Origin of the sequence: Mesorhizobium sp. B2-7-1, from assembly GCF_006440735.1 — a bacterium.
Lineage (GTDB): Bacteria > Pseudomonadota > Alphaproteobacteria > Rhizobiales > Rhizobiaceae > Mesorhizobium.
In genome coordinates, this window is record NZ_VFUA01000047.1 from 1 (window position 1) to 45814 (window position 45814).

Genomic DNA, 45814 nt, shown 5'->3' on the forward strand with positions numbered 1-45814 from the left:
CCGTGCCGACCATTCCGCCGGCGCCGGAGCCGATCGTTCCCCCCGAGCCTGAACCGCTGCCGCAGCCTGAACCGGAAGAAGAGCCGCAACCGGCGCCTCAGACACCCGAGCCGCCGGTGCCGGAGGAAGTGCCACCGGCACAACCTGAGCCTTCACCCGAGCCCGAACCTGCTCCGCAGGAAGTGCCCGCACCCGCGCCGGCGCAACCGGACATCGAGCCTTCGCGCCCTGAACCGCAGCCCGAGCCGGCACCGGCAGAAGTACCGACGCCGCCGAGCGAGGTTCCCGCCGAGACACCTGCGCCGATCGAGGTGCCGCCAGCGGCGACGCCTTCTATAGAACCATCCGCCGAAGCTGACGCGGAAATCGCGTCTCCCATTCGACAGCCAGCGCCGGTCGAGCCGCAGCCGATCCTTGCCGAGATCGCACCGGAGCCGGAGGCCGTGCCGCCGGCGCCAAGCCCCACCCCTGCCGCCGGCAAGGTGACGGTTTCAAAAAAGGTCGAGCAGAAGGCCGAGCCGGTAAGGGCGCCGGAGCCGGCGCCGCGGCGCTCCTGGTTCCAGCGCATGCGCGACGGGCTCGCCCGCTCCTCGCGCGAGCTCTCCGGCAACATTGCTGGCGTCTTCACCAAGCGCAAATTGGACGACGAGACGCTGCAGGACCTGGAGGACGTGCTGATCCGCGCCGATCTCGGCGTGGAGACGGCGCTGCGCGTCACCGACTCGCTCGCTTCCAGCCGCTACGGCCGCGACGTCTCCGATGCGGAAGTCCGCGCCGTGATGGCCGCGGAGGTGGAGAAAGTGCTGACGCCGGTCGCCAGGCCGCTCGAGCTCGACCTCAGCCACAAGCCGCATGTCATCCTGGTCGTCGGCGTCAACGGCACCGGCAAGACCACCACCATCGGCAAACTGGCGGCAAAACTCACCGACGGCGGCCTCAAGGTGATGCTGGCCGCCGGCGACACGTTCCGCGCCGCCGCGATCGAGCAGCTGAAGATCTGGGGCGAGCGCACGAAATCGCCGGTCGTCGCCTCGAAACTCGGCGCCGATGCGGCGGGCCTCGCCTATGACGCGTTCGAGAAGGCCAAGGAGGCAGGCTCGGACGTTTTGATCATCGACACCGCCGGCCGCCTGCAGAACAAGACCGAGCTGATGGCCGAGCTGGAGAAGATCGTGCGTGTGCTCGGCAAGCTCGATCCGGAAGCGCCGCACACGGTGCTGCAGACGGTCGACGCCACCACCGGCCAGAACGCGCTGAACCAGGTCGAGATCTTCCGCAACGTCGCCGGCGTCAACGGCCTGGTGATGACCAAGCTGGACGGCACGGCGCGCGGCGGTATTCTGGTGGCGATCGCCGCCAAGCACCGGCTGCCGGTCTATTTCATCGGCGTCGGCGAACAGGTCGACGACCTCGAACCGTTTTCCGCCAGCGAATTCGCGAGAGCGATCGCAGGCGTCGCCTGAACAAAGGCATGATCTTGGGAGGCCGCCTGCTTTTCGGCCAGATCATGCGCAAGAAGGGTTTTTATGAACATCATCGAGCGCGACCCGTCCGATCCACGCCGCAAGCCGATCAATCCCGGCTTGAAATTCCTGCTCGAGCTCGGTCCCGGCCTGGTGTTCTTCTTCACCACCATCCGCGGCGAGTGGCTGGCCGAGAAATTCCCGGTGCTCACCCATCTCGGCGAGCCGATCCTGATCGCCACCGCCTTCTTCATGGTCGCCACCGCGCTGTCGCTCAGCGCCTCCTGGCTGCTGACGCGTAGCCTGCCGCTGATGCCGCTGGTGTCGGCCATCGTCGTCTTCGTCTTCGGCGCGCTCGCGCTTTACCTGCAGGACAAGACCTTCGCCTTCATGAAGCCGACGATCATCAATTCGCTGTTCGGCGTAACCCTGCTCGGCGGGCTGCTGTTCGGCCGGTCGCTGCTTGGCTACGTCTTCGATTCCGCCTTCCAGCTCGACGCCGAAGGCTGGCGCAAGCTGACCTTCCGCTGGGGGCTGTTCTTCCTCTTCCTGGCCGTGCTCAACGAAGTCATGTGGCGCAACTTCTCGGAAGCGACCTGGCTATATTTCAAGGTCTGGGGCACGATCCCGATCACCTTGCTGTTCACCTTCAGCCAGATGCCGTTGATCATGCGCCACTCGCTGGAGGATAAAGCCAAGGAAGAGAAGGCCGGGAATTAAGGCAATTCCAGGAAAAGTGGCTGCCGGTTGGGTTCGGCGACTTCGCCGCAACGTCCGTCCGGAATTGCGCCGGAGCAAGAGGGGGGCAGTATGGAATTCGTCACCACGCATGACGAGCTGAGGACGATCTACAAGACGCCCCGGCCGACCGACGGCTCGATCCGCAAGGAACTGAAAAGCCTCGACGGCCATTGCCGTTCCTTCATCGGCAAGAGCCCGTTCGTGCTGATCGGCTCCTCCGACGGCGCCGGCAATGCCGACGTGACACCCAAGGGCGACAGGCCCGGCTTCACCGCCATCCTCGACAACGCCACCATCGCCATTCCCGACCGCCCCGGCAACAACCGGTTGGACACGCTGGAAAACATCATCCGCAACCCGTCGATCGGGCTGCTCTTCCTCATCCCCGGCATGAACGAGACGCTGCGTGTCAATGGCGATGCCCGCATCACCGTCGACCCGACCTTGCGCGAACGCCTGGCCGTCGACGGCAGGGAGCCGCAGAGCGTGATCGTGGTGACGGTCAAGGCCGCCTACATGCATTGCGCCAAGGCCTTCATGCGCTCCGATCTGTGGAAACCGGAGACCTGGTACGACCGCGCGACCCTGCCGACGCTCGGCCAGATCATCCGCGACCAGCTGGCGCTTAGCGAAAGCGCCGGCGACATCGACCGCGAGCTGGACGACGATTACCGCCAGACCATGTGGTAGGCTTCGCGGACGACTCAACTCTTTCGTCCGGCTCTCCCTTGATCGACATCATCGCCATATCGGGCAGCCTGCGCGCCGCCTCGACCAATTCGGCCCTGCTTGCCGCTTTGGCCGCCAACGCGCCTGCGGACTGCCGCGTCCAGATCTATGACGGCCTCGGCCGCTTGCCGATCTTCAACCCCGACGACGAGGGCGAGCGCACGCCGCCGCAAGCGGCTCGGCTTATCGAGGCGGTGACCCGCGCCAACAGCGTCATCGTCTCCTGCCCGGAATATGCGCATGGCGTGCCCGGCGGCATGAAGAACGCGCTCGATTGGCTGGTCTCGCGCGACGCCGCCGTCGGCAAGCCGGCGATGCTGGTGCATGCCTCGTCCCGCTCGCTCTATGCGCGCGCGGCGCTTGCCGAGATCATGCGGACGATGTCGTTCGCGATGTATGAGGATAGGGCGCTGGAGATCGCGCTGCTGGGCAAGAAGCCGCCTGAGATGGAGGCGATCCTGACTGCGAACCGCCCGGCGATGCGCGACGCGGTGCGGGGTTTCGTGGAGTTTATGCGCTCGCAGGCAGCCTCGTCATCCTAGGTCCGCGCGTCGCTACGCCCCAGGATGACGAGTGGAACCTACCAGTCGCTCAGCTTGGTATCAGCTGTATATTCCTGGCCTTCGACATCCTTCACCACGGCCTGGCCGCAGCGCATCGACTTGGTCTTCTTGTCATAGGCATAGGTCGGCGAGCCGAACAGGTGCCAGCCCTTGTTCAGCGCTGCCGTCACCTTGTGGCAGAAGGTGGCGTCGTCCGGTCCGGTGAGGAAGCGGTAGAGTTTCATTAGCCTATCCTGTCGCGACCGGGCGGAAAGCCGGTCCTGAAAAATCGTTTCGAGCCCGCCGCATCATGCGCCGATGACCTCGGCCTTCGCCAGAAGTTTCTCGGCTTCGGCCAGATGCAGCCGCTCGACCATGCGGCCATCCATCGCAATCACGCCCTTGCCGGCATTTTCGGGCCGCGCGAACGCATCCCTGATCGCGCGGGCCGCGGCCAGCCTCTCGGGCGACGGCGAAAAGGCGCGGTTCGCCGGCTCGATCTGGGCGGGATGGATCAGCGACTTGCCGTCGAAACCCATGGCGGCGGCTTCCGTGCATTCGCCGGCAAAAGCATCGAGGTCGCGAAAATCATTGGCGACGCCGTCGATGATGTCGAGGCCGCCGGCCCGCGCCGCGAGCACCAGCTGCATCAGCCAAGGCATCAGATAACGCCGGTCGGGCGTCGCCAGAATGCCGGTCGCCTTCACCAGATCATTCGTTCCGGCAACGAAACAAGCGAGGCGCGACGCCGGATCGCGGCCAAGTTCGGCGATCGCGCCGATGTTGAGCAGCGCCTTGGGCGTCTCGACCATCGCCCATAGTTCCACGCTGTCCGGCGCGAAATTGTCGTCGAGCAGGTCGCCGGCCTCGAGGATGTCGCGCGGCGTGCCGATCTTGGGCAGGAGAATGCCGTCGGGCTCGGCCTTGGCCACGGCCAGGAGATCGTCGGCGCCCCATTCGCTGGTCAGCGGGTTGATGCGCACCACCATCTCGCGGCGTTTCTCGCGCCCGGCGAGAATGCCGGCGACCTTGTCGCGCGCCGCCTTCTTGTCGGCGGGCAGGACGGCGTCCTCGAGGTCGATGATGACGGCGTCGCAGGTGAGCGAGCCGATCTTGGCGAGCGCCTTGTCGTTCGAGGCGGGAATGTAAAGCACCGATCGGCGCGGGCGGTAGGTGTCGACGGTCATGGCCGATCTATGCCGGGTGATGGCGGGCGAGGCAAGGCGCGGATTGATCTCCCCCTTAGAGGCCGCAAGGGGAGGTGCTCGGCAGGGAAGAGGACGCCGGCGCCGGGCTTCCCTGCACCAAATCTGCAAATCGTTGCGGAAAACCTCCTCCAATCCGCCGCGCGCTTTCCGCACCGGCCGGCGACAAAGCCGCCATGCAAACGCCTCACACATTCCGATGGTCGCTGCCGCGCCGGCTCCGCAACGAAGGCTGGTGGCTCGTCGAGCCGCAAAGACGGCGCGTCACGGCGACAGTGCTTCCCTTCGGAGCACGGCCGGCTTGCGGCGGCACGGCAGCAGCCAGGAAGGCCCAGCGATGACGACGATGACCATGACGGCTCCGGCGATGAAGACATCGCCTGTCCCGAGCTACTGCCGCCGCGTCGGCGCCGCGGTCGCTCTGGTGGCGCTGGCCGATTTTCTTTTCTATGGCCAGCCGGCCGGGATCACCGTCTTCATCTTCGCCATCGTGCTTGCCGCGGCTGTCGTCGCCATGCATCCGACCGCACTGAACGACGTCCGGGTGTGGCTCAAACCAGCTGCGCTGTTCGCGGCGCTGCTGCCGCTGGTCGAAAATGTCAGTCCGCTTTCGGTCCTGGTCGCTGTCGCGGCACTTGCGATCTTCGCGCTGACGCTGACCGGACGGCTGCGCAAGGAACGAATAGCCCGCCAGCTCGGCCTGTTCCTGCTTGCTGCGCCCTTCCGCTTCGCGCGCGACTTCTTCCGCTGGCGCAAGGCGGCGCGCGAGCTCGGGCAGCGGCGGCTTCAGCTTACGGCCATTGTCGTCTGGATCATGCCCTTGACGCTGGGCGTCGTCTTCCTGGCGCTGTTCGGCGCCGCCAATCCGATCATCGAGCACTGGCTGTCGCTGATCGACCTCTACGCGCTCATCGAAAAGATCGAGATCGCGCGGCTTATCTTCTGGCTGATCATGCTGGCCGGCGTCTGGGCGTTCCTGCGCCCGCGCCTGCCACGCTTCGTCTCGCGCATCAGGCGCGTCCTGCCCTCCGCACCCGTGGCCAGACCGGCCAGGACATCCGCCGAGGATATCCTCTTCGGCAAGCCTGCCATCTTGCGCGCGCTGATCGTCTTCAACGCGCTGTTTGCCGTGCAGACCGCGCTCGACGCCGCCTATCTCTGGGCCGGCGTCGCGCTACCCGACGGGATGACTTACGCGGCCTATGCGCATCGCGGCGCCTATCCGCTGGTCGCCACCGCGCTGCTTGCCGCCGGCTTCGTGCTGGTGGCGCTGCGCTCGGGCGGCGAGACGTCGCGGGATCCGCTGATCCGCGGGCTGGTCTATCTCTGGGTGGCGCAGAACATCGTCCTGGTGATCTCCTCGATGCTGCGGCTCGATCTCTATATCGGCATCTATGCGCTCACCTATCTGCGCATCGCCGCCTTCATCTGGATGGGGCTGGTGGCGGTGGGTCTGGCACTCATCATCGCCCGCATCGCGCTGCAAAAATCCAGCGAATGGCTGCTCTCCGCCAATCTTGTGACATTATCGGCGACGCTTTATGCCTGCTGCTTCGTCAACTTCGCAGCCATGATCGCCAACTTCAATGTCGACCATTCCCTGGAAATGACCGGAAAGGGCGTCCCCCTCGACATCTGGCATACTCGCTCGCTCGGTCCGAACGCCTTGCCGGCTCTCGGGCGCTATTTCGAGCATCAGAAGAAAACATTCCCCGATCGCGCGGTCGGCGACGGGCCCGACGCGATGGCCGAATTCCACTACCGCACGGAGCAGAAAGACTGGCGCGCCTGGAGCTTTCGCGACTGGCGGCTGCTGCGCGCTCTCGACAAGCACGGCCCGCTTGCTAATCCTGCCGTCACCGAACCCTACGCGCCGGGCCGCTGATTCCATGCCGCACAACATCCTCGTCGCCGACGACGACCCGCATATCCGCGAGATCATCTGCTTCGCGTTGGAAAAGGCCGGCATGAAGACGGCCGCCGTCGCCGACGGCGCCGCAGCACTCCAGGCGGTCGAGCGCGGCGCGCCCGACCTCATCGTGCTCGACATCGGCATGCCGGAGATGGACGGGCTGGAAGTCTGCCGCAGGCTGAGGCAAAAATCCGACGTGCCGGTGCTGTTTTTGTCCGCGCGCGACGAGGAGATCGACCGGGTGCTCGGGCTGGAGATGGGCGGCGACGACTATGTGACCAAGCCGTTCAGCCCGCGCGAGCTGGTCGCCCGCGTCAATGTCATCCTGCGCCGCGCGCGGCCGGCCGTCGTCGAAGAAGAAGCCGACGACCGTGAGTTCGCGCATGGCAAGCTCATGCTTGTGCCGGCAAGCCATGAAGCGAGCTTCGACGGCAGGCCGCTCACCTTGACGGCGATCGAGTTCGCGATCCTGAAAGGCTTCCTCGCCCGGCCGCAGCACGTGCTTGGCCGTGACGCGGTGATGGCCAATGCCTATGCCTCGAACATCCATGTCTCCGAACGTACGGTCGACAGCCATATCCGCAATGTGCGGGCCAAGCTGGCGGCGGTCGGCTGCGCGGATGCGATCGCCACCGTGCATGGCGTCGGCTTTCGGCTCGGCCGATGCGGTGGTTGAGCAAGGAAAGATGGCGGCCGCGGCTCGCCACCGTCGTCATCGCCATCCTGATCGTGGTCATGGCCCTGCCGCTGGTCGGGCTGTTTTTCTTCCGGCTCTATGAGAACCAGCTGATCCGCCAGACCGAGGGCGAGCTTATCGCGCAAGGCGCGGTGGTCGCCGCCGTCTATGCCCAACAGGTGCGCGACGCCGGCATTCCCCAGGAAAAACTGGGTTCACCGATATCGGCCGATCCGACGAGGGACAACAATTACCCGTACGATCCGATCGAGCCGCGCCTCGACCTTGCCTCCGACGATGTCATGCCGTCGCGACCGGCGGCTCTCCCCGCCGCGCCCGATCCCGCCTTCGCCGCAATCGGCGCGCGGCTCGACGGCGTTCTCGACGAGACGCAGAAAACGACGCTCGCCGGCTTCCGGCTGCTCGATCCGCGCGGCGTGGTGATTGCCGGCGGCGACGAGGTCGGCCAGTCGCTCGGCGAGATCGGGGAGGTGCGGACCGCGCTTTCCGGCGCCTACGCCAGCGCGCTCAGGCTGCGCATCCCCGACCAGCCGACGCCGCCGCTCTATTCGGTGAGCCGTGGCACCAAGGTGCGCGTCTTCGTCGCCATGCCGGTCGAGCTCGACGGCCGGGTCGCCGGCGTGGTCTATCTGTCGCGAACGCCGAACAACATCGTCAAGCACCTCTATGGCGAGCGCGGCAAGGTGACGTTGGCGGGCATCGCCATCCTCGGCGGCACGCTCTTGATCGCGCTGGTGTTCATCCGCACCGTCAGCCGGCCGATCTATGCGCTGATCGACCGGACGAAGCGCATCGCCGCCGGCGACCGCGACGCGATCAGGCCGCTCGACCATCACGGCACGCGCGAGATGGCGGCGCTGTCGACGGCTTTCCTCGACATGGCGACCAAGCTGCAGGCGCGTTCCGACTCTATCCAGACCTTCGCCACCCATGTCTCGCATGAGCTGAAATCGCCGCTGACGGCGATCCAGGGCGCGGCGGAGCTGCTCAGGGATTCCGGCGGCGCGATGGACGAGGCCGAGCGCAAGCGTTTCTCCAACAACATCGTCACCGATGCCGGGCGGCTCAATCTCCTGGTGCGCCGGCTGCTCGACCTGGCGCGCGCCGAAAACCTGGAACCGAGTGGCGAAAGCGCGACGCTTCATGCGGCGTTGGCGTCATTGCCGATCGACACCAGGCTGGAAGCGCGGCTTGAGGGCGGCGGCGATATCAGGTTCGGCATCTCGGCCGAGAATCTCGGCATCGTGCTCGCCAACCTCATCGACAATTCGGCGCGGCACGGCGCCCGGCAGGTGGCGATCCATGCCTCAGCCGATGGTGAGCGCGCATCGGTCCGGATCGGCGACGATGGCGATGGGATCTCGGCCGCCAACCGCGCCAGGATATTCGAGCCGTTCTTCACCACGCGGCGCGAGTCCGGCGGCACCGGCATGGGGCTCGGCATCGTGCTGGCCCTCCTGAAAGCGCATGATGGCACGATCAGGCTGGTTGACTCCGAACGCGGCACGCGCTTCGAGATCGATTTGCCGGTTGCGTGAACGCGCGATGGCTTTCTACGCCATTCCGGGCAGGCACTTTCCCCGGAATCGCTCTGGATCGGAGAAAAAATGCGCTACGACATCGTCATCATCGGCGGAGCCATCGTCGGATCCTCGGTCGCCTACTATTTGCGCGAGGAAGGCTTTACCGGCTCGATCGCGCTGATCGAACGCGATCCGCAGTTTTCCCACGCGGCGACGACCCTGTCCCTGGCCTCGATCCGCCAGCAATTTTCCATTCCTGAAAACATCCGCCTGTCGCAGTTCACCCTAAAATTGTTCCGCCGGCTGAAGGAGACGTTCGGCGCCGACGCCGATATCGGTTTCCGCGAGGGCGGCTACCTTATCCTCGCCGGCGAGGCCGGCCTGCCGATCCTCAAGGCCAATCACGAGACGCAGGTTGCCGAGGGCGCCGATATCGCGCTGGAGGACGCCGGGCAGCTGGCGCGCCGCTTCCCATGGCTGTCGGTCGAAGATATTTCCGCAGGCGCCTTTGGCCGCAGCGGCGAGGGCTGGTTCGACGCGCACGCGCTGCTGACGCTGTTCCGCAAGGCCTTGCGCGACAAGAAGATCGATTTCATCGCGGCTTCCGCCACCGGCATTTCGCGCGACGGCAATCGCGTTACCGGTGTTTCGCTCGACAATGGCGAGACGCTGGAAGCCGGCATCGTCGTCAACGCCGCCGGCCCGAACGCCGGCAAGGTGGCGGCTTTTGCCGGGCTGGCGCTGCCGGTCGAGCCACGCAAGCGCAACGTCTTCGTCTTCGAGGCGCGCGAGAAATATGCCGACATGCCGCTCCTGGTCGATCCGTCGGGCATCTATGTGCGGCCGGAGGGCTCGGTCTACCTGACCGGCGGCGCCGAGCCCGAAGAAGGCGATGTCGCGCCCGATCCGAAGGATTTCGACGTCAACTGGCCGCTGTTCGAAGAGGTGGTCTGGCCGACTTTGGCCACCCGCATCCCGGCCTTCGAGGCGATCAAGCCGACGCGCGCCTGGGTCGGGCATTACGACTACAACACGCTCGACCAGAACGGGGTCATCGGACCGCATCCGGAAGTCGGGAACTTCCTGTTCGCCAACGGTTTCTCCGGCCACGGCCTGCAGCAGGCGCCGGCGGTCGGCAAGTCGATCGCCGAGCTCATCATGCATGGCGGGTACCGGACCATCGACTGCACGGCGTTTGGATATGAGAGAGTGGCGGCAGGAAGGGCGTTCAGGGAACTGAATGTGATTTGAGCGGGAAACCGGTCGGCGATATGCGATCCAACCGACAAAAGCCGTTGCTTCTTGCTGGCCGCGTCATATTACTCTGAGCCTATCGGCGCTCGGGGAAAACATTGCTTAGAAAGGCTATCGAAAATTTTCGGCGCACAAGCGGGGTCCAATTGCTTTTGGGCCTTCGCCACGAGATCCTCTATCGTCAGTTTTTGGGAAGCGCCGCGCCTAAAGGCCGTGCGTTCGCCAGGGATCTGAGCGGAAAACCCGAGCGGAATTATTGCTTCACCATCGCGTTCAACACGCCTTGGATCGTAGACGTGCTCACCAAAGCCTGGCAGGCATTCCCGACCGGCACAAGGCTCGTGGTGATCGACAATTCACCGAAGCAGGATGCGCGGGCTTCGATCGAGGCAATCTGCGCGCAGCGCGGGGTCGCGTACTTCAGGCTCCCCAGGAATTTCGAAACGAACCCTTCCAGATCACATGGCGTCTCCCAGACCTGGATCTTCCACAACATCGTCAAGCACCTCAAACCTGACATGTTCGGGTTCATCGATCACGATTGCTTCCCGGTCGGACCGATCGATATCGCGCAGCGCGTCGGACGAAAGATCGGTTACGGGATGCCGCGGCATGCCAGGTCCAGCTATCTGTACAAGGAAGCCAAGGACGAGTCTTGCTGGTACTACTGGGCCGGCCTGTGCTTCTACAATTTCGCTGCTGTCGAGCATGCGAAGCTCGATTTCAGAAATCGGCTCGACATCGGAATGGACACCGGAGGCGGCAACTGGCCAGTATTGTATTCGAAGCACCCCGTCGGGGAATTCGAGATGGCCCGATTAAATCACGTCGCGGTAAGCGTCGGGGGGAAAACCGCTGACTACGAGGTATATGACGAGGTCCTTTTTCATGTCGGCGGCGCGTCTTACCGCTCGCGCGCGACAAATGCGGACTACCGTCGCCAGTTGTCGGACCATATCTGGAAAACCTATCTGGGCGGGATCCAGGATCGCCTGATTTCCATCTGACCTCAAATCGGGCTGCGCGCGCCCAAATACCCCTGCAGCCACCCAAGCACCCGCGCCCAGCCTTCGGCATGTTCGGCCGCGGCGTCCGGGAAACCCGCGAAGCCGCCGTGGCAGATGGTGAGCCGCGTGCTGTCGCCGATCGGCTCAAGCAGGTAAGCCGCTGTGGTTTCCTTGCGGCCAAGCGTCGGATGGTCCCAGTCGTAGCGCCGCGTCTGCACGATCCGGCGCGGCATCTCGATCTCGAGAAACTCTCCGCTGGCGGGGAGGTGTCTACCGTCAGCCGACCGTACGACAACGCTCCAGCTTCCACCGAGGCGAAGATCGGCGTTCCAGCTTGTCATCCGGTAAGTGTCGGCGGAGCCCCACCAGCGTTCGACCTCCCCGGTGACCAGCGCCGCGACAACCTCGTCCGGCGAGGCAGGAAGCTCGGCTGAGGCCATGACCGTGTCAGCATTCGCCATCGCTTGCGGCAAGGACAAGTAAAGCATCGAACCCACCTTTGCCAATAATTGTCTCGCATCCGAAACGAATATTCATCCCTTTGACGGCGGGCGCTCGAAACCCTTGCCGGTTTCGAGCAGGCTCTTCAGGCTCGCCAGCACCAGCGGCCAGCCCTTGGCGACGTTCGGGATAAGCCTGTGCGGGCCATCGGCCTCGTGGATGACGGCGAGCTTCATCAATTCGCCGTCTGGCTCGATGGTGAAGGTGCAGCGCGTGTAGCCGTCCTCCTTCACCTCGGGCATCCATTCGTTGCGCCATTTGATGACCAGGCGCCGCGGCGGGTCGATCTCGAGGACTTCGCCCGAGTCGGCGACACGTCCATCGGGGAAGACCAGCTTCCAGCTCGAGCCGACCTTCCAGTCGCTCTCCTGATGGGAGCAGAGGAAGAACTGACGGTTGAATTCCGGATCGGTCAGCGCTTCCCAGAGTTTTTCCGGCGTCGTGCGGATATAGGTGACATAGACAAAGCTGTTCTCGCTCACGGCTCTTCCCTTTCAAGGCGTTGCTTCAGGTCGCTGAGGGCAGCAAGCCGCCCCCGCTCGAACTTGCCGATCCAGCGCTCGGCGATCTCGTTGATCGGAACGGGGTTGAGGTAGTGCTCCTTCTCTCGGCCCCGGCGCATGGTGGTGACGAGGTTGGCCTCCTCGAGGATCGCCAAATGCTTGGTCACCGCCTGGCGCGTCATATCCATGTGCTCGCAGAGCGCGTTGAGCGTCTGCCCGTTCCGGGCATGCAGACTGTCCAGCAATTGCCGGCGGGTCGGGTCGGCCAAGGCGCGAAAGACAGCATCCATGCTCATGGCTCTAATATGCAACCATTTGGTTGCATGTCAAGTGGTGCGGCGGGACAGGCAATCACTTGCCGGTGAATGACCTCTCAGCTTTTGCGGGAGAACCAGAAGGCGTCGATCATGCGCATCATGCCGATGCGCTCATAAAAACCGACGGCGTCGGGCATCGAGATCAGGCTGATGGCGACCGAAGGCCCGAGCTGCCGCTGCGCCTCGTCCATCAGGCCCTTGCCGACGCCGAGCCCTTGCGCGGCCTTGGAGACGGCGAGGTCGGAAATGTAGCAGACCCAGGAGAAGTCGGTCATGCCGCGCGCGACGCCGACCAGTTGCCTGTCCGGCCGGTCGAGCCGCGCGGTCAGCACGAGATTGGCGTTGTCCAGCATGGTTTGCAGCCGGGCCTCGTCGTCGACCGGCCTTACCTTGCCGAGGCCGGATTCGACCAGCACGCGGCGGAACTCGGCGACATCGAGCAAGGGTTCGCTTGCGTAAAGCACTTTGGAAGAATCGGCCATGGCCGCAGACTGCACCGGCCGGCCAGGATTTCGAAGCCGTTTTCGAGGCATGCCCGCCTTTGGCCCAAGGGCAGTGCACGAACAGTTGCCTTTCATTTGCCGCCGGCTTTGTGTAAACCGTCCCGCAAATTCCCCCGCAAGCCAAGAAGAAGACGGGCAAGCACCATGGATAAATTCAACAAGCTCACCGGCGTCGCCGCGCCCATGCCGATCGTCAATGTCGACACCGACATGATCATCCCGAAGGATTATCTCAAGACGATCAAGCGCACCGGGCTCGGCACCGGCCTGTTCGCCGAGATGCGCTACAATGAGGACGGTTCGGAGAACCCGGATTTCGTGCTCAACAAGCCTGCCTACCGCAAGGCGCAGATCCTGGTCGCCGGCGACAATTTCGGCTGCGGCTCGAGCCGCGAGCATGCGCCCTGGGCGCTGCTCGATTTCGGCATACGCTGCGTGATCTCGACCTCGTTCGCCGACATCTTCTACAACAACTGCTTCAAGAACGGCATCCTGCCGATCACGGTCAGCCCGGAAGACCTCGACAAGCTGATGGACGACGCCTCGCGCGGCTCCAACGCGACGCTGTCGATCGACCTGGAGGCCAAGGAGATCCGCGGGCCGGATGGCGGCGTGGTCAATTTCGACCTCGACGACTTCAAGCGCCACTGCCTGCTCAACGGCCTGGACGACATCGGGCTGACCATGGAAAAGGCCGGCGCCATCGCGTCCTTCGAGAAGAAGAACGCCGAGCAGCGCCCCTGGGCCTGAGCGGCCCGAAAGCATAACCCGGCCATCGCAGGCCGGGTTCGTCGCGGCTGAATGGAGGGACAGTCATGGCACGCTCACTTCTGGCCGCCGCCGGCGTTTCGGCGGCAATAATCCTTCTCGCCACGGTCGGCGCCAATGCGCAGACCACCGCGCCGGCCAAGCAGCCGGCGCCCGCGGCGTCCGACCAGCCGGCGACAGATCAAGGCGCGACCGACCAGGGATCGGCCGGCGACCAGGCCGCGTCGGATGACGACAAGCAGGCGCCCATCCCCTTCGAAGGCGGCCAGCTCACCATCACGCAGCCGGAGCAGGACGGCGAGAAGGTGCTGTCCTATGATGGCAAGCAACTCGCCAGCAATTACGACGTCTCTTTCGACAAGATCGTGAAGATCGGCGACGTCAACGTCGCGTTGGTCGATGTCGGCGACGGCGGCAATCAATGCGGGCCGGCTAAGGTCATCGTCTGGAAGCCGAAGGACGGCGCGATCCAGACCACGACGGTCGAGCAGGACGAATGCGGCGCGCCACCGGCTTCGGTCTCCGACGACGCCATCTATTTCGTGCCCTATCTGCTGCCGGGAGAAACCAAGCCGGCGCTCCAGTGGTCGCCGACCGACGGGCTGACGACATCAGGTGATCTGACCTACACGCCCGAACCCGGCACCGACTGGAAGGACGTCGATGCGTCGAAATACGGCTACATCGTCGACGCCTTCCATAACGAAGCGGTCTACAAGGCGGCCAAGGCGCTGCTCGGCGACGACATGCCCGACATGGCGACCAGCCTGCTGGTGAGCGGCGGCGACACCGAAAAGATCGCATCGGGCGCCTTCTACGCCACCGGCTGCGTGCCGCATGACTGCGGCGGCAATGACGGCTTCATGGCCATCGACCCGGCCAAGCAGAAAGTCTATTTCGCCCGCCGCGGCGACAATGACCAGCCGCAGGCCTGGCCGCCGCTGAAGGACTGGCCGGCCGATATCAAGAAGGCCTATGACGACGCGCAAGGGTCGGGGAATTAGCCGAGCCTCTGTTGCTCGGCCGCGTTCCTTCGCGCCCCCTCTGTCCTGCCGGACATCTCCCCCACATGGGGGGAGATTGGCTGTTTCGGCGCTCCGCTCATTCTACGACGCTGATGATTGGCGAAAGCCGACGCGACGTCTGATCTCCCCCCTCGTGGGGGAGATGCCCGGTAGGGCAGAGGGGGGCGCTGTCCCGCCAGCGTCGCGGTGTCTGGCTCACGACTGGATTGTCCGCGTGGTTCAGAATGGTCGAAACAACCAATGCGAGGCCCGCATGCGCAAGCTCATCTCCACAGGCTCCCCCTTCGAGAAGACCGCCGGCTATTCGCGCGCGGTGGTGCAGGGCGACTGGTGCTTCGTCTCCGGCACGACCGGCTACGACTATGCCACCATGACCATCCCCGAAACGGTCGAGGCGCAGACGCGCAATTGCCTCGCCACCATCGCCAAGGCGCTCGCCGACGGCGGCTTCGACATAGCCGATGTGGTGCGGGCGCACTACTACATCACCGACCAGGCCTATGTTGACGTGGTCTTCCCGATCCTCGGCGAGGCGTTCGGCGACATCCGCCCGGCGGCGACGATGATCGTGTGCCAGCTCAACAAGCCGGAGATGAAGATCGAGATCGAGGTGACCGCGCTGCGGCGCACGGCATAGGGGCCGCAGCGATGACGGTTCGGCGCATCGTAGCCAACATCGCCACCAAGGATATCGCGGCGGCGAAGCGCTTCTATCAGGACGTGCTTGGCCTCGACATCCTCATGGATCAAGGCTGGATCGCCACCTACGGCTCCGATGAAAGCATGCGGGTGCAGGTGAGCTTCATGGCCGAGGGCGGATCGGATACCCCGGTGCCGGACCTTTCGATCGAGGTCGACGATGTCGACGCGACGCTCGCTGGTATGAAGACCGCCGGCTTCGCCATCGAATAGGGCCCGGCCGACGAGCCCTGGGGCGTGCGGCGCTTCTACGTGCGCGATCCTTTCGGCAGGCTGGTGAATATCCTGGCGCATCGGTAGGCGAGACGCTGGCGGGACAGCACCCCCCTCTGGCCGGCAGGCCAGAGAGGGGTGTGAAGGATCTCGGCGCTCGTCCCCTTGCGCACGGCCCACTTGGCGTTTAGCAAGGCGCCGGTTCAATTTCTCTCCCGGGACGGTTCTCCATGGCTTCGAAAAATCTCTTCCTGCTCGCCGGCGACGGCATCGGCCCCGAGGCCATGGCCGAGGTGAAGAAGCTGATCAAGGCCATGAACGACAAGCTCGGCAGCAGCTTCGCCACCGACGAAGGCCTTGTCGGCGGCTGCGCCTATGACGCGCATGGCGCGGCGATCTCCGACGCCGACATGGCGAAGGCTGTTGCCTCGGATGCCGTGCTGTTCGGCGCCGTCGGCGGGCCGAAATGGGATGCCGTGCCTTACGAGGTGCGCCCCGAGGCTGGGCTTTTGCGCCTGCGCAAGGACATGGAGCTGTTCGCCAATCTGCGGCCCGCGATCTGCTACCCGGCGCTGGCCGCCTCCTCCTCGCTCAAGCAGGAAGTGGTCGAGGGCCTCGACATTTTGATCGTGCGCGAGCTCACCGGCGGCGTCTATTTCGGCGAGCCGAAGCAGATCATCGATCTCGGCAACGGCCAGAAGCGCGGCATCGACACCCAGGTCTACGACACGTTCGAGATCGAGCGCATCTCGGGCGTCGCCTTCGAGCTGGCGCGCACGCGCCGCAACCAGGTCACCTCGATGGAAAAGCGCAACGTCATGAAGTCGGGCGTGCTGTGGAACGAGGTCGTCAGCCAGACGCACAAGGCGCGCTACGCCGACGTCAAGCTCGACCACATGCTGGCCGACGCCGGCGGCATGCAGCTGGTGCGCTGGCCGAAGCAGTTCGACGTCATCGTCACCGACAATCTGTTCGGCGACATGCTCTCCGACATCGCCGCCATGCTCACCGGCTCGATCGGCATGCTGCCGTCGGCCTCGCTCGGCGCGCCGGATGCCAAGACCAAGAAGCGCAAGGCGCTCTACGAGCCGGTGCACGGCTCGGCGCCCGACATCGCCGGCAAGGGCATCGCCAACCCGATCGCCATGATCGCGTCCTTCGCCATGTGCCTGCGCTATTCCTTCGGCATGGTGGCGGAAGCCGACAAGCTCGAGGCGGCGATCGCCGCCGTGCTCGACGACGGCCTGCGCACCAAGGACATTTTTTCCGCGGGCATGAAGGAAGTCGGCACCACCGAAATGGGCGAAGCCATCATCGCCAAGTTCCTGGGGTGATCCCGGCATCGTCGAGGTAGCCGGTCTCGACTCAGTGGCAATTGCGCACCCGCGCCTTCGGACGCCTCGGCCAATCTCCGAGGTCGGCGATTTACCCGGCCCTCACCGCGGGTCGGCTTACAACTTCCGTCGCGATCCTACGCTGGCCGCTTCTTCTGCTTTTTGTGCTTTGCCGGCTTGTCGAACTTTGGCTTGTCGAATTTCGCCTTGCCGGGTTTTTTCGCCCAGGGTTTTGAGTCCGGCGCCCCGGCAGACGGACGCTCGCCCGGCGCCCGCTTTTCGAATCTGGGAGTGCTCGGGTCGAAAGCGCCCTTGCCGCGATGCGGCTTCTTCTCCGGTTTCGCCGCCTGGTAGCCGGCGCGCGACAGGTCCGGCGTGCCGTCGATGCGCCTGACCGCGATGTTTCCCTGCAGCTTGCGGTCGGGGCCGATCGCGGCGACGAACCGGTCGGCCCAGTCGGCGGCGATCTGCACGAAGGTTTCCTCCGGCTGCATCTTGATGGCGCCGATCTCGCGCTTGGACATGCCCGCGGTGCGGCACAGCATCGGGATCAGCCAGCGCGGCTCGGCATTCTGCCGGCGGCCGACCGAAAGCGAGAACCAGACGCTGTCGCCGAAATCGTCGCGGCGGCTGGGGACTTCGTCGCTGCGTGCGAATTTTTCGCGCGACGGTGCGAAAGGCGCGACTTCGAGCAGGTCTTCCGGCGCCGAGCGGCTGGAGCGGCAGAGCCGCACGAAGGCCGCGGCCACCTGCTCGGCCCCATGCTTTTCCAGCAGCACATCGATGAAGCCGCGTTCTTCCTCGCGCACCGGCTCGTCGAAGGCCGGGTCGGCAAGGATGCGCTCGTCGTCGCGGCGCAGCACGTCGTCGGCCGAGGGCGGGCTTGCCCAGGTCGCGGTCAGCTTGGCGTTCTGCAGGAGCCGTTCGGTGCGCCTGCGGGCATTGTTCGGCACGATCAGCGCGCTGACGCCTTTTCGTCCGGCGCGGCCCGTGCGCCCACTGCGATGCAGCAGCGTCTCCGGATTGGTCGGCAGATCGGCATGAACGACGAGATCGAGATTGGGCAGGTCGATGCCGCGCGCCGCGACGTCCGTGGCGATGCAGACCCGGGCGCGGCCGTCGCGCATCGCCTGCAGCGCATGGCTGCGCTCGTTCTGGCTGAGCTCGCCGGACAGCGCGACCACGGAGAAATTGCGGTTGTTGAAGCGCGCCGTCAGGTGATTGACGGCCGCCCGCGTGTTGCAGAACACCAGGGCATTCTTCGCTTCATAGTAGCGCAGCACGTTGATGATGGCGTTCTCGCGGTCCGCCTGGGCGACGTTCAGCGCCCGGTATTCGATGTCGAGATGCTGCTTTTCCTCGCCGGTTGCCGAGATGCGCACCGCATCGCGCTGATAGCCCTGCGCGAGCGTGGCGATGGCGCGTGGCACGGTGGCCGAGAACATCAGCGTGCGGCGCTCGGCGGGTGCTGCGTCGAGGATGAATTCGAGATCTTCGCGAAAACCGAGATCGAGCATCTCGTCGGCCTCGTCCAGCACCACGGCCCTGATCGCCGACATGTCGAGCGATTGCCGCGTGATGTGGTCGCGCAGCCGGCCGGGCGTGGCGACGACGATATGGGCGCCGCGTTCCAGCGCCCGCCGCTCGGTGCGCATGTCCATGCCACCGACGCAGGAGGCGATCTGCGCGCCGGTCAGCTCGTAGAGCCATTCGAGCTCGCGCCGCACCTGCAGCGCCAGCTCGCGCGTCGGCGCCACCACCAGCCCCAGCGGCGCGCCGGCGGCGGCGAAACGCTGAGCGCCGCCCAGAAGCGTCGGCGCCACGGCAAGGCCGAAGGCGACGGTCTTGCCGGAGCCGGTCTGCGCCGAAACCAGCGCGTCGGCTTCGCCGAGCTCAGGCTCCAGCACCGCTTTCTGCACCGGCGTCAGCTCGACATAGCCGCGATTTCGCAGCGCCTCGGCGAGCGCAGGCACGATGGTTTCGAAACTGGACATCTTGTTCTTTCGGAATTCGGAGTTCTGTGCTCGTCGTGGAGCACAAGGCCGGCACTGCGCCAAGCCAAAGCCTATTTGCGCGTTCGTACTTCTTGCGGCCGCCATTGTACAGTGCAGGCGGCACCGCCTTTCCCTTCTCCCCTTGTGGAGGAGGTGGATCGGCGCGCCAGCGTCGAGACGGATGAGCAACTGTGTTCGTCAGGCCCTGTTTGGATTCCAAGGTTTCGTTGTTTCGGATCATTGCGCTAAGGATGGTCAGGATCTTTCGTGCCACTGCGACGAGAGCGACCTTGGGCTCCTTGCCGTTGGCAATGAGACGCTGGTAGAAGGCCTTGAGGATGGGATTTGAGCGACTGGCGGTGAGGGCCGCCATATAGACCACCCTGCGCAGGGGATGACGACCGCCCCAGATCATGCGGCGGCCTTTGAAGGTGCCGCTGTCGAAGTCGTATGGGGCCAGGCCTGCAAGGGCTGCAATCTCGCGCCGCGACGCCTGGCCTATCTCCGGTGCCAAGGCCAGCACGGTATGGCTGAACACCGGACCGGCACCATGGAAGGACTGGATCAAGCGGTCTGTGGCCGCGAGCGCCGGCTGGCTGGCGACGAGATCGGCCATGCGCTTGGCCAGCAGTGCGATGTCGAGCTCAATGCGGCGCAGACGCTGGGTGAAGATGCGCTTGACCGTCGGCTCGCGTAGCTGTTCGAGCTGATTGGCCAGGCTGACCTTGTCGTCGCTGAGCTGCCTGCGGGCCACGACCAGATCGGCCAGTTGCTCGGCGATTGGGTCACACCGCACCGGCCGGGTCGGCAGTTCGGCGGTATAGCGCGCAATCAGCAGGGCATCGATGCGATCGTTCTTGGCCAGCCGGCCAAGGGCACGGGCATAGTGGCGCAGCTTGTGCGGATTGACGTTCCTGGCCGGTAAACCCGCCTTGCGCAGCGCCTTGGCCACGCCGCGCTCATAACCTCCACTCGGTTCCATGCCGATGGCGCGCACGTTGCGACCTTTCAGCCACTTGATCAGCTTGGCCCATCCCTCCTTGTCATTGTCAAAACGTGCTTGTTCCTGCGTCTGGAACACGGCCACATCGAGCCACCGCTTGGCAACGTCGATGCCGACATCCTGAACCGTCTGTGCAGCCATCTCCTCGGTCCCTTCCTTGTGTGCGGGGGCTTGCCCCTTGCAACTGTTCGGGTTCACAAAAGAAGGCGGTCGGGCCCCAGCTCATCCACGGTTTAGGCTACCTGAGGGGTGACGGGCTCTCGACCGCCGCCACGGATCAGGCAGACACCTGGTCCGTGGCATCCCTCATCAATGCACGATTCCAGACACACAAGGGGTGTTCCAGCGGAGTGAGAGGCCGGCTGGAGCACTCCTCATCCGGCCGCTTCGCGGCCACCTTCCCCCGCAAGGGGAGAAGGGAAAGCGGCGCCAATTGACTCTTTTCCCAAACCGCGTAAAAGCCCGCGTCGAACGGGATCGTTGTTCGATGCGCGGCCTTTTGATGGCTCTCCTTGCATTCGATGCCCCCAGCCTCAATGCGAACCATTGGGCCGGGCGCTTCGGCGCGTCCGTCCGTTCCAGCAAGATTCTGGGTTCCAGCAAAACTACGGCCAAGAAAACCACCACCAAAACGGTGTGATTCCCTTGGCCTAACCACCCTCTCCCGGGTCCGGCCCGGGGGACGAAACCCGCATGAGGCCAGCGGGTTTTCTCCAACAACCAAGCGGAGAGGGACAGGAGATATCAGATGAGTTTCAAGGTTGCGGTAGTCGGCGCCACGGGCAATGTGGGCCGCGAAATGCTCAACATACTGGAAGAGCGCGGCTTTCCGGTAAGCGAAGTGGTGGCGCTGGCCTCGCGGCGCAGCCAGGGCACCGAAGTGTCGTTCGGCGACAAGACGCTGAAGGTCAAGTCGCTCGACCAGTATGATTTCTCCGACACCGACATCTGCGTCATGTCGGCAGGCGGCAACGTTTCCAAGGAATGGTCGCCCAAGATCGGCAAGCAGGGCTGCGTCGTCATCGATAATTCGTCGGCCTTCCGCTACGATCAGGACGTGCCGCTGATCGTGCCGGAGGTGAACCCGGACGCGATCTCGCTGTTTACCCGCAAGAACATCATCGCCAACCCGAACTGTTCGACGGCGCAGCTGGTCGTGGCGCTGAAGCCGCTGCATGACGTCGCCACCATCAAGCGCGTCGTCGTCGCCACCTACCAGTCGGTGTCCGGCGCCGGCAAGGAAGGCATGGATGAGCTCTTTACCCAGACCCGCGCCGTGTTCGTCGCCGACGGCGTCGAGGTCAAGAAGTTCACCAAGCGCATCGCCTTCAACGTCATTCCGCATATCGACGTCTTCCTCGACGACGGCTCCACCAAGGAAGAGTGGAAGATGGTCGCCGAAACCAAGAAGATGCTCGATCCCAAGATCAAGCTGACGGCGACCTGCGTGCGCGTGCCGGTGTTCATCGGCCATTCGGAAGCGGTCAACATCGAGTTCGAGAAGCCGATCACCGCCGACGAGGCGCGCGACATCCTGCGCGAGGCGCCGGGCTGCCAGGTGCTCGATAAGCGCGAGGATGGCGGCTACATCACGCCGCTGGAATCGGCCGGCGAGGACGCCACCTTCATCTCGCGCATCCGCGAGGACTCGACCATCGACAACGGCCTGTCGATGTGGGTCGTCTCCGACAATTTGCGCAAGGGCGCGGCGCTGAACGCCGTGCAGATCGCCGAGCTCCTGGTCGAGCGCGGCCTGATCCAGCCGAAGAAGAAGGCGGCTTAATCTCGCTCACGGGCCGTATCGCCGCTGCCGCGGCGGGCCCTGCGCGGGCGCGCCGGACGACCGGCGGCCCGCGGTCGCGGGCTCGGCCTTTGGCCGGGGCGCCTTTGCCTTCTCCCCTTGTGGGAGAAGGTGGATCGGCGCGCAGCGCCGAGACGGATGAGGGGTGTTCCAGCGGAGTGAGGCGCTGGTTTTCCCTGGAGCACCCCTCATCCGTCGCCTCATCCGTCGCCTTCGGCGACACCTTCTCCCACAAGGGGAGAAGGGGAAGACCGCTCCTGCCCTTCAGGTTGAGCCTATCTTACGTGCTCGGGCGCTGAGCCAAGCCGCCGCTCTCCGCTGCCAGCTTCCGCAAGATGGCCAGCGCCTCCTCCGCCCGCTCCGCCGGCACGAACAGATGGTCGTGATAGAAGGCCGAGACCGGATTGACGCCCATGCCGGCCGCCGCGAGCTTCGCGGTGATGGCGGCGAGGAAGCCAACGGCTTCGAGCGAGGAATGGACGTCAAGCGTGATCATCCGGCAGCGGAAGGTGCCAACGAGGCCGGCGGCCTTCGCCTCGTCCTCCGTCACGATCAACGTCAGGCCTTCATGCTCGCGAAACTGCATGACGGGATCGAGCCCCGCCGGCGTCGGCGCATCCGGGCCAGCGTGGCGAAGACGTAGGTGCCGGCAAGCAGTTGCGGCATCATCGACGCGAGCAGCTTTTGCAGGTTGGTCTCGCCGGTCATGTCCGCTCCCCTTCGTCTGGCGCTGCGCGACGTTCTCGACAGTCCCACTCGAAACGTCAACGGTCCGGCGCCTGGACGACATGACGATGTCGCTGGCGGCCGAGCCGCAGGTCCGTTATCGCCGTAGAGACATAACGGTTAGCAAAGGTTCGCCCGATGATCGTCCGCCCGCGCCCGACATTCCTGCAGCTGTTCTTCATCATGCGCGGCTCGGTGGTGCCGCGCATCCTGCCGCAGATTTTTGGCTTTGCCATCTATTCGGTGATCATCCTGCTCCTGGCGCGGCACTTTCAGCTCGATCTCAGCGCCTTCAGCATCGCGCCCTTCGGGCTCGTCGGCGTGACGCTGTCGATCTATCTGTCGTTCCGCAACAACGCCGCCTATGACCGCTGGTGGGAGGCGCGCAAGCTATGGGGCGCGCTGGTCTTCGAGATCCGCAACCTGGCGCGCGCCACCACCAGCCTGATCGGCGCCCGCGCCGAGCAGCGCGCGCTGTTGATGGAGGCGCTTGCCTTCTGCCATCTGCTGCGCGGGCAATTGCGCCGGATCGACGGCAAAGAGGACGCCCGCGCCTTCATCGGCGACGAGGTCGACAAGGCCACCGCGCGCACCAACCCGGCCGACGACATGGTCCGCCGCATGGGCCGGCGCGCCAATGCGCGGCGCGAGGCGGGCGCGCTCGACCCGATCGGCTTCCGCATCCTCGACGAAAGGCTGGCCGCGATCGCCGCCATCCAGGCCGGCTGCGAGCGGATTGCCGGCACGCCCCTGCCCTTCGCCTATACGCTTCTGGTGCATCGCACGGCCTATGTCGTCTGCCTGCTCCTGCCGATCGGCTTGATCTCGACCACGGGCTGGGCGACGCCGCTGTTCACGGCGCTGATCGCCTATACGTTCTTCGGCCTCGATGCGCTGTCGGAGGAGCTCGAGGACCCATTCGGCATCGAGGCCAACGACCTTGCGCTGGATGGGCTCTGCCGCGTCTGCGAGATTTCCGTGTTCGAGGCGCTGGACGAGACCCCGCCGAAGATGATCGCGGCCGACAAATTTTACTTCTCGTAGCCCAAGGCGCGGTTCAGCCGGCGCCAAAAAGACTCGGCCCCGTGTAGGATCGGTGCCACATGGCTCGTCCTTGGCTCGAACCGGCAGATGGCCGGCATTCGAAACCTTGGAGGGAACATCCATGAGCATTTCCGAAGCCGTGCCTGCTTCAAAGGGCGCCTTGTGGACCGGGCGCGCGCTCAGCGCCGTCGTCGTCCTGTTCATGATCTTCGACGGCGTCATCAAGCTGCCGCCGCTCGAAATCGTCACCCAGACGATGGCCGAGCTCGGCTGGCCGGCCGACGCCAATGTCGCGCGGCTCCTCGGCATCATCGGCCTGATCTCGACCGCGCTTTATGCCATCCCGCGAACCTCGGTGCTCGGCGCCATCCTGCTCACCGCCTATATGGGCGGCGCGATTTCGACCCATGTGCGGATCGGCAACCCGCTCTTCTCGCACACGCTGTTCGGCGTCTATCTCGCTGTTATCCTGTGGGGCGGGCTCTATCTGCGCGACGCAAGAGTGCGGCAGCTGATCCCGTTCAGCCGATAAGCGGAGGAAACCACGATGCTCACCACCATCCTCATCATCCTCGCCGTCATCATCGCCGCCGTGCTGATCTATGCCGCGACCCGGCCGAACGATTTCGTCGTCAGCCGTTCCGCCAGCATCAAGGCGCCGGCCGAAGCGATCTTCCCGCTGATCAACGATTTCAGGCGCTGGCCGGAATGGTCGCCCTTCGAAAAGCTCGATCCTCAGATGAAGCGCACGCTTTCCGGCACCGAAAGCGGCAAGGGCGCGGCCTATACCTGGGAAGGCAATTCCAAGGCCGGCAAGGGCCGCATGGAGATCACCGGTTCGGTGCCGTCGTCGCAGGTCGCGCTGAAGCTCGATTTCGAAAAGCCGTTCAGGGCCAACAACAGCGTCGACTTCTCGCTTGCGCCGTCCGGCAACGGCACGACGGTCACCTGGGCAATGCGCGGCGCGAGGCCGTTAATCGCCAAGCTGATGGGCCTGTTCATGAATTTCGACAACCTCATCGGCAAGGATTTCGAGGCTGGGCTCGACAATCTCAGACGCGCTACAGAGCGGTGAAAACCTTGTGATTTCAAGTGCCTGATAGCACGTATCTGGGCTTTGGCCGGCGCCGCGCCGGCCAATCTTCGTTGTTCCAGGGATCAAATTAGCCGTCTGTGAGTTTAGACCACGGCGGCGAGACGGCGCGTGAGAGAGGAACAGCGATGAAGAAAGCAATCACCATTCTGGTGCTGACCATGGCCTTGGGCGCCTGCTCGCAAACGGAAAAGGGCGCCGCGATTGGCGGCCTGGGCGGTGCGGCGGTCGGTGCCGCGGTGGCGGGCAATCCGGTGCAGGGCGCGGTGGTCGGCGGCGCGGTCGGCGCGGTCGCCGGCGCATTGATCGGCCATGCCAGCGAAAGCGGCCAGTGCCGCTACCGCGACCGCTACGGCCGCGTCTATGTGGCGCGCTGCCCGTCCGGCTACTGAGAATCGGGCTTATCCAAAGAAAAGCGGCGGGCATTTGCCCGCCGTTTTTATACTCCAGGAAAGACCCCGATTACTCGGCGGTGGCGGCTTCGGCCGGCGCGGCAGTCGCTGCGGCGGCAGCGGCGGCGGCGTCTTCCTGGGCCTTCTTCAAGAGGGCCGAGCGTTCCTGCGCCTTCTTGCCGGGCAGGGCCTTGTTCGGGTTCGAGCGGGCTTCGCGCTTGGCAAGGCCTGCCTCGTCGAGGAAGCGCAGAACGCGGTCGGTCGGCTGTGCGCCGTGCGACAGCCAATGCTTGACGCGATCGGCGTCGACCTTGACGCGCTCGCCGTCCTTCGGCAGCAGCGGGTTCCACGAACCCAGCGACTCGATGAAACGGCCGTCGCGCGGCGAACGGGCGTCAGCGACGACGACGTGGTAGTAAGGACGCTTCTTCGAGCCCGCACGGGCCAGTCTGATCTTCAGTGCCATTCTTTTCTCCTAAAAGCTCTGATTTCGTTGATTAGGTCTTGGCTGGGCTTCAGCCGGCTTTCGTCACGCCGTTGTTCGCGGCGATCTGTTCGTGATGACGGATGACTTCACGGACGACGAAGTTCAGGAACTTCTCCGCGAAATCCGGATCGAGGTTCGCATCCTTCGCCAGCTGGCGAAGGCGGGCGATCTGCTGCTGCTCGCGCGACGGGTCGGCGGGCGGCAGGCCATGCTCGGCCTTCAGGACGCCGACCGCCTTGGTGCAGCGGAAGCGCTCGGCCAGCATATGGATGAGGGCGGCGTCGATGTTGTCGATCGAAGCGCGGTAGCCAGCCAGGATGGCGCGTGCATCGGCCATGTCTTTCTCCTCGTTCATCGCCCCCTCACTTCTTCTTTCCAAGACCGGGCAGCCCGCCGCCGCCGAGGCCTGGAAGGCCCGGAAGCTTCATGCCGCCGGGCAAGCCCGGCAGTCCGCCGCCGGGCAAGCCCGGCAGTCCGCCGCCGGGAAGTCCGCCGGGCAGGCCTTTGCCGAGACCGGCGGTCTGCGCCTGCTTCTGCAAGGCCTCGAGCTGCTTCGGATCCATCTTGGAAAGGTCCGGCATGCCACCGCCCATACCACCAGGCATCATGCCGCCAAGGCCCATTTTCGAGGCGAGGCCGCCCATCATGCCGCGCATGAGGCCGCCGCCTTTGCCCTTGCCGCCCATCGCCTTCATCATGTCGGCCATGCCGCGATGCATCTTCAACAGCTTGTTGATCTCGGCCGCGTCCGTGCCGGAGCCGGCGGCGATGCGCTTCTTGCGCGAATGCTTCAGCATGTCGGGATTGGCGCGCTCGGCCTTGGTCATCGAGGAGATGATGGCGAGCTGGCGGCCGAACATCTTGTCGTCGAGGCCGGCGGCGGCGAGCTGGTCCTTCATCTTGCCCATGCCGGGCATCATGCCCATGATGCCGCCCATGCCGCCCATTTTCGACATCTGCTGAAGCTGCTGGGCGAGGTCGTTCAAGTCGAACTTGCCCGACTGCATCTTTTTCGCCATTGCCGCCGCCTGCTCGGCGTCGATGGTCTCGGCGGCCTTCTCGACGAGCGAGACGATGTCGCCCATGCCGAGGATGCGGTCGGCGATGCGCTTGGGATGGAATTCCTCCAGCCCGTCCATCTTCTCGCCGGTGCCGATCAGCTTGATCGGCTTGCCGGTGACGGCGCGCATCGAAAGGGCTGCGCCGCCGCGGCCGTCGCCGTCCATGCGGGTGAGCACGAGGCCGGTGATGCCGACGCGTTCGTCGAAGCTTTTCGCCAGGTTCACGGCGTCCTGGCCGGTCAGCGAGTCGGCGACCAGCAGGATTTCGTGCGGGCTCGACACCTTCTTGATGTCGGCCATCTCGACCATCAGCGGCTCGTCGATATGGGTGCGGCCGGCGGTGTCGAGGATGACGACGTCGTGGCCGCCGAGCCTGGCCGCCTGCACGGCGCGCTTGGCGATGTCGACCGGGCTCTGGCCGGCGATGATCGGCAGCGTCGCCACCTTGGTCTGCTCGCCGAGCTGGCGCAACTGCTCCTGCGCGGCGGGACGCCGCGTGTCGAGCGAGGCCATCAGGACCTTCTTGTTCTGACGCTCGGTCAGCCGCTTGGCGATCTTGGCCGAGGTGGTCGTCTTGCCGGAGCCCTGCAGGCCGACCATCATGACGACGACGGGCGCCGGCGCGTTGAGGTCGATGGCGACGCCCTCGGCGCCGAGCATGTCGACCAGCTCGTCATGGACGATCTTGACGACCATCTGTCCGGGCTTGATCGACTTCAGCACCGCGGCGCCGACCGCCTTCTCGCGCACCTTGTCGGTGAAGGAGCGAACCACTTCCAGCGCGACGTCGGCCTCGAGCAGCGCGCGGCGAACCTCGCGCAGTGCTGCCGAGACATCCGCCTCGGACAGCGCGCCGCGGCCGGTAAGGCCGTTCAGGATGGAGCCAAGACGCTCCTGGAGGGATTCAAACATCTGCGGTCCTTGATCTCGGTGGGTTCGACCGAGAGGTAGTGCGTTCGCGCCGGGTCGCCAAGCAAAAGCGCAAAGCCAAAAAGCACCCGGGGGCGCATTGCGCTGCCGGGTGTTGGCCTCCGGGATCTCTTTACAGCTCTTGCCTCAAAGAGGCTTCGGCGTCCTGGTCGGCTTTCGCGAAAGAAAACTCGTCGCGGAATTCGAGGGGGTCTAGACAGGAAATCGGCAGCGGAGTCAAGGCTAATGCATGTCGCGCAAAAGTGCGCAGCGGTTTTGCGGCAACGACATGCATCAAAAAACAATGCCCAAATTCGGGCCAAAACGCCACGATTTGAGGCGTCTACAGCGGGCTTTGCCTGTTCGTGCCGACCCTGAGCGGCGAACGCCGATGCAAGAGCAGCAGCATCGTCAAAAGCGTGCTGACGATGCCGATCGCGGCGATCAGCACAGCGTCCAGGCCGGTCCAGCCGGGCCCTTCGAGCGGCTTGGCGTTGAGCAGGGCAAAGCCATTATAGCCCTCCTGGTGCGAGATCAGCAGGAAGCCGGTCAGGTTGTTGCCGAGATGGGCGCCGAAACCGGCGCCGAGATTGCCGGTGACATAGACAAGCAGCGTCAGCAACAGGGCAAAGATGCCGATCGAGATGAAGACGCTGGCATTGATGGCCAAAGTCGAGGCCGAATTCCAGTGCAGCGACGTGAACAGCAGGCCCGGCAACACTGCCCAGACCAGCGGGCTCTTGAAGCGATAGGCGAGGCCGCGCAGCACATAACCGCGAAACAGCATCTCTTCCGACGAGGTCTGCAGGAAGGCGAGCAGTGCGATCGGCACCAGGAAGAGCAGCCAGGACGAAAAGGCGATCGGTCCGCGCGCGATCTCCGGCTGCAGCCAATAGAGCAGCACCTCGGAGAACAGCGAGGTGATCAGCACCGCGACCAGGCCCTTGAGGAAATCCCCGCCGGCGATGCGGCGACTGACGCCGAACAGCGCCGACAGCGGTTCGCCATGCACGAAACGCATCGCCACCCACAGCCCGATCCAGATGCCGGCAAAGGAGGTCAGCGCGCTCAGGATGCCGATGGGCGATGCCAGGAAGTCCTGCATGTACTGCCCGGTCGAGGGACCGGGGAGACGCCAGACGATATAGGCATAGGTGCCGGCAAACAGCACCAAGGCGGTCATCGCCATCCAGAAGGCGACGACGATCGCCGCCCCGAGGAACAGGCGCGGCAAGGTGGTCTTTTCGTTCGGCGAGCGGCGATAGCGCTCGAAGGCGGCATTCTCGATCGTCACGCGACTCCCCTGCCGAAGGTTTTCCACCGCATCGGTCTAGGAGATCGGTGGTTACCGCGCGATTACGCTGTCAAGGTTGGCGGCTGAAATTGGACGCTTCAAGTGCAAAATGCGGCGCGACGTCCGAAGTTCGTCATCCTATGGCGAAGCAAGGAGCGAAGCGACGCGGCGCAGACCATAGGATCCATGCCGTTACATCTGAGCGATGCCAACGGCCCAGAATTCGGCTCCGTTGCACCCTTCGGCTGAGGTCATGGCATGGATTCCAGGGTCTTCGCGACGGAGCTTCGCTCCTGCTTCGCCCTGGAATGACGACGTTGGATAGCCTCGGCCAATCTCGAACGCATGTGATGGGGCAGCTTGATCAGACGCAAGCCTGAACCATCAGCGCGCAAGCAAAACGGCCGCCATCGCAGGCGGCCGCTCTTTTTGATCAAGCCCCGATCAGCGCATCACATAGACGATGCGCCGGGTGCCCGGATCGACCAGCGCCGGCTGGTTGTTCACATAGACATAGCGATACCGGTAATCCGGGATCTCGCGCAGCTCGACCGTGTCGGGCAGCGTGGCGCCGGTCACCACCTCGCCGTCGAGATAGACCGGATCGACCCGGTGCTCGCTGACATAGGTGCCGACCTCGGCCGGCGGCCTGCCGATCGACTCAATGGCGTCGCCGTCGTCGCCCGAAACGATGGCGCCGGTGTAGGTGTCCGTGGTGTAGACGTCATCGGTCGGCGGCGCCACGAGCGCGATGCCGGCATCGGCCGGGCGGCGGGTCACGACGACGCGGCTGCCGCCGAAATCGCCCGTCACATAGTCGGAATAGACCCAACCCTTGCCGCCGGCCTCGGCGATCGTGCACCATTTGCTGCCTTCGATGCAGCCGCTGAGGGTGGCCGACTGGCCGGCCGCCAGCACGCCGATGACCGGATATTGCGGACCGGGGCCGGCCCGCACGTTCAAGTCGGCCACGGCCTGGACGGGGGTGTCGGCAAAGGCGGCGCCCGAGATGGTGAGCAGCGCACCGGCAAGCGCCGGAAACAACACGCGTTTCATGATTTTTCTCTCCGTTTTCAACGCTCCCTCGGGCTCGGAAACGAAACAGAGGCTTATGCGTTCCGGCTAAAGTCCTTGTCGCCCGCTCACGAATTGTTCCAGGTTCTCTTCGACGCGCCTGTCAAAAGATCGTGCACGAAGCTCAATTTCCGCGCCGTCATCTCGGAAATCACGAAGGGATAGAGGTCCGGCAGGCCCATGCAGCGGTTGATCGAGTTGGAGGCTTCCGACAGCACCAGCCAGCGCGCAAGGATCTTTCCGAACGGCTCCGGCGCCGGGTCGGGATCGGCGGGGGCCGGCTGCAGGTGCCCGCCGGTGTCGCGGCGCGGGATGGCATCGGCATCCACGGTCTCCAGCTGTCCCAGCGGAAAATTCAGCGCATGCACCATTTCCAGCGTGTCGGTGATGTGAAGATGATGCGCGAAGGTCTCGGCCCAGTCCTCCCACGGATGCGAGGTCGCATAGGCCGAGATGTGGCGTTGCTGCCAGTCGGGCGGCGCGCCTTTGGCGTAATAGGCCTTCAATGCCTGCTCATAATCGGCCTGCTCGTCGCCGAAGAGCGCGCGGAAGGCCGAAAGCCGCGTGGGATCGTCACGGATCAACCGATCCCAATAATAATGGCCGAGCTCATGTCGGAAATGGCCGAGCAGGGTGCGGTAGTTCTCGCCCATCTCGACGCGTCGTCTTTCGCGCTCGGCGGAATCAGCCTCGGCAACGTTGAGCGTGATCAAGCCGTTGTCATGGCCGGTCAGGATGCGCTCGCCGCCAGGACCGGCGCCGATCGGGTCGGCAAGGAAGTCGAAGGCAAGCCCAACCTCGTCGCCCGGGCCGCTCTTGGGCGTCACCGGCAGGCCGAAGGCGAGCAGCGAATAGATTGCGCGTTTCTTCGCCGCTTCGACCCGAATCCAGCGCCGGCGATTGCCGTCGATGGAAAGGTCGGGAATCACCTGATTGAGGGCGCAGGCGCGGCAGAAAGTCCGGCCAGCCTCGGTCCGCCAGTTGCAGGCGCACTCATCGGCATTGCCGCACGGAAAAACGCCGCCCTTGCCACTGAGCACGAAGTTCGCCTGCTCCGGGTCGTAGAGCACCAGGCTGGAACAATTCAGGCACTGGGCATTCTCGAAATAGAGGCGATGGCCGCAATTGGGACAGTCGAACAGCTTCATGGGTGATCAACCCGCAGGATCGGACCGTGAATGTGGACTTGGCTCTAACGCCTCCCGACATCCGGCGTTCCGAGACTATTTCGCCGCAAGCTGCGGTCTTCGCCGCGGCAAGCTCCGCCGAACCGGCGCCAATGATCACGACATCAACGTCTTTCATGAGGCAAGCCCGCCACACCTGATGCCCGATCGTAGCAAATTGCCCTTCTTTCGCCAGTGTCGGGTGTCACGTCCCCCGCGGGGGCGGTGACAACCCGGCATTTCGCTGGCAAATTCACAACCGGGACGTGATTCAAGGCAACCAGGAGACGGATATGGCATTTTTTGCCAAAGGAAGGATTTTCGTGGCCGCCGCGGCGGTGGTGGCGATGCTTGGGCTGGCGACGGGCGCCGAAGCCGCGGCCAGCTGCGGCAAGAACGGCGCAGGCTTCGACGCCTGGAAGCAGGACTTTGCCGCCGAGGCCAAGGCCAACGGCGTCGGCCAGAGGGGCCTTTCGGCGCTGGCCGGGGCAACCTACGCGACAAGGACGATCGCCGCCGACCGCGCCATCCACAAGGCTTTCAGCGGCTCGGTGGAGGCCTTCATGAAGCGCCGCGGCGCGTCCACCATCATCTCGAGAGGCAGGGCGCTGAAGAAGGCGAACGCGGCGATGTTCGCCAATATCGAGCGGACCTATGGCGTGCCGCCGGGCGTGCTGCTCGCCATCTGGGGCATGGAAACCGGCTTCGGCGCCTCGATGGGCAACCAGAACACAGTGTCGGCCATCCTGACGCTGGCCTATGACTGCCGCCGCCCTGACTACTTCAAGCCTCACGCCATCGCCGCGCTCAAGCTGGTCGATCGCGGGGCGCTGAGCGCTTCCTCGGTCGGCGCCATGCATGGCGAGATCGGCCACACCCAGTTCCTGCCCGGCAACGTGCTGAAATACGGCGTCGGCAGCGGAAACCTGCGCGACCGCAACACGGCGCTCGAGTCGACCGCCAACTACCTCAAGGGGCATGGCTGGCGGGCGGGTGCCGGCGCCGAGGCAAATATGGGCGCGATCGCCGGCTGGAACTCCGCGAGCGTCTACCAGCAGGCCATCGCCCAAATCGCCGAGGCGATCGACGCCAACTGATTCTGAGATTCTACTCGGCAGAACAGCCCGGCCAGGCGCCGGGCTTTTTGTTGGAATCGGAGATCGGCGAAAGCCGGGAAATCGCTAATCCCCCCGGGCGAAGTGTCGCCGAAGGCGATAGGGGTCCCGAGCGGGAAGCTGCAACATATCTTCATCATTCTAGGGCGGAGCAAGGAGCGAAGCGACGCGCGCAGACCCTGGAATGACGAAGTGAAAGAGACCGCGACCCTTCACCCCCTCTGCCCTGCCGGGCATCTGCGGGGAAGATCGGCAGCTTCAGCGACGGTTTCTCGCCGCCAGTGTGCGCAGCCGCAATCCATTCAGCCGGATAAAGCCCTCGGCGTCCTTCTGGTCGTAGGCGCCGCGATCATCCTCGAAGGTGACCAGCGCATCCGAATAGAGCGTCTTCTTCGACTTGCGGCCGGTGACGATGACATTGCCCTTGTAGAGCTTCAGCCGCACCGTGCCTTCGACGTCTTCCTGGCTCTTGTCGATCATCGCCTGCAGCATGACGCGCTCGGGCGCGAACCAGAAGCCGTTATAGATGAGCTCGGCGTAGCGCGGCATGAACTCGTCCTTGAGGTGCGCGGCGCCCCGGTCGAGCGTGATCGATTCGATCGCGCGGTGGGCGGCGATCAGGATAGTGCCGCCGGGGGTCTCGTAGACGCCGCGCGACTTCATGCCGACGAAGCGGTTCTCGACCAGGTCGAGGCGGCCGATGCCGTTGTCGCGGCCGAGGTCGTTGAGCGCCGCCAGCATTGTGGCCGGCGACAGCTTCTTGCCGTTGAGCGCGATCGGATCGCCCTTCAGGAACTCGATCTCGATTTCGGTGACGGCGTCCGGCGCGTCCATCGGCGAGACGGTGCGCTGATGCACGAATTCCGGCGGCTCGCTCCACGGGTCCTCCAGCACCTTGCCCTCGGACGAGGAGTGCAAAAGGTTCGCGTCGACCGAGAAGGGCGCCTCGCCGCGCTTGTCCTTCGCCACCGGGATCTGGTGCTGCTCGGCGAAATTGATCAGATCGGTGCGCGACTTGAACGACCAGTCGCGCCAGGGCGCGATGACCTTGATGTCGGGGTTGAGCGCGTAAGCCGACAATTCGAAGCGGACCTGGTCGTTGCCCTTGCCGGTGGCGCCATGGGCGATCGCGTCGGCGCCGGTCTCCTTGGCGATCTCGACGAGATGCTTGGAGATCAGCGGTCGGGCGATCGAGGTGCCGAGCAGGTAGGTGCCTTCATAGACGGTGTTGGCGCGGAACATCGGGAAGACGAAGTCGGCGACGAACTCCTCGCGCACGTCGACGATGCGGATGTCCTTGATGCCCATCATCTCGGCCTTCTTGCGGGCCGGCTCCAGCTCGCCGCCCTGGCCGAGATCGGCGGTGAAGGTGACGACCTCGGCGCCGAGCTCGGTCTGCAGCCATTTCAGGATGATGGAGGTGTCGAGGCCACCGGAATAGGCGAGCACGACTTTCTTGACGTTCTTGATCTTGGACATCTTTGGCGGTTCCGCGGGAAAATAACTTCGCGGGCGAGGTATCACGGCCTTTCCGGGCCGCGCAAGAGACGAACAGAGGCCTGCCGACGGCACAGGCTGGGCCAGATGATTGCCCGGGCAGCCGCTGGCGACGCAAAAACGGCCGCGTTATAGGCTGCGCGACCCATCCCGAGGCGGCCCATGTCCTTCATTCCCGACACTTCGACGCTCATCCAGTTCGCCATCGCCACTTTCATCCTGGCGATCACGCCGGGACCGGACATGACGCTGTTCGTCTCGCGGACACTGAGCCAGGGCCGCGCTCCCGGCTTTGCCTCGTTGACCGGGGCGCTCTTCGGCACGCTGATCCACACCACGCTGGTGGCGGTCGGCGTCTCGGCGCTGATCGTCGCTTCGCCAATGGCCTTCTTCGTCTTGAAGATCTTCGGCGCAGGCTATCTGGTGTTCCTGGCCTGGCAGGCGGTGACGAATGGCTCGGCCTTCTCGCCGGAGAAGAGGACCGGACCGCAAGTGTCCCTGTTCCGCAGCTGGATGGCCGGGCTCGGCGTCAACCTGCTCAATCCCAAGATCATCCTGTTCTTCATGACCTTCCTGCCGCAATTCGTCTCCGCGCACGATCCGAACGCGTCCGGAAAACTGTTCTTCCTCGGTATGATGTTCATCGTGCTGTCGATACCGGTGACGGTGCCGATGGTGCTGGCGGCGGAGAAGTTCTCGGCGGCGATGAAGGCAAGTCCGCGCGTCACGCGCGTGGTCGATTATTTGTTCGCCGGCGTGTTCTCCGCCTTCGCGCTCAAGATCCTGACGGCGCAGGCGAAGTAGCGTTCAGGGCTCGGCATCGAGCAGCGGCGCGCGGCGCCAGCTTCCGGCCCAGCGGCCAGCGCAGAGCCAGTAGAAGATGCCGCCGACCATGCCCGCGCCGATCACGGCCAGCCTGGCATTGGTTTCGGTGACGTCGAAATTGGCGTCGCCTATGTTGTGCACGAAGCCAAGGAAGACGACGGCGATGACGGCGCCGCCGAGCGCGTAGAACAGCCAGTCGCGGCGGCCGAGCAGCTCGGCGATCAAAATGACGACAGCCGCAGGCATGAAGGCGAAATAGGCGACGAACAGCGCCACGAACGGAACCGAGAAATAGAGCGAGGCGGTGGCCGCCGGCTCGGGATTGGCCGGCATGTAGCCCAGATGCGCCAGGACCAGGACGTTGAGGAAGGCGCTCGCCGCCAGCGAGGCGACGACATAGCCGACCAGGATGGCGGCAAAGCGGACGAGATAGGCGATGAAACGAGCCATCTTGATGCTATCCGGCGGTCGGGAGAAGTCGACCTGCGACTAGCTGATAGACAACGCCACACAGGCTGCCTGCCGCTGTTAATGCTATCAGCATATCGAGGCCAGGTGGTGCTTGCGTCAACGGATGGAACTGCATGATCGCAAACATGGTGGCACCTACCAGGGCGCCAGCGAGGATCGAAAATCTCAATCCTCGCCGTCCAGAAAACTCAGACAACGCAATCAGCGGCAACGCTGGCAAAGCGCCATAGACGGCGGCGACCCATGCGCCGACGATCAAGGCCGTCACCTGGTCCCCCAGATCGAAGAAATAGCTGCCGCTGCGCCAAAAAGACGAAGCGCCTTCATACAAAAGGAAAAGAAGGGGCATGACGAGCGACGCCGCTGCATAACCGATGACAGCGGCCACCAACCGCCTGATCAGCCTCACGCCTCGCCGTGCCCCGCGATCATCATGGCTTCCAACGCCAGCCGATCAACCTTGCGCATGCGCTCGGACTCCGACTTCAACTGGCCGCAGGCGGCCAGGATGTCGCGGCCGCGCGGGGTGCGGATCGGCGAAGCATAGCCGGCATTGTTGATGTAGTCGGCAAACTTCTCGATCGTCTCCCAGTCCGAGCACTGGTAGTTGGTGCCGGGCCAGGGGTTGAACGGGATCAAATTGATCTTGGCTGGAATGCCCTTGAGCAGCTTGACCAGCGCCTTGGCGTCCTCGAGGGAATCGTTGACGTCCTTCAGCATCACATATTCGAAGGTGATGCGCTTGGCGTTGGAGAGGCCCGGATAGGCCTTGCAGGCGGCGATCAGCTCCTTGAGCGGGAACTTCTTGTTGATCGGCACGAGCAGGTCGCGCAGGTCGTCATTGGTTGCGTGCAACGAGATCGCCAGCATAACGCCGATCTCCTCGCCGGTGCGGGCGATCTCCGGCACCACGCCCGAGGTCGACAGCGTGATGCGTCTTTTCGACAAGGAAAGCCCGTCGCCGTCGGAGGCGATCAGCAGCGCCTTCTTCACCGCCTCGAAATTATAGAGCGGCTCGCCCATGCCCATCATGACGATGTTGGACACCTTGCGCCCCTCGGCCGGCACGATGGCGCCGTCCGGCGTGTCGCGGTCGGGGAAGTCGCCGAGACGATCGCGCGCGGTGAGCAGCTGCGCCAGGATCTCCTCGGCGGTGAGGTTGCGCACCAGCTTCTGCGTGCCGGTGTGGCAGAAGGAGCAGGTCAGCGTGCAGCCGACCTGCGAGGAGATGCAGAGCGTGCCGCGGCCTTCCTCGGGGATATAGACGGTCTCGATCTCGACGGGACGGCCGGCGCCGCGCGGCGGAAAGCGGAACAGCCATTTGCGCGTGCCGTCGGCGGAGATCTGCTCCTCGACGATTTCCGGCCGCGCGACCGTGAAGTGCCTGTCGAGCTCGGCGCGCAGGTCCTTGGAGATGTTGAACATATGCGCGAAGTCGGAGACGCCGCGCACATACATCCAGTGCCAGAGCTGCTGGGCGCGCATCTTGGCCTGGCGCTCGGGCACGATGCCGGCGCCGACAAGCGCTTCGCCGAGCTCGGCGCGGGTCAGGCCGACCAGCGACGGCTTCTCGGTGGTACGGGCGCGCAAGGCGTCGCGGGCGCCTTCGGCGGTAAGATCAAGCGAAACGGTCATGGTGGCGCCAATATAAGCGATTTGCGGCCGATTTCAGCATCGGCCGGATAGGAAGCGCGGCGCATAGCACAGCTTGGCCGCGGAGTCATGCGCCGGCCTTTCCTTCTCCCCTTTGTGGGAGAAGGTGTCGCCGAAGGCGACGGATGAGGGGTGTTCCAGCGGAGTGAGGCGCTGGCGTTCCCTGGAGCACCCCTCATCCGTCTCGGCGCTGCGCGCCGAGCCACCTTCTCCCGCAAGGGGAGAAGGGAGAGGCGGCGCAGCCTTACCCTTGCGTATCCGCCTTATGGCGATGGCCGCTGACCTGCGCACCGTCTTCCGGATGCAGGAAGAAAAACCCCGGAATGGAAAGCAGCGGGATCACCGCCGTCAGCAGGAATGCCCAATGGAACTGGTCCGCCGTCGGCGCATGGACCTCGCCGGAGACGAGGCCGAGCACCATGGCGGCGATCGAGACGCCGAGCGAGACGCTGAGCTGCTGCAGGACGCCGCCCAGGCTGGTGGCGCGGCTGAGCTTCTCGCCCGGCAGGTCGGCATAGGACAGCGTGTTGGAGGACATGAACTGCGCCGAGCGGACGATGCCGAAGAAAAAGACGTAGAGGCCGATCGCCCAATGCGGCGTGTCGGCATTGAGCAGCGAGAATCCCGCCACGGCAACAGCGCCGACCACCGCGCTGCCGCTCAGCACGGCCTTGAAGCCGAAGCGCCGCAGGAAAAACGACAGCAGCGGCCGCATCAGCAAGGCGCCGAAGCTGCCGACGAAGGTCAGCGATCCAGACGTGACCGGGCTCATGCCGAAGCCGACCTGCAGCATCAACGGCAACAGGAACGGCGCGCCGTTGAGGCCGATGCGGCACAGGCCGCCGGCGAGCGTGCCGACCCAGAAGGAGCGGAAGCGAAACAACGTCAGATCCACCGCGGGCGCCGCGACGCGGCGCGCATAGCGGCCGAAGGCGAGCAGGAGCAGGACCGATGCGGCCAGCAACAGCACGGTCGCCAGCGGCGAAATGACCGGCCTGCCGATATTCTCCAGGCCGAATTGCAGCAGCGCGGCGCCGGCCCCCACCATCAGGAAGCCGGCGAAGTCGAAAGGCTGCGCCTCCTCGCCGCGGAAATCGTCGACGAAGCGTAAGGCGGCGAAAATGCCGATGAGGCCGAACGGCACGTTGACGTAGAAGATCCAGCGCCAGGAGGCATAGGTGGTCAGGAGGCCGCCGAGCAGCGGCCCGATGACGGGGCCGATGATCGCCGGCAAGGTCATGTAGGTCATGGCGGTGATCAGCCCGCTGCGCGGAAAGGAGCGCAACAGGATCAGCCGCCCGACCGGCGTCATCATGGCGCCGCCCAGACCCTGCAGCGCGCGCATGGCCAAAAGCATGCCGACGCTGTCGGCCACGCCGCACAGGACCGAGCCCAGGGTGAAGGTGAAAAGCGCCAGCGCGAAGATCTTGCGGGCGCCGAACCGGTCGGCGAACCAGCCGCTGACGGGAATGAACACCGCCAGGGTCAGGATGTAGGTGGTGATCGCCAGATTGAGCCGGACCGGTGTGGTGTCGAGGCTTTGCGCGATGGCCGGGATAGCGGTGGTGAGGATGGTGGAATCGAGCTGTTCCATCAGGAAGGCGATGGCGACGATGGCCGGGATGATCAGCTTGAGACGCGGGTCGCGCTCGGTCGCAAAGAGATGCTGTTCCAATTGTCCGCCAGTTCCGTCGCGCAGGCAGCGGTGGCCCGCTGTGAGCCATCCGCGATCAAGCCGGCGTCGATGTCGTGCAGCCCAGCCGGCCCGGCCCCCCACCGCACCTGACTGCTTTATGTCCCGATCGATGCCAAGCGATAGCGATTTCGGCTGGCACAGAGGTCAACAAATCTTGAGCCCCGTCCGCCTGTGCCAGGGGCGGAACGCGATCGGCTACCGCCATCGTCTGCCGAAAATCGATCACATGTTCGTGTTGGCGTAACCAATCGAAGCGCATCCGCGAACCTGAAGAGGGCGACCATGCCCCTCAACAATGGGAGTTGTTAAGATGCACTCGATCAAGTTCGTTCTTATTGCCGGCCTCGTCGGCCTTTCCGCCTCGCAGGCCTTTGCCGAGGACACGATGGGCGCCATGACCATGATGAAGGGCGGGCAAGTCACCGCGATCATGCCGGACGGTCACATGGGCACGATGATGCCGGACGCCAAGATGAGCGCCGACATGATGAAGATGGCCAAGCCGATCAAGCATTGCATGATGATGATCACCGACGCCAAGGGCAAAGCCTACATGATCGACACGTCGACCAAGAAGGCCCAGGCCGAATGTGAAAAAATGGCGATGTGACCTCGCCGATCTTGCGTGCCGACCTCCCGCCGGCCGGTATGCCGGCGGGCTATCCGCCATCCGGCAACATCTCTGCCGAGCCTTCCAGCCGTGATCCTCGAGTGCTGTTCCTCGACCTTGCTGGCATAGCGTCAGGCCCGCCCTCGCGGGTTGATCGGCCTGGCGAGTGTGCTAGGCCGTGTCAACCATCAAGAGGACGGTCATGGCCGGCATATCGCGAAAATACCGCATGCTGCGGCGTTCACACGCCATGTGGGTGTCGCGGCGCGTCTGGCAGCCGCGCCTCGTCTTCTGGGCCGGAGCCATCTCGATCGGCCTGATCAGCGTTCTGTTCGCCCTGCTCGCCGACCGCGCGCAGGCCCTGTTCCATGTCGTGACGGGCAATGACGGCGGCTGGCGCTTCTATCTGCCGCTTGTGGTGACGCCGCTCGGTTTCGTCCTTTGCGCCTGGCTTGCCCATTCCTTCTTCCCGGGATCGCAAGGCAGCGGCATTCCGCAGGCAATCGCGGCGCGCCATCTGCGCGAGGAGGACGACCGCAGCCGTATCCTGTCGCTCCGGCTGGTGGTGGGCAAGATCGCGCTCACCATCGTCGGCCTCGCCTGCGGCGCCTCGATCGGCCGCGAGGGCCCGACCGTGCAGGTCGGCGCTTCCGTGATGCTGCAGGCGGCGCGCTGGGGCGGCATGGCGCAGGCACGCGGCCTGATCCTGGCCGGCTCCGCCGCCGGCATCGCCGCCGCCTTCAACACGCCGCTCGCCGGCATCGTCTTCGCCATCGAGGAGATGGGCCGCTCCTATGAGTCGCGCACCAACGGGCTGGTGCTGACGGCGGTGATCCTGGCCGGCCTCGCCTCGCTGGGCCTGCTCGGCAACTACACCTATTTCGGCGTCGCCAAGGACACGGTCGCCTTCGCCACCGACTGGCCGCTGGTGCTCGCCTGCGGCATCATCGGCGGCGGCGTTGGCGCGCTATTCTCGCTGCTGGCACTGAAAATCATGCGCCGCATCCGGCGCTGGAACGCGCTGCAGCCATTGCCGCGCGCGCTGGCCGTGGCGGCTGTCTGCGGGCTCGCCGTCGCGGTGATCGGCGTCGCGTCCGGCGGGCTGACCTTCGGCACCGGCTATGCGCAGGCGCGCGGCGCGATCGAAGGCGCGCCGCTGCCGGCCTTCTTCTTCGTCGAGAAATTCGCGGCCGGCCTATTGTCGATGGTATCGGGGATTCCAGGCGGCCTCTTCGCGCCTTCGTTGGCGGTGGGCGCTGGGCTGGGCAGCACGCTCGGCCTGGTCTTCGGCACGGCCACCGGCACGGCGGCGCTGCTCGGCATGGCCGGTTATTTCGCGGGCGTCGTGCAGGCGCCGATGACGGCCTTCGTCATCATCCTCGAAATGACCGGCAACCACGACAACGTGATCGCGCTGATGTGCGCGGCGGTGCTGGGCTACGGCACGGCAAGGCTCGTCTCCAACGAACCGCTCTATCATGCGCTGTCGCGGGTCTTCATCGCCGAGGCGATCCGGCGGCGCAGGGCAGAGCCGGGCGACACCGTCAAGGCATAGCAGGCCGACGGGGATCCTCACAGGACCCAGCGGAATGCGCGCCGGAGCTCGGCGGCGCCGTCCTTGTCATACCACCGGCCATGGGCGATTATGACGCGTTCCGGCTGCCAGGCGAGCATCTGGCGAACCGCGGCCCGCAAGGCCCGACGGCGGCGAAAGAAGCTCAGCCGCATGTCGAGCGGCGCCTTGCCGTCCGGATCGGCAGCACCTGCGAGCCTGACGAGCAAGCGCAAAAACCAGCTGTGAATCCGCCCTGGCTCGAAGTTCTCGATCAGGTCGGTGAGGATCAGCGTTCGCGAGGCGCGATGAAACAGGGCGGCCTCGGTGAGGACGTCGCCGCGTACGACCAACAGGTCGACCTCGGCGGGCCAGGGCGAGTTGTCCGCGACCAGCAGCCGGTCCACCGCGATTTGACGCTTCGCCCGTTCCTGCAGGCCGCGCACGGCGAGAACTTCCGCGTCGGGAAAAGCGCCCTTCCAGTCGGGCAGCCACCAGTAGTGAAGCGAGTTCGGAGCGACCAGGAAGCGGACCGGCCCCAGAAGCTCGACCGCGGACCGGAGCGCGGGCGCAAGCGCCACGGGTGAATGCAGGATCAGGTCGCCATTGCGAAGCCGTATGACCGTCATGCGGGTGGTGAAGGGAAATTCAAACGGTCCGACGCCGAAGCCGATCCGTGGCCCGTCGACGATCCACAGATCGGGGGCGACGGGTTTCAGCACATCGATCGGCTCATAGAGATCGAGAGCGGACCTGTCGGTGGGAGGTTCCTGGGACATGACTGCCTGGCGGTAACTTGAAGCGCGATCCGGTCAGCCGAAACGGTTCGGCGTTTCCGAACCATATGGCGCGCCTTCGTCGGGAGGGAAGCGCGCGGCTTCACGCATCGCCAGCCACTCGCGAAGCGCCATGCGGATCACCTCCATGCGTCCGAGCTTCATGCGCGCCGCGATCCCCGACAGCACCACTTCGGTGGCCGGGTCGAACGCCATGGACGCCGAATCGCGCAGCATCGCCGCGGCGCGGAAATCGGCGCGCCGCGCTTCTTCGGCCGGACCGGCTTCCGCTTCGCCCGGCTTTGCATCGATGTTGCAATCCCGGATCGCAACGAGGCTGTCGCCTTCGATCGTCGCCAGGACGAGGCGCGACCCCGGCGGATAATATCTGGGCAAGGCAGCGGCCTGATCGGCGGGGATGGCGCCGTTCCACCCGCACAGCTCGCCGCCGAGCAGCCAGTTCTGCTGCCCGCCATTCGTCATCATGGCGATGTATTCCCCATCGCAGGGATAACCGATCAGTGCGATTTCCTCGTAGTCTTCCAATCTGCGCATGGCGATCGCCCGGTTCCTAGTGCGTTTCACCGTTTCACGGAAACGGCGAGACGCCCTATCTCCTTGTTTTGACGCAATTCCGAACGGAAAACCGCTCACACTTTTCCTGGAATTGCTCCAGCTGGATAGGCTCCAGGGTCGGAGCCGGTTTGTTTCCTCTTTTTGCGAAAACGGCCCGGCAACCCCAAGCCGAGATGCCGGGCCGTTGGGAAGCGCCCGCGCGCAACGCTTCCCGGGTCACCTTCCCGGGTCACCCGGGGGGCCGGCGACCTGAGACAGCGTCTCGTTCGCGCAGGCGATCAAAGGGACGGTGAAAGCCCGCAACCGCGCCTGCGACAGCCACAATTGGCGGTGCTCCCGTGACAGGCCTTTCATTGCGGCGCGAGCCGCCGAGGTGATCTCGAATGCGCCGCAGGCGGCGCATTGGAATTCCAACTTGCGCAGCGTGATCTCGGCTTCCAGGGACACTCCGGCGCAAACCGGGCAGCTGGACGGATAGTATCTCCTTTCAAACGACAGGAGGTTCATCGCGTGGACTTTTCCGACGGCATGCGGCATCGGCGGATCGTGAACTCCAACGTCGGGTGCATTCTTTTCCCTTCCGTGCAGCCAGCGGCGGCCGCGATCAGCCTCTTATCTTGGTCGCAACGCTGCGGCGCGTGGCGACCTCGATCTGCTTTGCTTCCACCTCGAGCCGATCCGGCGCGGCCGATCCCATCAGCGCGTAGGCCGTCCCCCCAGACTGCCAGTAGACCGTCGGCACGCGGCCGTCGGTGGCAGGCGTCGGCGGAACGGCGTCCTCGCCATTCATCGGCGCCGCCACGAGCGTGATACGCCCGACGCTTGGCGTATCGGCCGTCACGACCAGGCTCTGCTGTCCGTTCCAGGGCTGCACCTGGACATCCTTGACGGCCCATGACGAGGGCAGCGTCGGCATGCTGACGTTGACGGCGCCAACCAGCCGCTGGATCTTGTCCTGCTTGAGCTCGACGCCCTTTTCGGGGCCCGCGTTGAGCTGCGCGACGCGCAGCGCATCGCGCGCGGCCAGGATGAAGGTTTCATCAGCCGTCTTGCCGCCCTGGCGAAGCGGCACGGTGAGCGAGTTGGCCGACCATCCGATCGCGACCAGCGCGACGGCGGCAACCTGAAGCCTGAGCATGGCAAACATCCGCCTGCGGCGAAGCGCCTGTTCCAGCTGTTTCGCCTTGTCGACGGTGGCGCCGGGCGGGAACAATCGCCGCGGCTGGGAATCGCGCAGCGCCTCCATGCGCTGCGCGTGGGCAAACACCGCCGCCGCCAGTTCGGGCTCGTGGGCAAGCCGGGCCTGCAGCTCGGATCGCTGCGACGGCGACAATTCGCCGTCCAGCAAACGGCCGATGTCCTGTTCGGAAACGCGATCATCAGACCACATCACGCCCTCCTATGATCTTCAAACGACGGGAAGCTGCGCTGTCCATGTTTTCCATATTGTTCTTCAAGGCTGTTCGAGCCCGGCTGAGGCGGGACATCACGGTTCCCGTCGGCACGCCCAGCAGTTCGGCGGCCTCGGCATAGGTGAAGCCCAGTACGCCGACGAGATGGAGTATTTCGGCCTGGTCGGTCGGCATCCGGGCGAGAGCCCTGCTGACGTTGGAGAGCTCGGCGCTGTGCTCCTGCGGCGGCTGCGAGGCAGCCTCCGACATGTCGGCGATGGATGCAAGGCGCCGCCTGTCGGCGTCGGCCCGGCTGGCGCCGGTGAAGAACGTGTTGCGGACAATCCTGATCAGCCAGGGCAGCAGCGGCCGGGAGGCATCGTAGCTGCCGGCCATCGACAGCGCTCGGGCGAGAGCTTCCTGCACCAGGTCGTCGGCGTCGGAATCATTGCCGGTGAGCACCCTGCCGTAACGCCACAAATCCTCCAGATGCGGTATGACGTCGAACTTGGCTTTCATCCCATCTCATGCCGCCCGTCTCATGTTGCCCGTTTCAAGCCGCCCGTCTTCATGCTGCATTGACGCAAGCCGGGCCTACCTTGCCTGCGCTGCCCGGCCGGAGCCGGCGTGAAAGGCGGCCCAGCGGTCAGGGACAGGGACTGGCAACCGCTGGGCCGGATGGGAGCGTGCTCCTCCCGACTGCAAGCCCTGAAGACGCCAGTGCTTGCTGCCGCTCCCTGTTTTCGAGGTGGCCTTGTCTATGGCGACCACTTCAAAGAGCGTTCTCCCTCTTTTGCCCTATCTACCGGTCTCGGCCGGAAACTATTCCGTCCCGCCGTGCAATTTTTTCCGGACGCAGGGCTGCAGGCGAACGCCGGCGCGTGGAATCGACCGCCGGGACAAAGCCGAATGGCAAAAAAGGCCGGACCTGGTGGTCCGGCCTTCGTCATTGTCGCCGACATGGCTGGCAACCACGACAATGCGGTTGCGCTGATATGCGCCGCCGAAGGGACGCGCGAGGCCGGCCTATCGTTCTTCCGCTTTTGCCTGTGGGAGGCGGACCTCGCTGTTGCGCCAGAGGGTCAGATCTCCCTGGCTTTCAACATCGCCCCGCGCATCGAGAGCTTCCAGCCGCTCGGCGATGTCGTCCCAGGAAACCTTTCGCCCGCCTTGCGAAGCGCGTCTTCGGTCTTTGCGAGGACCATGGCCGTCTTCTGCCATCGGTCCATCACCATTTGCCTGATGGCGCGGTCGATGTTGCCGTCCGCCGCCAACGGGCCTCAGCCTATTTGCACTTGGCGATCGAGGCCAGCGCGGCCGAGATGCCCTTCAGCGAGAAGACGTAGGAGGTGGGGTTGCCGCGACCGGACTTGGCCTGCACCTTCATGTCGGAGCCGGTCTTCATGGCGGCGATCAGCACCGGCTCTTCCGCGGCGTTCTCGACCCAGGCCGACTTGCCGCGGGTAAACATCGAGAAGCTCTTCTTGTCGATGGTGACGGTGGCCTTCGAGCCTTCCTGGAAGTTGTAGCCGGCGATGAACTGCGGCTCGTAAGAGACCTGCTGCCCGGGCCGCTGGCTGACGAAGAAGAACATGTCGCCATGGTCGAGCGTCGTCGGCTGCTTGTCGGTGGGCACGGTCAGCACGTAGCAGACCTTGCCGGCTGCCGACTGATAGCTGTAGGTGCCCCAGGCATTGTGCTGGCCGATCTTGGTCGCCTGCTGCGCCAAAACCGGCACTGCCGAGGCCACCAGGACCAGGCTGGAAACTATAGCAATCAATCCGCGCATTGTTCTTCCCGTATTCCAAGTGGTGCGGAGGCGGGCCGCATGGCGTCCTGCCGTCGCTTCATTTTGATTTAATCAGGGTTACCAAACGGTGAATTGTCCTCGAAGAAAAGGAACTCACCCCAGGAAACCGCCACCATCCGCGCCGCCACTGTGGATTGAGGCGGGCGCGACGTCCCGGCGCGGAGTTGGATGCCACGAAAACGGCAAGAGTTTGTCTTTTCGCACGTGCTGATTTGCGGGTGTGGGGCGAGCCGCCGTCAGCCCTTGTCGGCAAGCGCGTCCCTGGCGGCCTGCCTGTGGGCAGGCGTGATATGGGCGCTGACGGCGGTGATAGCGGCGGTCAGCACGGCAAGGTCATCGGTGTAACCGAGGCCGACGATAAAGTCGGGAATGAAATCGAACGGCAGGACGAAATAGCCGAGCGCACCGAGCAGGGTGGCCTTGGCGCGCAGCGGCGTGTCCTTGTCCAGGGCGCAGTAATAGGCGGCGACGACCTCGTCCATGAACGGGATCTGCCGCGCCGCCTTCTTGGCGGTGCGCCAGAATTTCTCGCGGACCTCGCCTTCGCCGGCGAGTTTGTCGCCGAAGCCGAAGAAATCGAAACCGGTGCCTTGCGTCATCAGTCGCTCCTTGGCGGCCGCGTGCATCGTTGCAACGGCCTGCCGCGGGAAAATGTGGTGAAAGCGGGGGGCTGCTACAAGAGTTTAGGGTCTGCACCGGCCTAAAAATCGAACTCGCCAGCGCTGGCAGCGTGTAATCCGAGTCGGCAATCGCAGCGTTGGAGATTGGCCGGAACGTCCCGCCCATCGTCATGTATGGACGGCCCCTCTTGGGCAAGAGGCAAAATAGCGGCGGCGGCGCAAGTCTGGAGCGGTCATGTATT

49 protein-coding genes and 2 pseudogenes are annotated in these 45814 nt (G+C 64.8%); 23 read left to right on the forward strand and 28 right to left on the reverse strand.

What is annotated here, in order from left to right; all coding sequences use genetic code 11:
* The first annotated feature begins 56 nt into the window (after window positions 1-56).
* From ftsY to FJ471_RS18305, 4 genes are all read left to right on the forward strand, one after another.
* Window positions 57-1463, forward strand: coding sequence for a signal recognition particle-docking protein FtsY (ftsY, locus tag FJ471_RS18290; RefSeq protein ID WP_181179529.1), 1407 nt, complete (start codon window positions 57-59; stop codon window positions 1461-1463).
* Between the two features lie 63 nt (window positions 1464-1526).
* Complete coding sequence (locus tag FJ471_RS18295; RefSeq protein WP_140805452.1) at window positions 1527-2183, forward strand: septation protein A; 657 nt, start codon at window positions 1527-1529, stop codon at window positions 2181-2183.
* Window positions 2184-2273: 90 nt separating this feature from the next.
* Complete coding sequence (locus tag FJ471_RS18300) at window positions 2274-2894, forward strand: pyridoxamine 5'-phosphate oxidase family protein (RefSeq protein WP_140805454.1); 621 nt, start codon at window positions 2274-2276, stop codon at window positions 2892-2894.
* A 38-nt stretch (window positions 2895-2932) separates the two neighbouring features.
* On the forward strand, window positions 2933-3475 hold the full coding sequence (locus tag FJ471_RS18305) for an NADPH-dependent FMN reductase (RefSeq protein WP_140805457.1): 543 nt from the start codon (window positions 2933-2935) through the stop codon (window positions 3473-3475).
* Window positions 3476-3513: 38 nt separating this feature from the next.
* On the opposite strand, the gene FJ471_RS18310 is transcribed toward FJ471_RS18305, so the two are convergent.
* Together FJ471_RS18310 and FJ471_RS18315 are read right to left on the reverse strand one after the other, a co-directional pair.
* Window positions 3514-3720, reverse strand: a complete 207-nt coding sequence (locus FJ471_RS18310) for a DUF1737 domain-containing protein (protein ID WP_040987961.1) — start codon at window positions 3718-3720, stop codon at window positions 3514-3516.
* Window positions 3721-3783: 63 nt separating this feature from the next.
* Window positions 3784-4662, reverse strand: a complete 879-nt coding sequence (locus FJ471_RS18315; RefSeq protein ID WP_140805459.1) for a CoA ester lyase — start codon at window positions 4660-4662, stop codon at window positions 3784-3786.
* A gap of 355 nt (window positions 4663-5017) precedes the next feature.
* Between FJ471_RS18315 and FJ471_RS18320 the strand changes: the two genes are divergently transcribed.
* The 5 genes from FJ471_RS18320 (at window position 5018) to FJ471_RS18340 (ending at window position 11073) form a co-directional block, all read left to right on the forward strand.
* A complete protein-coding gene (locus FJ471_RS18320) occupies window positions 5018-6565 on the forward strand; it encodes a DUF4173 domain-containing protein (protein WP_246684759.1) in 1548 nt (515 codons plus the stop codon).
* A 4-nt stretch (window positions 6566-6569) separates the two neighbouring features.
* Window positions 6570-7268 carry a response regulator transcription factor gene (locus FJ471_RS18325; protein WP_140805461.1) on the forward strand — a complete coding sequence of 233 codons (699 nt, stop codon included), beginning with the start codon at window positions 6570-6572 and terminating at the stop codon, window positions 7266-7268.
* Window positions 7256-8827: a HAMP domain-containing sensor histidine kinase gene (locus FJ471_RS18330; protein ID WP_140805463.1), complete on the forward strand. Its 1572-nt coding sequence runs from the start codon at window positions 7256-7258 to the stop codon at window positions 8825-8827. Before FJ471_RS18325 ends, FJ471_RS18330 begins: the two co-directional genes overlap by 13 nt.
* A gap of 69 nt (window positions 8828-8896) precedes the next feature.
* Window positions 8897-10063, forward strand: a complete 1167-nt coding sequence (locus FJ471_RS18335) for an FAD-binding oxidoreductase (protein WP_140805465.1) — start codon at window positions 8897-8899, stop codon at window positions 10061-10063.
* 149 nt (window positions 10064-10212) lie between these two features.
* Window positions 10213-11073 (forward strand): hypothetical protein, encoded by an 861-nt coding sequence (locus FJ471_RS18340; RefSeq protein WP_140805467.1) that lies wholly within the window; start codon window positions 10213-10215, stop codon window positions 11071-11073.
* A gap of 2 nt (window positions 11074-11075) precedes the next feature.
* Here FJ471_RS18340 and FJ471_RS18345 read toward each other — a convergent pair whose 3' ends face one another.
* From FJ471_RS18345 to FJ471_RS18360, 4 genes are all read right to left on the reverse strand, one after another.
* On the reverse strand, window positions 11076-11561 hold the full coding sequence (locus FJ471_RS18345) for an SRPBCC domain-containing protein (protein ID WP_140805469.1): 486 nt from the start codon (window positions 11559-11561) through the stop codon (window positions 11076-11078).
* Between the two features lie 45 nt (window positions 11562-11606).
* The gene (locus FJ471_RS18350) at window positions 11607-12056 is read right to left on the reverse strand and encodes an SRPBCC family protein (protein ID WP_140805471.1); all 450 of its coding nucleotides are present in this window, start codon (window positions 12054-12056) and stop codon (window positions 11607-11609) included.
* Window positions 12053-12367, reverse strand: coding sequence for a metalloregulator ArsR/SmtB family transcription factor (locus FJ471_RS18355; protein WP_210242039.1), 315 nt, complete (start codon window positions 12365-12367; stop codon window positions 12053-12055). Before FJ471_RS18355 ends, FJ471_RS18350 begins: the two co-directional genes overlap by 4 nt.
* Window positions 12368-12450: 83 nt before the next feature.
* The gene (locus tag FJ471_RS18360; RefSeq protein WP_140805475.1) at window positions 12451-12876 is read right to left on the reverse strand and encodes a GNAT family N-acetyltransferase; all 426 of its coding nucleotides are present in this window, start codon (window positions 12874-12876) and stop codon (window positions 12451-12453) included.
* Between the two features lie 165 nt (window positions 12877-13041).
* On the opposite strand from FJ471_RS18360, the gene leuD reads away from it, so the two are divergent.
* The 5 genes and pseudogenes from leuD (at window position 13042) to leuB (ending at window position 16936) form a co-directional block, all read left to right on the forward strand.
* A complete protein-coding gene (gene leuD / locus FJ471_RS18365; RefSeq protein WP_140805477.1) occupies window positions 13042-13647 on the forward strand; it encodes a 3-isopropylmalate dehydratase small subunit in 606 nt (201 codons plus the stop codon).
* A gap of 65 nt (window positions 13648-13712) precedes the next feature.
* On the forward strand, window positions 13713-14669 hold the full coding sequence (locus tag FJ471_RS18370) for a hypothetical protein (protein ID WP_140805479.1): 957 nt from the start codon (window positions 13713-13715) through the stop codon (window positions 14667-14669).
* A 274-nt stretch (window positions 14670-14943) separates the two neighbouring features.
* Entirely contained in the window at window positions 14944-15327 is a 384-nt protein-coding gene (locus tag FJ471_RS18380) for a RidA family protein (protein WP_140805561.1), read from the forward strand.
* Window positions 15328-15338: 11 nt separating this feature from the next.
* Window positions 15339-15689 (forward strand): annotated as a pseudogene (locus FJ471_RS18385) (VOC family protein).
* Window positions 15690-15832: 143 nt separating this feature from the next.
* Complete coding sequence (gene leuB / locus FJ471_RS18390) at window positions 15833-16936, forward strand: 3-isopropylmalate dehydrogenase (RefSeq protein WP_140805481.1); 1104 nt, start codon at window positions 15833-15835, stop codon at window positions 16934-16936.
* 137 nt (window positions 16937-17073) lie between these two features.
* Here leuB and FJ471_RS18395 read toward each other — a convergent pair whose 3' ends face one another.
* Together FJ471_RS18395 and FJ471_RS18400 are read right to left on the reverse strand one after the other, a co-directional pair.
* The gene (locus tag FJ471_RS18395; protein WP_140805483.1) at window positions 17074-18930 is read right to left on the reverse strand and encodes a DEAD/DEAH box helicase; all 1857 of its coding nucleotides are present in this window, start codon (window positions 18928-18930) and stop codon (window positions 17074-17076) included.
* Window positions 18830-20074: an IS110 family transposase gene (locus tag FJ471_RS18400; protein ID WP_140805485.1), complete on the reverse strand. Its 1245-nt coding sequence runs from the start codon at window positions 20072-20074 to the stop codon at window positions 18830-18832. Before FJ471_RS18400 ends, FJ471_RS18395 begins: the two co-directional genes overlap by 101 nt.
* A gap of 607 nt (window positions 20075-20681) precedes the next feature.
* Between FJ471_RS18400 and FJ471_RS18405 the strand changes: the two genes are divergently transcribed.
* Window positions 20682-21716, forward strand: a complete 1035-nt coding sequence (locus FJ471_RS18405) for an aspartate-semialdehyde dehydrogenase (RefSeq protein ID WP_140805487.1) — start codon at window positions 20682-20684, stop codon at window positions 21714-21716.
* A 298-nt stretch (window positions 21717-22014) separates the two neighbouring features.
* On the opposite strand, the pseudogene FJ471_RS18415 reads toward FJ471_RS18405, so the two are convergent.
* Window positions 22015-22442 (reverse strand): annotated as a pseudogene (locus tag FJ471_RS18415) (ACT domain-containing protein).
* A 156-nt stretch (window positions 22443-22598) separates the two neighbouring features.
* On the opposite strand from FJ471_RS18415, the gene FJ471_RS18420 reads away from it, so the two are divergent.
* From FJ471_RS18420 to FJ471_RS18435, 4 genes are all read left to right on the forward strand, one after another.
* A complete protein-coding gene (locus FJ471_RS18420; protein WP_140805504.1) occupies window positions 22599-23504 on the forward strand; it encodes a bestrophin family ion channel in 906 nt (301 codons plus the stop codon).
* 121 nt (window positions 23505-23625) lie between these two features.
* Window positions 23626-24036, forward strand: a complete 411-nt coding sequence (locus FJ471_RS18425; RefSeq protein WP_140805507.1) for a DoxX family protein — start codon at window positions 23626-23628, stop codon at window positions 24034-24036.
* A 15-nt stretch (window positions 24037-24051) separates the two neighbouring features.
* Complete coding sequence (locus FJ471_RS18430; protein ID WP_140805510.1) at window positions 24052-24579, forward strand: SRPBCC family protein; 528 nt, start codon at window positions 24052-24054, stop codon at window positions 24577-24579.
* 146 nt (window positions 24580-24725) lie between these two features.
* Window positions 24726-24989 carry a YMGG-like glycine zipper-containing protein gene (locus FJ471_RS18435; RefSeq protein ID WP_140805512.1) on the forward strand — a complete coding sequence of 88 codons (264 nt, stop codon included), beginning with the start codon at window positions 24726-24728 and terminating at the stop codon, window positions 24987-24989.
* A 70-nt stretch (window positions 24990-25059) separates the two neighbouring features.
* On the opposite strand, the gene rpsP is transcribed toward FJ471_RS18435, so the two are convergent.
* The 6 genes from rpsP to FJ471_RS18465 form a co-directional block, all read right to left on the reverse strand.
* Window positions 25060-25455, reverse strand: coding sequence for a 30S ribosomal protein S16 (gene rpsP, locus FJ471_RS18440; RefSeq protein ID WP_140805514.1), 396 nt, complete (start codon window positions 25453-25455; stop codon window positions 25060-25062).
* A gap of 49 nt (window positions 25456-25504) precedes the next feature.
* Window positions 25505-25831 carry a chorismate mutase gene (locus FJ471_RS18445; protein ID WP_140805516.1) on the reverse strand — a complete coding sequence of 109 codons (327 nt, stop codon included), beginning with the start codon at window positions 25829-25831 and terminating at the stop codon, window positions 25505-25507.
* Window positions 25832-25838: 7 nt separating this feature from the next.
* Complete coding sequence (gene ffh / locus FJ471_RS18450) at window positions 25839-27449, reverse strand: signal recognition particle protein (protein WP_140805518.1); 1611 nt, start codon at window positions 27447-27449, stop codon at window positions 25839-25841.
* 340 nt (window positions 27450-27789) lie between these two features.
* On the reverse strand, window positions 27790-28740 hold the full coding sequence (locus FJ471_RS18455) for a CPBP family intramembrane glutamic endopeptidase (protein WP_140805520.1): 951 nt from the start codon (window positions 28738-28740) through the stop codon (window positions 27790-27792).
* 444 nt (window positions 28741-29184) lie between these two features.
* Window positions 29185-29796, reverse strand: coding sequence for a DUF1236 domain-containing protein (locus FJ471_RS18460; RefSeq protein WP_140805522.1), 612 nt, complete (start codon window positions 29794-29796; stop codon window positions 29185-29187).
* Between the two features lie 86 nt (window positions 29797-29882).
* A complete protein-coding gene (locus tag FJ471_RS18465) occupies window positions 29883-30962 on the reverse strand; it encodes a putative zinc-binding metallopeptidase (protein ID WP_140805524.1) in 1080 nt (359 codons plus the stop codon).
* Window positions 30963-31273: 311 nt separating this feature from the next.
* Here FJ471_RS18465 and FJ471_RS18470 point away from each other — a divergent pair, with 311 nt between their 5' ends.
* Window positions 31274-32077 carry a lytic transglycosylase domain-containing protein gene (locus FJ471_RS18470; RefSeq protein ID WP_140805526.1) on the forward strand — a complete coding sequence of 268 codons (804 nt, stop codon included), beginning with the start codon at window positions 31274-31276 and terminating at the stop codon, window positions 32075-32077.
* Between the two features lie 276 nt (window positions 32078-32353).
* Here FJ471_RS18470 and FJ471_RS18475 read toward each other — a convergent pair whose 3' ends face one another.
* Window positions 32354-33574, reverse strand: a complete 1221-nt coding sequence (locus tag FJ471_RS18475) for an argininosuccinate synthase (protein ID WP_140805528.1) — start codon at window positions 33572-33574, stop codon at window positions 32354-32356.
* Between the two features lie 180 nt (window positions 33575-33754).
* Between FJ471_RS18475 and FJ471_RS18480 the strand changes: the two genes are divergently transcribed.
* On the forward strand, window positions 33755-34396 hold the full coding sequence (locus FJ471_RS18480) for a LysE family translocator (RefSeq protein WP_140805530.1): 642 nt from the start codon (window positions 33755-33757) through the stop codon (window positions 34394-34396).
* A gap of 3 nt (window positions 34397-34399) precedes the next feature.
* Here FJ471_RS18480 and FJ471_RS18485 read toward each other — a convergent pair whose 3' ends face one another.
* The 4 genes from FJ471_RS18485 to FJ471_RS18500 all read right to left on the reverse strand — a co-directional run bounded on the left by FJ471_RS18485 (window position 34400) and on the right by FJ471_RS18500 (window position 38216).
* Window positions 34400-34867 (reverse strand): hypothetical protein, encoded by a 468-nt coding sequence (locus tag FJ471_RS18485; RefSeq protein WP_140805532.1) that lies wholly within the window; start codon window positions 34865-34867, stop codon window positions 34400-34402.
* 7 nt (window positions 34868-34874) lie between these two features.
* Window positions 34875-35276, reverse strand: coding sequence for a hypothetical protein (locus tag FJ471_RS18490; RefSeq protein ID WP_140805534.1), 402 nt, complete (start codon window positions 35274-35276; stop codon window positions 34875-34877).
* 17 nt (window positions 35277-35293) lie between these two features.
* Window positions 35294-36523, reverse strand: coding sequence for a 23S rRNA (adenine(2503)-C(2))-methyltransferase RlmN (rlmN, locus tag FJ471_RS18495; protein WP_140805536.1), 1230 nt, complete (start codon window positions 36521-36523; stop codon window positions 35294-35296).
* A gap of 262 nt (window positions 36524-36785) precedes the next feature.
* Window positions 36786-38216, reverse strand: coding sequence for a DHA2 family efflux MFS transporter permease subunit (locus FJ471_RS18500; protein WP_140805538.1), 1431 nt, complete (start codon window positions 38214-38216; stop codon window positions 36786-36788).
* Between the two features lie 331 nt (window positions 38217-38547).
* Here FJ471_RS18500 and FJ471_RS18505 point away from each other — a divergent pair, with 331 nt between their 5' ends.
* Both FJ471_RS18505 and FJ471_RS18510 read left to right on the forward strand, forming a co-directional pair.
* On the forward strand, window positions 38548-38847 hold the full coding sequence (locus FJ471_RS18505; RefSeq protein ID WP_140805539.1) for a hypothetical protein: 300 nt from the start codon (window positions 38548-38550) through the stop codon (window positions 38845-38847).
* 202 nt (window positions 38848-39049) lie between these two features.
* Window positions 39050-40402: a chloride channel protein gene (locus FJ471_RS18510; RefSeq protein WP_140805541.1), complete on the forward strand. Its 1353-nt coding sequence runs from the start codon at window positions 39050-39052 to the stop codon at window positions 40400-40402.
* 17 nt (window positions 40403-40419) lie between these two features.
* On the opposite strand, the gene FJ471_RS18515 is transcribed toward FJ471_RS18510, so the two are convergent.
* From FJ471_RS18515 to FJ471_RS18550, 8 genes are all read right to left on the reverse strand, one after another.
* Window positions 40420-41178, reverse strand: a complete 759-nt coding sequence (locus tag FJ471_RS18515; protein ID WP_140805543.1) for a DUF4336 domain-containing protein — start codon at window positions 41176-41178, stop codon at window positions 40420-40422.
* A 33-nt stretch (window positions 41179-41211) separates the two neighbouring features.
* A complete protein-coding gene (locus FJ471_RS18520; RefSeq protein ID WP_140805545.1) occupies window positions 41212-41730 on the reverse strand; it encodes a hypothetical protein in 519 nt (172 codons plus the stop codon).
* 237 nt (window positions 41731-41967) lie between these two features.
* The gene (locus FJ471_RS18525) at window positions 41968-42288 is read right to left on the reverse strand and encodes a hypothetical protein (protein ID WP_140805547.1); all 321 of its coding nucleotides are present in this window, start codon (window positions 42286-42288) and stop codon (window positions 41968-41970) included.
* 67 nt (window positions 42289-42355) lie between these two features.
* The gene (locus FJ471_RS18530) at window positions 42356-43141 is read right to left on the reverse strand and encodes a hypothetical protein (RefSeq protein WP_140805549.1); all 786 of its coding nucleotides are present in this window, start codon (window positions 43139-43141) and stop codon (window positions 42356-42358) included.
* Window positions 43131-43661, reverse strand: coding sequence for a sigma-70 family RNA polymerase sigma factor (locus tag FJ471_RS18535; RefSeq protein WP_140805551.1), 531 nt, complete (start codon window positions 43659-43661; stop codon window positions 43131-43133). Before FJ471_RS18535 ends, FJ471_RS18530 begins: the two co-directional genes overlap by 11 nt.
* Before the next feature lie 563 nt (window positions 43662-44224).
* Complete coding sequence (locus tag FJ471_RS18540; protein WP_140805553.1) at window positions 44225-44416, reverse strand: hypothetical protein; 192 nt, start codon at window positions 44414-44416, stop codon at window positions 44225-44227.
* An 11-nt stretch (window positions 44417-44427) separates the two neighbouring features.
* Entirely contained in the window at window positions 44428-44931 is a 504-nt protein-coding gene (locus FJ471_RS18545; protein WP_140805555.1) for an invasion associated locus B family protein, read from the reverse strand.
* A 257-nt stretch (window positions 44932-45188) separates the two neighbouring features.
* Window positions 45189-45551, reverse strand: coding sequence for a YkvA family protein (locus FJ471_RS18550; RefSeq protein ID WP_140805557.1), 363 nt, complete (start codon window positions 45549-45551; stop codon window positions 45189-45191).
* Window positions 45552-45814 lie beyond the last annotated feature (263 nt).

Coding starts and splice junctions, on each gene's coding strand:
- FJ471_RS18295 (WP_140805452.1), top strand. CDS start 1,527: ATGAACATCATCGAGCGCGACCCGTCCGATCCACGCCGCAAGCCGATC.
- FJ471_RS18300 (WP_140805454.1), top strand. CDS start 2,274: ATGGAATTCGTCACCACGCATGACGAGCTGAGGACGATCTACAAGACG.
- FJ471_RS18310 (WP_040987961.1), bottom strand. CDS start 3,720: ATGAAACTCTACCGCTTCCTCACCGGACCGGACGACGCCACCTTCTGC.
- FJ471_RS18315 (WP_140805459.1), bottom strand. CDS start 4,662: ATGACCGTCGACACCTACCGCCCGCGCCGATCGGTGCTTTACATTCCC.
- FJ471_RS18320 (WP_246684759.1), top strand. CDS start 5,018: ATGACGACGATGACCATGACGGCTCCGGCGATGAAGACATCGCCTGTC.
- FJ471_RS18325 (WP_140805461.1), top strand. CDS start 6,570: ATGCCGCACAACATCCTCGTCGCCGACGACGACCCGCATATCCGCGAG.
- FJ471_RS18330 (WP_140805463.1), top strand. CDS start 7,256: ATGCGGTGGTTGAGCAAGGAAAGATGGCGGCCGCGGCTCGCCACCGTC.
- FJ471_RS18335 (WP_140805465.1), top strand. CDS start 8,897: ATGCGCTACGACATCGTCATCATCGGCGGAGCCATCGTCGGATCCTCG.
- FJ471_RS18345 (WP_140805469.1), bottom strand. CDS start 11,561: ATGCTTTACTTGTCCTTGCCGCAAGCGATGGCGAATGCTGACACGGTC.
- FJ471_RS18355 (WP_210242039.1), bottom strand. CDS start 12,367: ATGGATGCTGTCTTTCGCGCCTTGGCCGACCCGACCCGCCGGCAATTG.
- FJ471_RS18360 (WP_140805475.1), bottom strand. CDS start 12,876: ATGGCCGATTCTTCCAAAGTGCTTTACGCAAGCGAACCCTTGCTCGAT.
- leuD (WP_140805477.1), top strand. CDS start 13,042: ATGGATAAATTCAACAAGCTCACCGGCGTCGCCGCGCCCATGCCGATC.
- FJ471_RS18370 (WP_140805479.1), top strand. CDS start 13,713: ATGGCACGCTCACTTCTGGCCGCCGCCGGCGTTTCGGCGGCAATAATC.
- FJ471_RS18380 (WP_140805561.1), top strand. CDS start 14,944: ATGCGCAAGCTCATCTCCACAGGCTCCCCCTTCGAGAAGACCGCCGGC.
- leuB (WP_140805481.1), top strand. CDS start 15,833: ATGGCTTCGAAAAATCTCTTCCTGCTCGCCGGCGACGGCATCGGCCCC.
- FJ471_RS18395 (WP_140805483.1), bottom strand. CDS start 18,930: ATGTCCAGTTTCGAAACCATCGTGCCTGCGCTCGCCGAGGCGCTGCGA.
- FJ471_RS18400 (WP_140805485.1), bottom strand. CDS start 20,074: ATGGCTGCACAGACGGTTCAGGATGTCGGCATCGACGTTGCCAAGCGG.
- FJ471_RS18405 (WP_140805487.1), top strand. CDS start 20,682: ATGAGTTTCAAGGTTGCGGTAGTCGGCGCCACGGGCAATGTGGGCCGC.
- FJ471_RS18420 (WP_140805504.1), top strand. CDS start 22,599: ATGATCGTCCGCCCGCGCCCGACATTCCTGCAGCTGTTCTTCATCATG.
- FJ471_RS18425 (WP_140805507.1), top strand. CDS start 23,626: ATGAGCATTTCCGAAGCCGTGCCTGCTTCAAAGGGCGCCTTGTGGACC.
- FJ471_RS18430 (WP_140805510.1), top strand. CDS start 24,052: ATGCTCACCACCATCCTCATCATCCTCGCCGTCATCATCGCCGCCGTG.
- FJ471_RS18435 (WP_140805512.1), top strand. CDS start 24,726: ATGAAGAAAGCAATCACCATTCTGGTGCTGACCATGGCCTTGGGCGCC.
- rpsP (WP_140805514.1), bottom strand. CDS start 25,455: ATGGCACTGAAGATCAGACTGGCCCGTGCGGGCTCGAAGAAGCGTCCT.
- FJ471_RS18445 (WP_140805516.1), bottom strand. CDS start 25,831: ATGAACGAGGAGAAAGACATGGCCGATGCACGCGCCATCCTGGCTGGC.
- ffh (WP_140805518.1), bottom strand. CDS start 27,449: ATGTTTGAATCCCTCCAGGAGCGTCTTGGCTCCATCCTGAACGGCCTT.
- FJ471_RS18460 (WP_140805522.1), bottom strand. CDS start 29,796: ATGAAACGCGTGTTGTTTCCGGCGCTTGCCGGTGCGCTGCTCACCATC.
- FJ471_RS18465 (WP_140805524.1), bottom strand. CDS start 30,962: ATGAAGCTGTTCGACTGTCCCAATTGCGGCCATCGCCTCTATTTCGAG.
- FJ471_RS18470 (WP_140805526.1), top strand. CDS start 31,274: ATGGCATTTTTTGCCAAAGGAAGGATTTTCGTGGCCGCCGCGGCGGTG.
- FJ471_RS18475 (WP_140805528.1), bottom strand. CDS start 33,574: ATGTCCAAGATCAAGAACGTCAAGAAAGTCGTGCTCGCCTATTCCGGT.
- FJ471_RS18480 (WP_140805530.1), top strand. CDS start 33,755: ATGTCCTTCATTCCCGACACTTCGACGCTCATCCAGTTCGCCATCGCC.
- FJ471_RS18485 (WP_140805532.1), bottom strand. CDS start 34,867: ATGGCTCGTTTCATCGCCTATCTCGTCCGCTTTGCCGCCATCCTGGTC.
- rlmN (WP_140805536.1), bottom strand. CDS start 36,523: ATGACCGTTTCGCTTGATCTTACCGCCGAAGGCGCCCGCGACGCCTTG.
- FJ471_RS18505 (WP_140805539.1), top strand. CDS start 38,548: ATGCACTCGATCAAGTTCGTTCTTATTGCCGGCCTCGTCGGCCTTTCC.
- FJ471_RS18510 (WP_140805541.1), top strand. CDS start 39,050: ATGGCCGGCATATCGCGAAAATACCGCATGCTGCGGCGTTCACACGCC.
- FJ471_RS18515 (WP_140805543.1), bottom strand. CDS start 41,178: ATGTCCCAGGAACCTCCCACCGACAGGTCCGCTCTCGATCTCTATGAG.
- FJ471_RS18520 (WP_140805545.1), bottom strand. CDS start 41,730: ATGCGCAGATTGGAAGACTACGAGGAAATCGCACTGATCGGTTATCCC.
- FJ471_RS18525 (WP_140805547.1), bottom strand. CDS start 42,288: ATGCCGCATGCCGTCGGAAAAGTCCACGCGATGAACCTCCTGTCGTTT.
- FJ471_RS18530 (WP_140805549.1), bottom strand. CDS start 43,141: ATGTGGTCTGATGATCGCGTTTCCGAACAGGACATCGGCCGTTTGCTG.
- FJ471_RS18535 (WP_140805551.1), bottom strand. CDS start 43,661: ATGAAAGCCAAGTTCGACGTCATACCGCATCTGGAGGATTTGTGGCGT.
- FJ471_RS18545 (WP_140805555.1), bottom strand. CDS start 44,931: ATGCGCGGATTGATTGCTATAGTTTCCAGCCTGGTCCTGGTGGCCTCG.
- FJ471_RS18550 (WP_140805557.1), bottom strand. CDS start 45,551: ATGACGCAAGGCACCGGTTTCGATTTCTTCGGCTTCGGCGACAAACTC.